The 57671-nt window shown below is 49.5% G+C and carries 40 protein-coding genes (2 of these 40 cut by a window edge); 5 read left to right on the top strand and 35 right to left on the bottom strand.

All coding sequences use genetic code 11. The features are described from left to right. Window positions 1-211, bottom strand: the 5' end (the start) of a protein-coding gene (locus V8F51_RS22180; RefSeq protein ID WP_337102693.1) for a DUF5703 domain-containing protein. 2075 nt of this gene lie to the left of the window's left edge; only the first 211 of its 2286 coding nucleotides appear in the window; it begins with the start codon at window positions 209-211; its stop codon lies off the left edge, out of view. A 348-nt stretch (window positions 212-559) separates the two neighbouring features. Further along, entirely contained in the window at window positions 560-1120 is a 561-nt protein-coding gene (locus V8F51_RS22175) for a GNAT family N-acetyltransferase (protein WP_337102692.1), read from the bottom strand. A 115-nt stretch (window positions 1121-1235) separates the two neighbouring features. Here V8F51_RS22175 and V8F51_RS22170 point away from each other — a divergent pair, with 115 nt between their 5' ends. Then, on the top strand, window positions 1236-2108 hold the full coding sequence (locus tag V8F51_RS22170; RefSeq protein ID WP_337102691.1) for a dihydrodipicolinate synthase family protein: 873 nt from the start codon (window positions 1236-1238) through the stop codon (window positions 2106-2108). 443 nt (window positions 2109-2551) lie between these two features. Here V8F51_RS22170 and V8F51_RS22165 read toward each other — a convergent pair whose 3' ends face one another. The 13 genes from V8F51_RS22165 to V8F51_RS22105 all read right to left on the bottom strand — a co-directional run bounded on the left by V8F51_RS22165 (window position 2552) and on the right by V8F51_RS22105 (window position 20759). Further along, window positions 2552-4069: a glycoside hydrolase family 43 protein gene (locus V8F51_RS22165; RefSeq protein ID WP_337102690.1), complete on the bottom strand. Its 1518-nt coding sequence runs from the start codon at window positions 4067-4069 to the stop codon at window positions 2552-2554. Between the two features lie 32 nt (window positions 4070-4101). Next, complete coding sequence (locus V8F51_RS22160) at window positions 4102-5631, bottom strand: glycoside hydrolase family 43 protein (RefSeq protein WP_337102689.1); 1530 nt, start codon at window positions 5629-5631, stop codon at window positions 4102-4104. 77 nt (window positions 5632-5708) lie between these two features. After that, a complete protein-coding gene (locus V8F51_RS22155) occupies window positions 5709-6311 on the bottom strand; it encodes a class I SAM-dependent methyltransferase (RefSeq protein WP_337102688.1) in 603 nt (200 codons plus the stop codon). Between the two features lies 1 nt (window position 6312). Continuing rightward, a complete protein-coding gene (locus V8F51_RS22150) occupies window positions 6313-7617 on the bottom strand; it encodes an endo-1,4-beta-xylanase (RefSeq protein WP_337102687.1) in 1305 nt (434 codons plus the stop codon). A gap of 374 nt (window positions 7618-7991) precedes the next feature. After that, window positions 7992-8942 carry a carbohydrate ABC transporter permease gene (locus V8F51_RS22145; protein WP_337102686.1) on the bottom strand — a complete coding sequence of 317 codons (951 nt, stop codon included), beginning with the start codon at window positions 8940-8942 and terminating at the stop codon, window positions 7992-7994. 16 nt (window positions 8943-8958) lie between these two features. Beyond that, window positions 8959-9867, bottom strand: a complete 909-nt coding sequence (locus tag V8F51_RS22140) for a carbohydrate ABC transporter permease (RefSeq protein ID WP_337102685.1) — start codon at window positions 9865-9867, stop codon at window positions 8959-8961. Continuing rightward, window positions 9864-12416: a DUF5696 domain-containing protein gene (locus V8F51_RS22135; RefSeq protein WP_337102684.1), complete on the bottom strand. Its 2553-nt coding sequence runs from the start codon at window positions 12414-12416 to the stop codon at window positions 9864-9866. The genes V8F51_RS22140 and V8F51_RS22135 overlap by 4 nt, the downstream gene beginning before the upstream one ends. Before the next feature lie 17 nt (window positions 12417-12433). Next, window positions 12434-13060, bottom strand: a complete 627-nt coding sequence (locus V8F51_RS22130) for a Yip1 family protein (protein ID WP_337102683.1) — start codon at window positions 13058-13060, stop codon at window positions 12434-12436. Then, window positions 13053-14510, bottom strand: a complete 1458-nt coding sequence (locus tag V8F51_RS22125; protein WP_337102682.1) for a hypothetical protein — start codon at window positions 14508-14510, stop codon at window positions 13053-13055. The genes V8F51_RS22130 and V8F51_RS22125 overlap by 8 nt, the downstream gene beginning before the upstream one ends. Window positions 14511-14526: 16 nt before the next feature. Beyond that, window positions 14527-15387, bottom strand: coding sequence for a carbohydrate ABC transporter permease (locus tag V8F51_RS22120; RefSeq protein WP_337102681.1), 861 nt, complete (start codon window positions 15385-15387; stop codon window positions 14527-14529). Between the two features lie 17 nt (window positions 15388-15404). Beyond that, entirely contained in the window at window positions 15405-16361 is a 957-nt protein-coding gene (locus V8F51_RS22115; RefSeq protein WP_337102680.1) for a carbohydrate ABC transporter permease, read from the bottom strand. Between the two features lie 17 nt (window positions 16362-16378). Next, the gene (locus V8F51_RS22110) at window positions 16379-19273 is read right to left on the bottom strand and encodes an extracellular solute-binding protein (RefSeq protein WP_337102679.1); all 2895 of its coding nucleotides are present in this window, start codon (window positions 19271-19273) and stop codon (window positions 16379-16381) included. A gap of 94 nt (window positions 19274-19367) precedes the next feature. Then, window positions 19368-20759: an ABC transporter substrate-binding protein gene (locus V8F51_RS22105; RefSeq protein WP_337102678.1), complete on the bottom strand. Its 1392-nt coding sequence runs from the start codon at window positions 20757-20759 to the stop codon at window positions 19368-19370. A gap of 288 nt (window positions 20760-21047) precedes the next feature. Here V8F51_RS22105 and V8F51_RS22100 point away from each other — a divergent pair, with 288 nt between their 5' ends. Beyond that, a complete protein-coding gene (locus V8F51_RS22100; protein WP_337102677.1) occupies window positions 21048-21815 on the top strand; it encodes a helix-turn-helix domain-containing protein in 768 nt (255 codons plus the stop codon). Between the two features lie 317 nt (window positions 21816-22132). Here the strand turns inward: V8F51_RS22100 and V8F51_RS22095 are convergent, their stop codons facing one another. From V8F51_RS22095 to V8F51_RS22050, 10 genes are all read right to left on the bottom strand, one after another. Next, a complete protein-coding gene (locus tag V8F51_RS22095) occupies window positions 22133-24847 on the bottom strand; it encodes an endo-1,4-beta-xylanase (protein WP_337102676.1) in 2715 nt (904 codons plus the stop codon). Window positions 24848-24921: 74 nt separating this feature from the next. After that, window positions 24922-25815: an ABC transporter ATP-binding protein gene (locus V8F51_RS22090; RefSeq protein ID WP_337102675.1), complete on the bottom strand. Its 894-nt coding sequence runs from the start codon at window positions 25813-25815 to the stop codon at window positions 24922-24924. Window positions 25816-25818: 3 nt separating this feature from the next. Further along, window positions 25819-28686, bottom strand: coding sequence for an ABC transporter permease (locus V8F51_RS22085; RefSeq protein WP_337102674.1), 2868 nt, complete (start codon window positions 28684-28686; stop codon window positions 25819-25821). Window positions 28687-28741: 55 nt separating this feature from the next. After that, on the bottom strand, window positions 28742-29800 hold the full coding sequence (locus tag V8F51_RS22080; protein WP_337102673.1) for an efflux RND transporter periplasmic adaptor subunit: 1059 nt from the start codon (window positions 29798-29800) through the stop codon (window positions 28742-28744). Next, window positions 29775-30500 (bottom strand): ABC transporter ATP-binding protein, encoded by a 726-nt coding sequence (locus V8F51_RS22075; RefSeq protein ID WP_337102672.1) that lies wholly within the window; start codon window positions 30498-30500, stop codon window positions 29775-29777. Before V8F51_RS22075 ends, V8F51_RS22080 begins: the two co-directional genes overlap by 26 nt. A gap of 565 nt (window positions 30501-31065) precedes the next feature. Beyond that, window positions 31066-33087, bottom strand: a complete 2022-nt coding sequence (locus V8F51_RS22070; RefSeq protein WP_337102671.1) for a glycoside hydrolase family 43 protein — start codon at window positions 33085-33087, stop codon at window positions 31066-31068. 244 nt (window positions 33088-33331) lie between these two features. After that, window positions 33332-34270 (bottom strand): carbohydrate ABC transporter permease, encoded by a 939-nt coding sequence (locus tag V8F51_RS22065; RefSeq protein WP_337102670.1) that lies wholly within the window; start codon window positions 34268-34270, stop codon window positions 33332-33334. Window positions 34271-34286: 16 nt separating this feature from the next. Further along, window positions 34287-35261 carry an ABC transporter permease gene (locus tag V8F51_RS22060; protein ID WP_337102669.1) on the bottom strand — a complete coding sequence of 325 codons (975 nt, stop codon included), beginning with the start codon at window positions 35259-35261 and terminating at the stop codon, window positions 34287-34289. 109 nt (window positions 35262-35370) lie between these two features. Further along, complete coding sequence (locus tag V8F51_RS22055; RefSeq protein ID WP_337102668.1) at window positions 35371-37080, bottom strand: ABC transporter substrate-binding protein; 1710 nt, start codon at window positions 37078-37080, stop codon at window positions 35371-35373. Window positions 37081-37205: 125 nt separating this feature from the next. Next, on the bottom strand, window positions 37206-38777 hold the full coding sequence (locus tag V8F51_RS22050; RefSeq protein WP_337102667.1) for a response regulator transcription factor: 1572 nt from the start codon (window positions 38775-38777) through the stop codon (window positions 37206-37208). A 303-nt stretch (window positions 38778-39080) separates the two neighbouring features. Here V8F51_RS22050 and V8F51_RS22045 point away from each other — a divergent pair, with 303 nt between their 5' ends. Continuing rightward, a complete protein-coding gene (locus V8F51_RS22045) occupies window positions 39081-39845 on the top strand; it encodes a helix-turn-helix domain-containing protein (RefSeq protein ID WP_337102666.1) in 765 nt (254 codons plus the stop codon). A 27-nt stretch (window positions 39846-39872) separates the two neighbouring features. Here the strand turns inward: V8F51_RS22045 and V8F51_RS22040 are convergent, their stop codons facing one another. Both V8F51_RS22040 and V8F51_RS22035 read right to left on the bottom strand, forming a co-directional pair. After that, a complete protein-coding gene (locus tag V8F51_RS22040; protein WP_337102665.1) occupies window positions 39873-41759 on the bottom strand; it encodes a sialate O-acetylesterase in 1887 nt (628 codons plus the stop codon). A gap of 20 nt (window positions 41760-41779) precedes the next feature. Further along, complete coding sequence (locus V8F51_RS22035; RefSeq protein ID WP_337102664.1) at window positions 41780-43303, bottom strand: carboxylesterase/lipase family protein; 1524 nt, start codon at window positions 43301-43303, stop codon at window positions 41780-41782. Between the two features lie 267 nt (window positions 43304-43570). Here V8F51_RS22035 and V8F51_RS22030 point away from each other — a divergent pair, with 267 nt between their 5' ends. After that, window positions 43571-44728 carry a glycosyl hydrolase family 8 gene (locus tag V8F51_RS22030; protein WP_442956472.1) on the top strand — a complete coding sequence of 386 codons (1158 nt, stop codon included), beginning with the start codon at window positions 43571-43573 and terminating at the stop codon, window positions 44726-44728. Between the two features lie 90 nt (window positions 44729-44818). Here the strand turns inward: V8F51_RS22030 and V8F51_RS22025 are convergent, their stop codons facing one another. From V8F51_RS22025 to V8F51_RS22010, 4 genes are all read right to left on the bottom strand, one after another. After that, window positions 44819-46450 (bottom strand): response regulator transcription factor, encoded by a 1632-nt coding sequence (locus tag V8F51_RS22025; protein ID WP_337102662.1) that lies wholly within the window; start codon window positions 46448-46450, stop codon window positions 44819-44821. Next, window positions 46425-48194 carry a sensor histidine kinase gene (locus V8F51_RS22020; protein WP_442956471.1) on the bottom strand — a complete coding sequence of 590 codons (1770 nt, stop codon included), beginning with the start codon at window positions 48192-48194 and terminating at the stop codon, window positions 46425-46427. The genes V8F51_RS22025 and V8F51_RS22020 overlap by 26 nt, the downstream gene beginning before the upstream one ends. A gap of 71 nt (window positions 48195-48265) precedes the next feature. Next, entirely contained in the window at window positions 48266-49912 is a 1647-nt protein-coding gene (locus V8F51_RS22015) for an extracellular solute-binding protein (RefSeq protein ID WP_337102715.1), read from the bottom strand. A gap of 252 nt (window positions 49913-50164) precedes the next feature. Then, the gene (locus V8F51_RS22010) at window positions 50165-50971 is read right to left on the bottom strand and encodes an alpha/beta hydrolase (RefSeq protein ID WP_337102661.1); all 807 of its coding nucleotides are present in this window, start codon (window positions 50969-50971) and stop codon (window positions 50165-50167) included. A gap of 142 nt (window positions 50972-51113) precedes the next feature. On the opposite strand from V8F51_RS22010, the gene V8F51_RS22005 reads away from it, so the two are divergent. Then, window positions 51114-51914: an AraC family transcriptional regulator gene (locus V8F51_RS22005; protein ID WP_337102660.1), complete on the top strand. Its 801-nt coding sequence runs from the start codon at window positions 51114-51116 to the stop codon at window positions 51912-51914. 221 nt (window positions 51915-52135) lie between these two features. Here V8F51_RS22005 and V8F51_RS22000 read toward each other — a convergent pair whose 3' ends face one another. The 4 genes from V8F51_RS22000 to V8F51_RS21985 all read right to left on the bottom strand — a co-directional run. Continuing rightward, window positions 52136-53302, bottom strand: coding sequence for a glycoside hydrolase family 27 protein (locus V8F51_RS22000; RefSeq protein WP_337102659.1), 1167 nt, complete (start codon window positions 53300-53302; stop codon window positions 52136-52138). 133 nt (window positions 53303-53435) lie between these two features. Then, a complete protein-coding gene (locus tag V8F51_RS21995; protein WP_337102658.1) occupies window positions 53436-55058 on the bottom strand; it encodes a response regulator in 1623 nt (540 codons plus the stop codon). An 11-nt stretch (window positions 55059-55069) separates the two neighbouring features. Beyond that, window positions 55070-56803 (bottom strand): sensor histidine kinase, encoded by a 1734-nt coding sequence (locus V8F51_RS21990; RefSeq protein WP_337102657.1) that lies wholly within the window; start codon window positions 56801-56803, stop codon window positions 55070-55072. Between the two features lie 83 nt (window positions 56804-56886). Beyond that, window positions 56887-57671, bottom strand: the end of a protein-coding gene (locus tag V8F51_RS21985) for an ABC transporter substrate-binding protein (RefSeq protein WP_337102656.1). Its footprint extends 808 nt past the window's final position; only the last 785 of its 1593 coding nucleotides appear in the window; its start codon lies beyond the right edge, outside the window — the gene reads right to left on this strand; its stop codon occupies window positions 56887-56889.

The raw sequence follows: 57671 nt of genomic DNA, 5'->3' as shown, positions 1-57671 counted from the left end.
GTATCAGTCTGATCCGAAACCTTCCCAGCTTAAGAAGCTGATTGTTCTCGTCCAATGCTCCGCTTCTGCCCGCATAGAACATGATTTCATGCTCTTGCACCCATACGTTAAGCCCTATATCTCCCCCGCCTAAAGGCATCGAATCGGAGCTATTTTTGCTCTCCATATTCCACTCGATATCGTAATCACGAAAGAATGGTTGAATAGTCATTTCTACGATCACCTCTTTGTGTGCGCTTACAAAATCGATTATAACCGCATTATCTTTGAACTTTATACGGTTTATTCTTCATAAGAACGGTCCGAATTTCATGTTTACTTCAGAAGTAAAACCGTCTAACGAGCGTTGTACGTACCCTTATGCTGGAGCCGGTTCAAGCCTCCGGCAATGGAAAAGCTTCCCCATCGGTTGATAGGGAAGCTATTCCAACTAAGTCCATATGAGAATTCACAGAGGGTAGGAAATCCATTCCAAATCACTGCTTGTGCAATCGCAATAAACATGGTGGTCATCTCGTCCACGGTCAAGGCTAGCTCTCCGTCCAAACTTCACGCTGCCTTATCTAATTTTTGCATATAAGCATGTATCTCTTAGTTCACTTCCATCGACGGAGAGATCTTCGTTTCGAATAACACCCTCGAGATTAAATCTCAATCGTTCAGGAATGGCTTTGCTTTTCGTATTTTTGGTATCGCAGCGAATTTCCAATCTTCGGGCATTCAATTGGCTAAAAGCAAAATCACAAATACCTTGAACGGCTTCCGTCATATATCCTTTTCCGCTATACCGTGTATCAATCCAGTACCCAATTTCAAACTTCCGTACGTCCCAGTCCATATTGTGTAAACTCGAAGACGCTATAAATTGGCCAGAATCCTTCAAAAATACAAGAAGTCTTAGGTTTTCACGGCGTAAAAACTTAACATGCGCTTCTCGTATCCCAACTTCTGAATCATACTCCGTATGAAGAGACTGCGCCCATTTCATCCATGGCTTTAATTCCTCGATCGAAGCATTGACAGCCTCGCATACAACCTTGCCGTCACCCGGCCTTGGCATTCTAATTAGAAGTCTATCCGTATTGAACTCATCCGGGAAATCTATCATAATGGGGTTCATAGCATAACCTCTTCTCTTCTTTTCTTCTATTATATAAAATAATGAACATATGAAAATAATGGTTTGACAATAGTTCCAATTGCAAGTATCAATAGATGCAAAGGAGTGACTAATTATGGATTTGAAAACCATTCTACCGTACAGCGTTGCCATGATAACGCCTTTTGGCGAGGATGAGCGCATAGATGAGAACGGCATTGTGCGCATGCTTGAATATTATAAGGCAAATCATGTACCGGCTCTGCTCTTAAGCGGATCGACCGGCGAACAGCATTCTTTGTCGGTAGAGGAAAGAATTCATCTCTATCGGACCGTCAAACGCGCTGCTCACAATAATTTCTCGCTGTATGCAGGAGTAGCAGCCGTACGAACTCGCGATGCCGCAAAGCTCGCATGGGAGGCTGAACAAGCGGGCATCGACGCCATTATGCTCGGTTTTCCGCCGTACGTACGTCCGAATCAGAGGGAAGCTTCTTTGTATGTCGAGTCCGTATGTTCCGCGACCTCGCTGCCGATTATGCTGTACAACAATCCTATTCGTACTGGCTTTAACCTCGAACCGGACACGCTGATTGGGTTAGTCGACCGATTCCCGCAAATTGTTGCGCTAAAAGAAACCGGCGATTCAAGCCAAGCACAGCGCATACGCACCCTGCTTGGCGATAAGTTCCAGCTGTTTTCCGGCTTTGATCTTACGATTGTCGACTATTTTAAGAAAGGCTATGACGGCCTTACAAGTGTCGCTGGGAATCTCTATCCGAACGAGATGAATGCCATCGTAACTCACTTAAGAGAAGGACAACATGAGCTTGCCAATACAGAGCTGAAGCAACTGCAACCGATAATGGAGAAAATCGGACAGATCGGATGGATTAGAGTCATTCGTCATTTGTTCGCAGAACAGGGGCTCATCAAGCCCGCATGCCGTGAGCCGCTTACTCCATTAACCCTAGAAGAAGTCGATCTGCTTAAAGAAATTGAATACTAAATTGCTGAAGAACAGTGGCTATAACTGTATTTTAGGCATCTAAAAAACCGTACTATGCTCGAATACTCTGATTTAGCTTGATTAAGGGGTTGCTATTTAGGTTAGCTGGAATTTCTCCTGTTATTTTCTACGCTAGGACTGTTCAACTGCATTTACAAGGAATTCCTCCCGTTATTTTAAGGAGTACCCTTCCATTTTCTCGATTACTTAATGATTAGCGGGAGGTATTCCTGTTATTACAGTCCAAATCGGTTGATTCCTTCAAATTTAACAGGAGAAATCGGAGCTAAATGTTCTAGGAATGCTGCTACTCTAGTTACCAACGCGGAAAACGGCTCCTTTCGCCCTTAGTAAAGTCATTTACGCCAGCCTAGTATATCTGCATAGAAAAACCGCAATTCGCTAAGAATTGCGGTCTAACAGTCTTTCACGGAAAAAAGATTTTATTCAACCGCTTCGTAATCGAACCAGTCGAAATGCGCGGGAGATTCCGATTTTTTGCCATTGCCCGTCGCATACAAAGCGAATAGAACGCCTGTGAATCCGCCCGCCACTTCCGTCGACAGCATAGAAGTTTCGCCTCGTCCAAACCAGAAAGGCACACCATCCCCATCTGAAAATCCGAATTCATATTGTTCGCGCGTCGCTCTCACATGCATCACAACCGAATCGGAAGCCCATGGGACCTCGTTCTCGATATGCTGCAAGCTGCCCAACTTCCTTCGGAAAATAAGTTTGCGCTGGCCTAGGGAACGCACCACCGCAAGCTCATAATGAAAGCGATCATTCATATATACTGTAATTCCCGCTTCCTCTCCATCACGCTGCGGCTCGAACGCCATATGCGCAGATACGTCGCAATCAAAGTGCTGTTGTCTTCTAGCGACGAAGGCAGGCGCTCCGATTTCATTCAACGTCGTCTCGTTGCCCCGCAGTGTCAGACAGCTTTCCTTCTCCTCAAGCGACCAGTTGTCCGGACTCGACGAACGCATGAAATTCCAACATGGAGCAAGACTCGAAGTCTCGAAGTGCTCGCGAACAGGCACGTCAGCAGCTGGTTGCAGCGGAAGATTGCCTGCCGGCATTGTCTCGCTTACCATCCCGTTGTCGCCGATTATCGGCCAGCCGTCCTCTGTCCATGTAACAGGCGCAAGATACGTCTCTCTGCCAAGATGGTGTTTGTTCGGATAGCCGTGAGGACGGATGCCTAGAAATACGGCCCACCAGTCTCCATCCGGCGTTTGGACAAGGTCTGCATGTCCCGTCGCATGAATGGACTTTAGTAAGCTCCGATGGGTCAAGATCGGATTATGCGGACAGCTTTCATAAGGCCCGTCAGGTTGCTCGCTTCTCGCGATCGTTTCCATGTGGCCGTACTCGGTGCCGCCTTCGGCAATCATCAGATAGTACCAGTTGCCGATGCGGTAAATATGCGGCGCTTCGGGATATTGTCCGCCCGTTCCCGTCCATAGGAATGTTGGTTCGGACAGCCTCCGGCCGGTCTTTACGTCAATCTTGCTTTGATAAATGCCCGGTCCCTCGGCTCCATGAGCGGATGAAGTGAAATAGACCGTTCCATCCTCGTCGAAAAATAAGTCAGGATCGATGCCAGGATGGTCGACGAAGATCGGGTTCGACCATTGACCGCGCGGATCGTCCGTATGCACGAAGAAGTTGCCGCCAGCGGTAACGTTCGTCGTCACCATGTAGAACGTCCCGTTATGCTCGCGTATCGTAGGCGCGAATACGCCTCCAGAGCTTGGAGCACGGCTTAGATCAAGCTGCTCTGGCCTTGTTAGTACATGACCAAGCTGAGCCCAATTTACGAGATCCTTGCTATGGAATAACGGGACACCCGGAAAATATTCGAAGGAGCTGGTTACGAGATAATAATCGTCACCTGAACGGCAAACGCTCGGGTCAGGATGGAACCCGCTTATAACTGGATTTTTATAATTCATGCAAGCACACTCTCCTCATTGTCGGGTAATACTTAAACAAGCTTCTTATAATGGAAGTAATCGTAATCGACGAATCCACCTGTTTGCTTCGTAGCATAATTATAGAGTCCAAATCGGTAGCCCATGAAATGCTCAAGCTTGTAATGCAACTGCAGCGGACTGCCGATTGATTGCCATTCCTCACCATCCGAAGAGTATCGGAAGTGTGCAATGTCTTCGCGATCGCCATTATCGAATTGGAACTCGATTTGCAAATAGATCCGAGTTCCTTCGTATTTTGTCCGCTCGACCGTTATCTCGCCTTCACTGCCGTCCGCTCTTCCATTGACGCTCATCGCTACGTAACGGTCGCCGTTACCGTCAACCTGAATACCGACTGAGCCGAAGACGTATTGCAGCGCCACTAATCCTGCACGGTCGCCCGGCTGCATGTTAGCTGCGTCCAGTACCGTAGTTCCGATACAAGCTGGACCTTCTGTTCGTTGCGTCAATGTATTGCGGGCAAACTCTACGCTATTGGCAAGATGTCCTGTCGTGAGGCGCAAATAACCCGAACGATCCGTGACCGACCAATTGTCCGGGTCAGGATTATGATTCCATTGCCAATTAAGTTCCAGCCGGTTCACATCGTAATCGAACTCATCGCTGATGACAAGAGGCTTTGGCGATGTGCTCGCTAGCTTCACTTCGTACGTCTGCGGCGCTCTGCCGTCTTGTCCCAATACTGGCCAACCGTTCTCCCAAGCAACCGGGAGAACACAAGGTATGCGGCCTACGGCTCCGTGATCCTGGAACAGCACCGTATACCAATCGCCATCCGGCGTATCGATAATGCCGCCTTGGGCGATGCCGTTATTACGATAATGCATATGATCATCGAGCACTAGCTTGTGCTCATATGGACCGAGCAGATCACTTGAGCGATAACATAGCTGTCTGCGGCGCTTGTTGCCTATATTCGGCCAATCGATGAAGAATAAATAATAATAACCGCTGACTTTGTATGCATGGCAGCCCTCTGCACGAAGCATAATGCCGTCTCGGTCCGTCTCAAGCAGCAGTTGATTAATTCCGTCGGGCTTGAGCGCCGTTGCATCCGCAGTCAGCTCCGTAATGCGTATATCCCCATTGCCGTGGAAGACGAATACGCGGCCGTCATCGTCGAATAGCATGCTTGGATCATGATGCAGTCCTTGAATGACGTTGCGCTCCCACTCGCCGTTCTCGATATCGCTTGTCGTGTAGACGTAAAACTGATTCATATCAAGACTCGAGAAGCAAACATAGAATTTGCCATCGTTATATCGCAGGCTGGCAGCCCATGAGCCCTTGCCATAGATGCCTTTACCGTCTTGCAAATGATGAGCTTCATTATCCTCGAAAGTATCATAAACGTAATTGACAAGCTCCCAGTTCAATAAATCTTCAGACTTCATAATCGGGCAGCCGGGCATCGAATGCATGCTCGTGCTCACCATATAGAAAGTACTCCCCACTCGAATTACGCTCGGATCGGGGGCGTCAGCCCAAATAATCGGATTCGTTATAGTCGTCCAGTTCATTGCAAGCTCTCCTTTGTATACCTGAATTGTCCATTCCCCAATCAGTCTAGCCAACATACGCGTCGGCAACAACCCGTCTATTTATAGGGGTTCACCCGCAAAATTGTACATATAAAAAATGAATACCTCGGCATATCCTCGAACATCTCTAATTGTTCAATCCGGTAAACGTTATTGTTCAAAGCTTGTTCCAACCTTACAGGTGACACGGCTCTGAGATTGGCCATGAACAGAAGTCGGCCCTCTGGCTTCAGCAAACCCATGCACACTTCCATACTACGGTTCATCTGTCCAGCCTCGTCAATCGTGGAGCCGATCATCGTCACGAGATCGAAGGTTTGCTGCGGCAGTTCCGAATCAAACAAGCTTTTGTTGACGACGTACGACGGATTGGGATGCCCCTCTCTCTGCTGCCTGTAGGCGAATAGCTCGCAAATATCGCGGTTGATATCGATGCTCGTCAACCGGCCTTTTCCTTTCAACCAGTAGCCGAGAAAATCATCCCAATCACCTGTTCCAATACCGACATTGCACGCTTGGAAACCTGATTCCACATGAATGAATTTTGTGATGTAATCTCTCGTCCGCCATTCAGCGTGAAGATTTTCCGGGGATGAATTCCATTCGCCCGCCTCCGGGCTCTTGAGCGCCAAGTAATATTCGAGCAATCGAGCATCCAAATTAACTTGACCTCTCTGTTCCCACCGGGTCGATAACGGCCCAGAATGCCGGCTTTGCGTGCAGTTGCTTGTCGAACAGGAACGGTGCGTTGGTACGCGTCACTGGGAAGCTATTCAGCCAAGTATGATCGTCCGCAATGCCCCAGAACACGACGCCGCCGATTATATCCTTGTTCGCCCTGAAAGCTTCGAACAACTCGCGATAACGATCCGCTTGTTTCTGCAGCAGTTCTTCGGGAATGTCATTGCTTAGATCTGTACGGTCATTCCAAGCATAGATGCTCATATCCAGCTCGGTTACGAGATTATCAAGGCCGAGTTCCGCGAACTTCTTCATCGATTCGATGATGGAATCGACCGTAGGCCCGAATACGTCAATATGCGTCTGATGGCCGACGCCGTCGATCGGTACGCCTTTGTCCAGCAACTCTTTCACTAGCTCGTACAACCTGTCCCGTTTGGCAGGATTATCGGTACCGTAATCATTAATGTACAGCTTCGCTTCAGAGCCGCCTGCTTCGCGAGCTGCGCGGAACGCCGTCTCGATAAAGTCAGTACCCGTTATCTTATACCATTCGCTGGCGCGCATGCCGTCCGGGTCTCCCGGCTCAATCACTTCATTCACGACGTCCCACGAATGGATATCATTCTTGTATCGTTCAACGATCTTCCGGACATGCGTTTCGAGCCGCTTCAGCAGCAGCTTCTTATTTTCTTCCCGCTTTGCCTCATCGGTCTCGTCAACCATCGATTTTCCCTCTGCGTCCTTAAAGAACCAAGCGCCGACTTGGCTATGCCACACAAGCGTATGGAAACGAACCTCCATACCGTTCTCCTTCGCAAAAGCAACGATACGATCCGCATTCGCCCAATTAAAGTTGCCTTCCGTTGGCTGCATCGCATCAGGCTTCATCACGTTCTCCGCTACGAGCCAATTCACATGCTTCTTAAGCAGCTCCGCCTTCAGCCCCTCCGTCTGAGAAGGCTCGATGGCCGCTCCGATCGAGAAGTAATCGGCGAACGTCTCCGCAAGCGACGGAATATCCTGCTCGACCGACGGCTCCGGAGTCGGTGTTGGCTCCGGAGTCGGCTCCGGCGTCGCGCTTTCTACGGCCGTTGTCGCATTCAGCCCAGCCTCAACATTTCCGCTATCCGTTGCTTCCGTCTGCAGCCCAGCCACTTCCGCCTCATTTGAGGCGCCTTCTGTTTCGGGTTGATACCGGTTCAATAGAAGCACAGCCACAACTGCAATTATGGCGATAGCAGCTATTGCGATATAAATGAGTTTACTGTTTACTCGAGTCATTTCGATCCACCTCTCATTTCGCTCTTTCTTTCATTCAGACAGCGTTCTTTCAAGTGTGCGTTACCCAAACCCTTGCGGCTATATTGGATATTTGCAGCATAGATCACCTTAAACCGAGCAATAAACGATTTCGAGAGCAAAGTTACTGCAAATTTCCAATATAGCTCCTAAATTCCACAATATTCACCCAAAGTTACTGCAAAAATCCAACATAGACTACCTCACCTTCACCTTCTCCCTCTCCCCTACTCCACCTACAAGACAAACTAGCAGCGCATGTAGTCTGGGGCATAACAGCAACAAACGCCCTGCGAGCAGCCGGCCGAAGTGGCCGGCCTCCGCAAGGCGCTTGGCTTAATGCGACTCAACTGGCCTTATCCGACGATACCCGTACGTTCAATACTTTCGACAAAGTATCTTTGCACGAACAAATAGAGAATAACGAGCGGCAGAATGGCAAGCAGAATGCCGGTATCCTGCACCATGCTCATGAAGAACGGATCTTTGTTCGTCGTTGCTCCGCCTTCAAGCAGAATCGCCAGATTGTACGGCAGCGATGACAATTGGGTAGACATCACCTTGCTCGACGTCAAATAAGTCGTCGTGAAGAAGCTGTCATTCCACTGCCACACGAACGAGAAGAGCAGTACCGTAACGATGGACGGTATTGCATTCGGCAGCATGATGCGAAGGAACGTCGAACCGACGCCTGCGCCGTCGATGTACGCAGCCTCCTCAACCTCTTTCGGAATGCCGCGGAAGAACTGCCTGAAGATGAAGATGTACAGCCCCGCCTTCAGGGAATTCGCCGTAATGGAAGTCAAAATAAACGGCCAATAAGAATCAAGCAAATTCAAGGACTTCCCGCCAGTTAACAACGGGATCAGACCGAGAAGCGTAAAGTCCTTCAAATTCATATAGATCGGAATCAAAATCGTAGTCGGCGGAACCAAAATGGTGAGAATAACACCCGCGAACAGCAGATTGCTTCCTTTGAACTTCAACCTGGCGAACGCATAACCTGCGAACGCGCACGAGGCGGCGGTCATGATCGTCGTCATGCTCGACAGCATGATCGTGTTCAGCAGCGTCTCCCAGTAATCCATGATGGCGATAGCCTGCTTGAAATTATCAAACGTATAATGCTCGGGAATAAAGACGACGATCGGTGAATACAAGTCGGCTTTATCCTTGATCGATGTCGAGATTTTCTGAATGATCGGATATAGGATGACAAATGACAATCCGATGATCAGCACAAGGCGAACGATCGTCCACAGCCCTCTTTTCCAACTTTCAAACGATAACAATCGGGCCAATATCAACGTTCCCACTCTCCTTCTATTCCTGGTAGAAGACCCGTTTGGATATGAAGTACGTACTAATTAATAGAATAATCATGATGACCAGGAAATAGATCCATGCCATCGCTGAGCTCAGGCCGAAGTTAAACGTCGTAAAGCCCGTTTCTTTGATTAGCGTCGTCATATTGTTTCTGGAGAACGAGTCAATAATCGTATAGATGACGTTAACGAGTATGAGCGGACTGACCATCGGGAAAGTAATCTTCCAGAACGCTTCGTACCCGGTTGCGCCCTCGATTTTGGACGCTTCGTACAGCTGCGGCGAAATCGTCTGAATGCCCGCCAGGAAAATAAGAATTTGCACGCCTGACTGACTGACGATCTGGTAGATTCTCTCGACCGCATCCATCAAGTAAAGAACGATATCTTCGCTCATGCCTGATCTCAACATAATATTGGCCAGCTCCAGCGTGCCGCTCGAGAATACGCCGCCGTTGGCATTTTGCTCATTAATCGCTTGCACCAGGCTCGACGCTTCCAACGTTGCGATGACGCCGGAAGCCAGAATAACCGGAAGGAAGAAGATTGACCTTGCCAGCGCTCTGCCGACGAATTTCTGGTTGAGCAGCACGGCCAAGAACAAGCTAAAGATGACGATGAGCGGCACGTTAACGACCATATTTATTACAGCTTCCGTCAATGTCCGATTAAAGCTCGTGTTCACCGTCAAGGCTTCGATATAATTGGCAAAGCCGATGAATTCCATCGTCATGCCCTTCGCATTGGCCGTGATCGTGCTTAAGCTGTATTGCAGGGATGTCAACAAAGGAATCAGGAAGAAAAACAAAAATCCCAGCAACCAGGGCAATACGTAGAGGAAGCCCCATAACGCCTTCTGCTCGTTGTATGTTCTTGATTTAAAGATATGCTTCGTTATCGACTTCAAGATTGCTCACCACCCGTCACATAGCCCTCGGCTTCAATCGTCATCCCGTTCACTGTCGCGCTGCTATCCTTATAGTTCACGATGACGTACGTCCCGTTTTCATAGACGGTTTTGAACAATCCTTCGCCAAGCTTCTCGTGCTCAGTGATACGTTCGTTCTGCACCTTTTTCAGCACACCGTTTACTTCGTCATAGATGTCGGCTGCCTGCTCCAGCCACTGTTCGTAATTGACGGCATACAGATTGCTGAAATCCGTATCCTTCACCTTGTAATTCGGCTCGTGTATCCACTCGAAGTAGACGCCTGAGCCGTACTCCAAGCATTTTAGAATATATTGCCGAACATTCGTATAGCTGGTCAAATTATAAGGCGAGCCCGTGTAGTCGATATTGCCGCGAATGACCATTTGGAAGAAAGGAATTTCTTCATCCTCAAGCTTATAGTTGCTGTTCGACAACGGAGCGTTCGTAATATCGGACAAATAAGGTAGCGCGTACGCATTGCCGCCCTCGGCCATGATGTTCAGGTTCGCTTCACGGATGTCGTTCAACGCCTGAGTAGAAATCCCCTCTGACTCCGTACGGTCGATTTGCTTGTTTTTGCGGAAATCGCTGTTCAACTGGTCGGCCATATCGCGCAGCGAGATACCGCCTGTATTGAGGCTCTTCATATCCTTCAGAACGGCTTTCACATAATTGTCGACAAGCCCCGGCGATACGACATAGGACGGCGACTTGGTTCGATCGCGCCGGTTCAGCGCAAGATCAAGCGGATAGAACGACGATGGTACACCGCCCAGCGAACGTGAAGCTTCCTCCTTCTCGTTGAAGCCTTTTCCGGTATGAGCGGTCAGAACAGCCATGTCGGGGTAAAGGTCCACACCTTCTTCTTCCGCGAATGCCGCCAAGCTGCGCAAACCTTTGGCGCCGCCTATTGCCCGGTCTACCGATACATCGTCCGGCACTTGGTGATCAAGCCCGCCGTTAAACCATCCTGCATAACGGAGCTTAATATTAGCGATGCCGAGCCCTTTCATTTCGCCGATCATTTGCTGCGTCTGCTTGAACGTCGTAAGAGACTCAAGCGTCTGGTAAGGGACGCCGACAATATGCTTCTGCTTCGCAATGCTTCCGACGACCTGAAGATAGAACGGAAGTGCGTCTTCCCCGTCCTCCGAATTCTGCTCGGGCAATCCGCCGTTACTTAACAAATAGTTGCGATAATAGTCAGCCATGCCTTTATACGTTGCGGACTCACCGCTGAGGAAGGCATAGCGAACCGTATAATCGCTTTTCATCGGTTGCTCCTGGAACTTAGGCAGCGTCCGCTCCGATCCGTTCGCCTGCAGCGTTAGCTCGCCTTTGTTCGTCACGTTGAAGGTCGGATAAACGTAGTTGTAGCTGTTCAATTTGCCGCTAATATCTGCATTGATAGTCGCTGCGGGCGCTCCTTCTTCGATAATGCCTAGGAATGCGTTGCCTTTCCGGATCATGCCGAAGACAGGAAGTCTGACGGTTTGCTCGTTCACGGCGTTCTCGACCGCTTCCATCGCGAGGTCATTCCCATACACCGCTTGCTGATAGGCAGGGTACTTCGTCTTGCCGTTATTGAACGAAATAAGGGCGCCGGAGCCGTCCGGAACGAATATCGAGCCTTCCTCCTCGCTCCCTGCTGCGCCAAAGAAGCCCAGCATGGATACATTGCTGACCGGATATTCGCTTGGAGACTGAATATCCTGAGACGGCACTCTAACTAGGAGACTATCGGCATCGAGCGTATACTCGATCGAAGCCATGAATATCCTTGGAGCAAGCGATTCTTGCGTAAAGTTAAGCTCCGCCATATCCTTCTCCAGATCCTCTGGCGTATAGCCGGCATCCTCGAATGCCTTGAATGCTCGCTCGAGCTGCAGACCGTTCAACGCCTGGTCATTTCTTACATAGGCCGTTTTCTCGTCATTCTCGGTATAACCGATACGCAAGGCGCGTTGTCCTGCCTTATCCAGCTTTCCCGACAATTGCTCGAATCGGGAAATACTAAGCATGAGAGGCAGATCCATCGCCGTTTTCTCCGCTTTCCCGAATTTATAAGTTACTTTAACGCCGCTTTCAATCGATTCATATCTGACCTGCTTGTATGCGACGCTGTCCAAGAACGTATTTATTGAACTTACTTGTCCGAAGCTATTATAGTAATCAATTCTTAATTGTGAAGACAGCAAGCCTTTGTTAACCCCGGTCGCGATCGTGTCGGCCTCCGCCTCGAGAGGATTGCTATGCCATATTTCGCCGTTGCTTTGGTCAAGCACCGCAATGGCGCCCGTCTCATCGTTGATGAATAGGCGAAGCCGCTCGTTCTCAGCGATCCCCTTCATTCCGGCGATTCGCGTATCCGTGAATGAAGCGTTAAGCGTCTTGCCTTGTTCGAATGCAGCCTCTAACTGCTGCTCTTCGTCCGCTTGATTCGCATTGCCCGCGCCGGAACAGCCGGCGACCAGCAGCCCCGCTGCGAGAAACGCGGATAAGATGGCATTTTTGGCCATACGCATCTTACGTTCCTCCTTTCCTAGTTCCTCAAGGTGATTTCTTGATAAATGATAGAGATGAAAGTAATGATTTGTTGAATCAAACTAAAAAACAACAAACAGAGAAATGCCATGAACCCTATGGCAACTATCGAGAGCACGATCGTTACGATCGTCTTGCTCGGCGAAAACTGATGCACGGTCATATTCCCGACGAACATTAAATACATCGTCCATAGGACGGCAAAGCCGTTGCAGAAATAATAAAACGTTGTCTCTTGCAAGGAAATGACGTTGCTTAACCATATCCATGGGAAGTTGATGATGACAAGCGGCAGCAGTGCGAAGCAGGTGGACGTGAATATGTCCACGAACTTGCCTTCACCGTCCATCAGCGTCGTAAGCGACCAATTCGCCACGCACCAAAATAAGATCGGTACAACGACGTACGTAATCTCCATCAAGCTGTTCATGTATTCCGGATTGTAAATGTTGACCAGAAAACCGCTGTATTGGCTGCTTAGAACATTGGTCAAGATGAGAAGCAGAAGAATCCCGAACGACAAGATGAGGTTCAGCTTCTTGCTCTGTTCATATTTCAGCTCCCAATAACCGTTAAAGGGATGCATAATAACATAAAACGGAAATTTTATGAGCTCTTTATTCAAATGAAACGCCCCTCTTTCTAGCCAGCTTTTTCCGGTAAATCCTAACGAACAGGACGACAGCGGCTAATCCGATGACAACGGTCATGATCATGCTGAAGTTGGCTCTCAGCACTTCCTTGCGATAAAGCAGGAACGCCTTTGAATAGTTCGGTTGATCCAGACTTTGCTTAAAATAACGCATCGCATCGTCGTAATCGCCTTGTCTTAGAATCGCCTTGCCGATACCGGAATAAGCGAAATCCAGATTGGCGTTCATATGAATGGTCTGTTCGTAGAGCTGAAGCGAGCGCTCTTCATCGCCCCGGTAATAGCTCCTGACGGCTTCATTCAACGTCCGGCCGTATTCCGTCGTTTGGAACAACGTAATTTCGCCAAACGCCTTGTCCAGTACGAGGAAATCATCCCCAACCCGTTCTATGGCGACCGGCGTATTGAATTCTCCGATCCGATTGCCCACACCGCCGAATACGTACATGAATTGCCCGTCTCCGTTGTAAGTGAATATCCGGCCTCTCGTTGAATCGAGAACGGAGTAGATCTCACTGTCCGTAATATCGACATCGATGAGCCTGGAAGGCCCCAGAGCGCCCGTATAGCGAATATCGCCCTGCGGTTTGTAAAATCCGGTTCTTCGCAAAATATCGCTGCCCTGAGCGTTGAGCTTTCGAATGGTATCTCCCGAATCGCCGCTTGTCGCATAGATGAAACCTTCGTCGTTAATGTCCATATTAGTGAATTCCGTTGGCGTGAACATAACCATCTGGCTGCGCTGCGCCTTCGTCGACAGACGCTTCCAGAACAGCTCCACTGGGTCGACCCATACACGGTTCGCGCCGATATATGAAGTGAACGCGCCTTCCGCGCTAAATTCCATCAGACCGTCGAACACGCCAATCGCCATCACATAGATGCGCTGCGCTTTATCCATAACAACGCGAACCGGTTGAAATTCGAAGTTCGCCGGCAGCAGCTCGGATTCAGGCTTTTCCACGATTTGCGCCAAACGACCTTTTTCATCGAGATGCACGACCCGTTTGTTTCCTGTATCCGCGATCAGCACATGCTTCTGCTCGGTCACGAAGATCCCTTGCGGGTTCAGAAATGTATCGGTCGCTCCGTCGTGCTCGAAGGAGTCGATGATCGCCTTCTGACGATAATCTTCGTCCAACACGACAACCCGATTATTGCCGGTATCGAGGACATAGATTTCGTTGTCCTCCGTCACATGGAGATCGCTTGGATCTTTGAATGCCCCGACTCCGAGCGAATTACCGGTCATTAGAGAAGTCGCTTCATAGGCCGAAGGAGACACGACAGTCTCGCCCCAAACGGAATAGTTGTAAGAATCGCCATCCGCGGCGTACGCAAGCGATCCGCCTGCGCTTATGCCGAGTACGCAGCATATGGCCGCTAGAAGATATGCGGTTAATTTCGTTTTGCTCTTCAACATCATGCAAGTCTCCCTTCTACTCTTTCATCCCGGAAGTCGCCATCGTCTGAATGACGCTGCTCTGCGAGATGACGAAGAGCGTGATCGGAACGACCATTAGGATAAGCGCGACGGCCGCGCCGACACCCGCGCGCGCGATTCCGCCCGCCGTGATCTGTCCGAGCGCATAATGAAGCGTCTTCAAGTTCTCGCTATAGATGAAGCTTCCCCCATCGGTTCCCCATAGCATAGGAAATTGCAAGATCATGAGCGTCAGCCAAGCAGGCTTCACGTTCGGCATCACGATGCTCCAATAGATTCTGTACTCGCTTGCACCGTCAATCTTGGCCGCTTCCAGCAATGCTGTCGGCAGTTGCTCCATGAATTGCTTCATTAGGAACAGTCCTAATGGAAAAGCGAGCGATGGAACGATAATCGACGCATGCGTATTAATCCAGCCGAGCCAAGACATCACCATATAGTTTGGTATCGCCGTAACATGCCCGGAGAACATCAGCGACAGGACGACAATCGAGAACAGCGTCTTCGATCCGAGGAACTGATATTTCGCCAGCGGGTAAGCCGCGGCAGAAGCTAGCAATATATGTCCCACGGTCCCGATGAGAGTAATGAGCAGTGTGTTGGCAATGTAACGCGTCAACGGCACCCATGAATTACCCATCAAAGCGACCAGGTCATAGAAATTATCGAGCGTCGGATTGTTCACGAAGAAGCGCGGCGGGAAAATAAACAATTCGTCGAGCGGCTTAAAGGCATTGTTCACCGCATACAGCAACGGCAGCACCATGAACGCTCCGAACACGGCGAGAAACGCGAACAATAGGAAGCTGACCGTAAACGATCGATTCAGCCTCTTCGTCGTCCGAAATGCGGTCATCATTTTAACGACCAACGTTACTCACCTACCTTTCTGAGCATTTTTTGCGTCAATTTGTTGGCACCGATCATAATACCGAACAGTACCGTCGCAATTGCCGATGCGTAACCCATCTCGAACCGAATCGTGCCATAGTCCATCAAGTGGGTAACGACCGTATGCGCCGCGTAGTTAACGCTTGGGAAACCTGCGAGCGCGATCGTAATATCGGCCACTGCCAGCGATCCCGTAATCTGCATAACTGCGCCGAACAGCAGCTGCGGCCTCATCGAAGGAAGCGTAATGAACCATAGCTCCTGCCAACGGTTCTTAATTCCGTCAACGACGCCTGCCTCGACCAGCGTCCGGTCAATCGTCTGAAGACCGGCAATAAAAGCGAGGAAGCTGGTGCCTAAACTGAGCCATAGCTGCACGATCATAACGATCATTAGAATGTACTTCTCATTGGTCAGCCATTGTATCGGTTCCAGAATAAATCCGAATTTGATCAGGAATCCGTTCAAGTAACCGTATCGGTCTCCCGAAAATACGATCAGCCAAATGAAAAACACGTTGCCGGAAATAGCCGGTGCGTAGAAGATCAAAGTCATGACCGCCCGAATCTTTGGCGACAGTTCATTAATAATCCATGCGAAGAAGAAGCAGGCGATATAGCTGACCGGTCCGGTAATGATCGCGAAGATAAACGTGTTCTTCAAAGCAATCATAAAGATATCGTCATTCAGGAATAACCTGGAGTAGTTCTGCCATCCTACGAACCGCGGAAATTCAAGCATATTGAAATAAAAGAAGCTAAGAATGAGCGAGAAAACGACGGGAATGACCGTGAAGGCAAAGAAAATGAGCATGTACGGACTCATCAGCAAATAATAATGCTTGTTTTTCTTTAGCTCCGTCCAAATTTGGCTTATTCTAGATTTTTTCTTCGGATGGATAAGGTTAGGTACGGTTTGACTGGTTGTTTCGGCTTGCAATGGATTCCACCCCCAAACTAATACGGTAAATTAAATTCTTTTCGTTTAATCTCAATTTCGTCGTTAATGTACCGCAGATAATCGTTAAGCGCTTCTCGAGGATTCTCGCTCGCGTTGACGACTTTGCGGAAGGCGTTGTCCAGATGCCGGCCTGTGAAGTATCCTCCAGGCACTTGCGGGATGCCTTCAACCCACTCCCATTGGCTAGCCAGACTATTGTAGTCCTTGACCGGCCATGGCAGCTCCGCAAGCGCTTCGACGTTAGCTGTAGGATAACGGGCCGCTTCGCCCATTAAGCCTTCCATCTCGCGTCCGTATGCGATCTGCGTATCCTTGTCGGTCCACCATTTCATAAACTCCCATGCCGCATCCTTGTTATCTGCGTTCTCCATCATCATAACGCCCGTCGTATGACTGGCTACCGCATGATTGACGGTTCCGCTTGCTTCCTCTGTGCCCGGAACGAGCGTGAAATCCCACAGACCTTTAATTTCCGGTGCAAGTACCGTCAGCATGTTATACGTTGTGTAGTCCGCGATGCCGATCGGCATCTCGCCCGTACGGAACCGATTCGGGAAGTCCGCAAGTACCGGGAATTTGTAGTTCGTATAAAATTGCGTCCACTTCTTGAACATTTCCATAGAAATGTCGGAATCCAGCGCGCTCTTCTTGTCGCCATCACGATAAAATTCGCCGCCGTTCTGATAGAGCAGCATCGAGAATGTCGCGTTCGGAACAAGACTAGCGTTCGTTGCCTCGACAGGCAGCCAGAACTCCATGTTATGCTTCTGAAGGACTGAGATCATGTTATAAATATCCTGCCAAGTCTTAGGCGGCGTGAGTCCCAGCTCTTCAAGAATATCCTTCCGATAGAACAGCATCGGGAATGATTGCTGCTCTGGCAGGGCATAGACGCCTTGGTCATACTTGTAAGGCGTAAGTCCGCTGTCATGGAAACGGGAAGCCACTTCCTCGAAATCGCCGAACTGCGTCAAATCAGTCGCCGCATCCCGCATCGCGTAGTTGACAGGGACGTCCTCGCCGATTTGCATCGCTACGTCAGGACCTTCATTAGCGAGCGTTGCCGGCAGCAAAATGTTCCCCGGAACAAGCCTTAAATCTACTGCGATATTCGATGTTGGCGTGAATGAATCATCGATCAAGCTCTTAAGCACCTGCGCCTGATCCCGGCCCGTCGTAATCCAAACTGTAATCTTGCTGTCCTGGTCTCCGTTCGAATTGCCGATACTGTCATAATCCTCGGAATAAGAAGCGAAGTACGCGCCAAGCTCATGCTTCACTTCCTCGAACAGCGTAGCTTCCGCTCTCGGAAGATCCTTATCCGGTGAAGATACAATGAGATAATCCAGCTTAATCGGTTGTTCGCGTACCGTAAGAATCCATGTGCCGAGTCCGCCGACATTCGTTTTGAATGCGGCTAAGCGATTGCCGACCGTCTCCGGATTCGCGATCATTTCCTTCAATTGGCCGACCATCGTATGAAGTACGGCTACTTTGTCGCTTCTCTCTCCCGTAGACTGCTCCAAATAATCAGCCACGCTCTGAATGATTACAGATTGTTCTTCGAACGTCTGAACCATGCCTGGAATCCGTTTCTCCAGCTGATAGTCGCGGAATGGATCCGGCGTATTCGATGTAATCATCAGTATTTTGCGATACAGCTCATTCAACTGCAGAACGCTCGATTCAATCGTTCGAATGAGCGGCGCGATGTCGCCAAGCGTGACCATCATGCGAATACGGTGTGTCCCCTTAGTCAAGTGGAACAGATACGGCTCATCTTCGCCGAGCGTGTTCATTGCCCAATCCATACTGAAGTTAAAGCGAAGCCGCTTCATTTCCTGGAACGGAGTCTCGCCATCGATCGTCAAGCTTCGAGTAGCGTATATACCGCGCAGCGTATCCTGTTTTTGCTTCAGCGCGATCTGGTATAAGCCGTCTTCCGGGGCTTCGAATTCCCACTCGATCCATTGTCCTGGAAGCTTCCAGTTCGTTCCGCCAATCGTATTGATGCGAAGCTTAGACACATTATAAGGAACGACAGTCGGGCTTGATCGATCCGCCAGCGGATATAACGTTGGCGATGACTTGGCGACTGCGTCCTCGGCTTGAATCTCAATGAATTGATCCAATACCGGCTTGATTCCTTCGGCCTCATATTGTTTCTTCATATCCTCATAAGTCATTAAAGCTCGGTCCTGATACAGCTCAATATAATCAATCGCCATCGGTTCCCTTAAGGCCGTCAAGGAAATCGATTGCTGCCCGCTCTCAAAGTAAAAGGAGTAAGGCTCGTCATAATATCCGTTACGATCATTGATAAGCCCGATTTGCCAGGTTGGCTTCTCTACCTGTCTAGGTCTGATTTCGTTGCCGCGATCGTCGCGCTTGATTTCGTCCTGCCGATTTCCCCAAACTCGATCAAATAATATAATTTCCGCGCCTTTGAATGGGACTTTGCCGTTTATGGCAAACTGCCTTTCTATCGCAGAGCTCTTGCCCTCGATCGGCAAATAATGAATTCTCACATTGTATAATCCCGCTTGTTTTACCTGAACGTCCCACGCAATGGAGCCAAACTCGGGTGTAATAACAGCCTTGCCGTCCATTCCTTCCAGATGATCCGAGATGTCGAACCCATCTTCAGTCGTTCCCGTGAAGCTCTCGCCCTCTATACGGATGATCTCGTCCGGGCGCGCGGCCTCCGAGTGGCTGCTCAAATAGGCATCATAGCTGTCTTCTCCTGCCGAGTTTGTAACGGCAGCGAAATCCGCCATTGCCATGGCGCGTCCGTTATTGGACGAATCCGAAGGGTAGAACGCCCATATCGACGTTGCCAGTACGGCGAGAACGAGTATAATCGCGACGTAGTTCTTCTTTCTGAAGTTCAACTTTTCTCCCTCCTGCTGCAAGAGATTAAATTACGCAACAGTCCCCATTAGAAATCATTCTAAATGGGGACTGTCGCTCACACGTTATAACATGTTAAGAACCGTACACCGCATCAATAGCAGCTTGGAATACCGGTTTATACTTCTCGACAACCGTAGATACCGACACTCCGCTGTTGATCTCACCGACAAAGTCCCAGAACTTCAAGGCATCGCCATACGTTCCATGGTCGAATACGATCATGCCTGGTCCAACAATCTTCGCATTGTTAATGTCATCCTCATTCGAGAACAACGTTTCGAACGACGCTTGATCCGGATAATCGTATTCGGAATCGATATCGTTGATTTTTTCCCAAATGTAGATCAACTGCTCCGGATGCTCGACTGCTTTCGGAATCGTAAGCGCTTGGTAAGCACCTTCGCCGGAATGATATTCAGTAGCGCTTGGTCCTTTAGGGAATGGAATAAAGCCGATATCCACATCCGGCATATCTGTCTTGAATCCGTTCAATTCGTAAATAGCGCCGGCGTACATCAGCGTGTTGCCTTGACGGAAGAATTGCCCAGGCTCCGTCCAGTCGCCGCCCTCTGTCGGTCTGTATACTTTCTCCGTTGCAAGCTTCGACAAGAAATTCAACGTCTCTTGCGTAGCCGGGTCTTCGAGATTTTGCTTGTCGCCTTTAGTCAGATGAGCTTCGTTCGAATACATCGCATGCTCCACGACCTGGGAGTTTGCAAGTCCCCATGTGTCCAGCTTGCCGTCATTGTTCGTATCTTTGTTAGCTTCCTTCGCAACTTGAACGAATGCATCCCAGTTCCAGTTGTCTTCGTTCACGTAATCTTGAAGCGCCTTGATTCCGATCTGATTCATCAGAGTTCGGTTGTAAAAAATGCCTTGAACGAGGTTGCCTTGACCTTCTGTGAAGGCATACCCTTTGCCTTCGTAATTGAAATACTCACTCGTTGCCTTTTGATTGAACACTTTCGTGTTTTTTGTATACTCGTCGACCGGCCATAGCAGATCCTGCTTCACCAGTGTTGGGATCGTATAATTTCTGCCCAGACGGACGATATCGCCGAGCGGCTCGCCGGCAAGCAAGGAAGCCGTTACTTTTTGTTGATACTCGCCGAAGTCGATCGCGACGTATTCGATTTTGAAGTTATGCTTCTTCATCAGTTCATCGAGGTTTTTCTTGCGTTGAATATTGTCCGGGTTGTCTTCGGCAATCGTCATGTCCCACCAGGATACGACTTTAATCGTTCTTCCGCCCATGTCGAAATCCATCTCCGGCGTGCCGAGCACCTCTTCCTCTGCCGCGCCGCCATCTGGCGCTGCGGTCTCCGCGGCTGTGTTGCCTGAGCCGTTGTTCGTGCCATTGTTTGATCCGTTGTTCGTGTTATTTCCTTTACCCGAACCGCCGCTGCATGCTGAAAGCACGAGTACAAACGCGCATAGCAGCACCATTAATTTGCGAATCTTCATTGCGAATCCCCCTTAACATTTTGAACTACACCGAAAGTGTAGCGCTTTCATAAGGCAAGCAACAACCTGTGTGAAAACAGGTCTATCACCCGTCAAATTCTAGGTTGGAAATCATTTCATTTCATATAAAAACGTTTTTTAAGCAAGAGGTAAAAACCTGCGGGTGATGCAAAGAAAAGCACATTGTATCGTTAACGTCCTATTTACATAATTAAAGCGTAGTCATTCTCCCATTAGGGAAACCATGTACGCTTGAGCTTGAGCAAATGCAATTAGGAGGTAACCATCATGTATAAAGTGCTGCTTGTCGACTTTGACTCCACATCGTCGATGGAGATGTTGCAACGTATGCCGGAATGGAATCGGATCGAATTTGAATTGAACGCTTATGCGAACAGCTCTGCGGACGCCATCGAATTTCTTGACCGAAACTATTTTTCGCTTATCCTGATCGGCATGAACGGCTCTCATAACGACGCCTTGTATCTCTGCGAACATATTCGCCAGAAGAGCCGTGTGCCGATCGTACTAATAGGCGGAAGCAACGATTTCCAGCTTGCCCGGAAGGCTCTCTATTACCAAGTAAGCGATTATTTACCTGATCCCGTATCTTCACTCGAGCTGACGTCAAGCCTATTGGCCGTAAAGGGAGAGCTTGATCGCGAAGTCGACAAAAATAAAGCGCTAACATGGACGCCAGCTAATAAAGACGTCCAATCTCAAGGTCAATCGAATATCATCGAGAAAGTGAAAGATTTTGTAGAAGAGGCGCTGCATCAAAACATCACTCTGAAGGAAATCTCGAATACCCTTCATTTCAATTGCTCTTATTTGGGTCAAAAGTTCAAGTTCCAGGAAAATATGACCTTCAATGAATATTTGCTGCAACAGCGCATGGAGAAAGCTAAGATGCTGCTTGAGAATACTGACTTGAAAGTGTATGAAATCGCGAGTGAAATCGGTTATACCGAGATGGATTGGTTCTACAAAAAATTCAAAGCGTATACAGGCGTAAGCGCTAACGAATATCGTAAAATGTTTTCCATTACTGCGTAACCGCTTACATTCAAGCAAAGGGGCTTTCCTGGGAAGCCCCTTCATCCGATCGTGTCCATTCTGATTGGAAATCGTCCAGCCAAACCACCACTTTTCTTGTCCTCACACACCTTTGAATGGAAAACATACAGCCTAAATCACCCAAAATGCTCGTTTCTGCCAAGTTAGCCTCATTAGCCTGTAGGAAATCCAATCAAACTGTACATTTGTTGTCATTTAGCCCGTTAGGCTGGATGAAATCCAACCACTTCCGGATAGTAGAAAGACTCGCAGCATGTTCGCTGCGAGTCTTTTCTTTCATATTTATATCCCTTCGACTACTTCGTAAACTCCAGCAGTCCGATCTCGGACAAGTTCTGCCATGTCATGCCTGTCGTGTCGTTCCAGATCGCTATACTATCGCGAACGCCGTCGTCGTCCTGATCGTTGTTGACCTGAACGTCGAAGCCGACTAAGCTGCCGGATAGCGGCGGCGTACCCGTCCAAGCGATGGAAGCTTCGACGATGTAACCGGTAGCCGTTCGCTTCGCCGCGGATACAAGTCTTCCGCTGGAAGAACCAGGACTAACGGATTGTTCGTTATCGAAGTTTATTCGGAATTGCCCATCATCCGAGTCATATGGATTGCTTCTTGCGTTGTTCTGATCGAGGAAAATTTCTACCGAATCCTGTTCCCACACGTTGGCGCTGCGCTTCGTTAGTTTCGAGTCCGTTACCTCGGACAAAATATACAGCTTGCCGCCATCCCAAAGCGTTCGGACTACGGCTGTAGAACCTGACGTTCCTTGTACCCACCGATTTGTCGTAAAGGCGGTTGCGCTCTTCCAAATACCGTCTATCTTGCCGTCAACGATCGGCGTTCCGCGAGCGGCCTTTGCCAGACGGGGACCCTGTATCATCTCCAGCTCCCCGAATCCCGATGTATCCGTATTTTGCTTATGATGAATATCGTTCCAAGACGTCAAAGTGGTGACATTGCCGGAACGATCAGCGATTCGAACGTCGAAGCCGATCGTTTGGCCTAAAGCTGCGCCAGAGAGTGGAATGGATGCTTCAATTACATAGCCGGTCGCTGTCTTGACCGATTTATATTCTGCAGGACTATGCGGATTCGCGCCGCTCCTGCGGAACGTATACTTCCTATCGTCCGTCTCGTAGGATGCCGTCTTGCCGTTATTCGCATCAATGAACACCTCGACGGCATCGTTGCCGTTCACCGTCGCGTCAAGCACATCGACCCAAACATGCAATTTCCCCGAAGCCCACTGTGTCCTGTAAGAAGCGACGGTACTGCCTTCCGCTTGAATCGTGACAGGCCGTGCTGCCTTCCATGTATCTTCCAGCTTGCCGTCTACCTTCACAGCGCCGGCAACCGCCTTTGTCTTCTGTATCTCGACCGGCAATTTGCTCGGATCGACAAGTGCCCAATACGCATACTTCGCTTGGAGGCGCTCGTCAAACAACTGGGGCCAGTTGTTACGTGCCACCGGGAAAGTGCGAAGCCATGTATTTAGATCGTCTTTGCCCCAGAAGATAACGGCCGTAAGCTGATCCGCATGCTTTTTGAACACGTCGAAGATGGCTTTGTAGCGTTTCGCTTGCTTTATTTGCAAATCAAGCGGGAACGTCTCGTAGGAATCCGTATCATTCGTATAAATGCTCATGTCTAGCTCCGTAATTTGCTGATCGATGCCGAGATCACGGAAGGCCGCTAACATGTCATCGAGCTCCTGTACAGCCGGGTATTCGATGCCAATATGCGTCTGATGGCCCACCCCTTGCACCGGAATGCCTTTATCGCGGAGCCGCTTGATCAGGTCGTACAAAAATTGGCGTTTATCGGGAATATGCGTGTTGTAGTCGTTAATGTACAAAATCGCTTCGGGATCCGCAGCATGGGCGTATTCGAACGCCTTCTCAATGAATTCCTCGCCCGCGATTTGATACCACAAGCTGTTCCTTAAGCCGCCTGGCTGACGATCGCCCGGCTCAATAACTTCGTTTACGACGTCCCAAGCGTAAACTTTCCCTTTGTAGCGACCGACAACCTCGTCAATGTGGCTCTTCATACGCGCGAACAGCAATTCCTTGCTGGCTAAATTTCCGTTCTCGTCATAGAAAACCCAGTTCGGCGTCTGAGAATGCCATATGAGCGTATGACCGCGCACGGCAATACCGTTTTCCTCGCCGAAATCAACGATTTTGTCTGCGTTCTGGAACGTGAACTGCCCTTCGACCGGCTCAGTCCCGTCCCACTTCATTTCATTTCCCGCGGTTAGGCTGTTAAAATGCTTCTTGAGCAGCTCCGCATGCGGTCCTTCGGGATCTTCGATCTCGTTAACGAGCAAAGACGAGCCAAGCAGGAAATCTGCCGCGAATACGTCCTTCAAATTGGGAATGTCTTGCTCGATCTCGATCGGAATCGGATCTGGCACTCGTTCGATCACAAATTCATCAACGTAAAAGGATAACGTCGGATTGTCGAATGATTCGAAGTATACGCCTGCGTTCGAAACGGCATTTTTCAACGTATATTCACCAGTCAGCTTCACCCAGCCGCCGTCCGTAGCTGTCTTAGATATGACAAACTCGTAATAAGGCGTTCCTTCCGTCGTACGTTCGACGAGCATGGATACGGCGGAAGCATTCGAGCCTGCGGGAAGACGAACCCACGCCGTAATGCCGTATGTCTTGCCAACTTGCATGAACGATGTCACGTTAAAGGTAGGGCCGTTCCAGCCTTCTGTCCTTCCTTCTACGTTAAGCCCGTACTCGCCCGAATATGCGGCATCGGCAGAAGCCGACAAAATGACATTGCCGCCGCGCGGCATCCAGCCTTGTACCGTTCCGTCCTCGAAGTCTGTAGTAATACGCTGGAGCTCTTCTGTCATCCCATCATTCACCGCCGGTTCACTGGAAGCCGCAGCTTCCGCTTGGACATGACTCCGGGACGTGGTCGAACCTACCGTAGCAGCGCTTAACATGAGCACCGCAGCTAGTCCCAACACCATCAACCTTGTTAGCCGTTTCATCTTGCGAACAACACCTCTCTCCAATCAGATATCCATATCAAACTCCCCTTGCAGGAAGTGTACATGGTGCTTGGTTAGCCTGTCTGCTTCGCTGACTGGGGATAAAGAACGATGCGGCCGTCCTCCATCTCCACACGAACCTTGTTGTTGTTCTTGAAACCTTCCACGTCAAGAAAACCGGAAGGAATCTGCAACCGTCCTGCCTTGTCCAGCACGGCATATTCCGTGTGGCTCTCCGCTTCCAGCATGGAGCTCTCAGCGTCCAGCATGGCCAGCTCATCGGCGTACGAGACTTTGCGGATCATCTCAGCCGACGTCTTGCCGTCCCGAATTTGGACGACGCGATCTACCTTGCGCGCCAGCGAAGGATCATGCGTGACGATCACGATTGTAATGCCGATCGATCGGTTGAGCGCTCGAAACAAATCGAGCACCTGGTTAGATGTTTTCGTATCAAGCGAGCCCGTCGGCTCATCGGCTAGCAACAGCTTGGGCTCGTTCGCCAGCGCAATCGCAATGGCTACCCGCTGCTGTTCGCCGCCGGACAGCTCGCTCAGCCTATTCTTCATCCGATGGCCAAGCCCCACCGCCTCCAGCAGCTCCATTGCCCGAGCCCGCCGATGCTTGCCGCGCAGCAGCATCGGCAGCTCTACATTGGCTAGCGCAGTTAAATAAGGAATAAGGTTGCGCGCATTATTTTGCCAGACGAAGCCGACCGTATCGCGCTTGTAAGCCACCAGCTCCTTCTCGCCGAACTTCAGCAAGTCTTTGCCGTCTACGAACAGCTTGCCGGCGGACGGCTTATCTAGGCCCCCCAGCATATTCAGGAGCGTTGACTTGCCGCTGCCGGAATTGCCGATAATCGCCATCAGCTCGCCGTCCTCGACCTGCAGATCAAGACCTTGCAAGGCGAACACCTCAAGATCAGCCATTTTGTAAATTTTGACGAGTCCTTCGCTTTTAATCATCGTTTACTCCTCTCCAAGCTTGAGTGCTTGCGCAATTCGGATTCTCGATAATCGGTAACCAAGGATTAACAGGCCTATTGTCAGCGTAATGCCGACAATGCTATACAGCTGCAGATAGTCGCTGAGCTGTTGAATCATTTCGAAAGGCGGAACTTGATCCTTCGTCGAGAATGAGATCTCGAATAATGGCACGAATAACTCGCTTATCGTATTGCCGATGATGACGCCTAGAACAACCGCCGCTCCGGACGTCAGCAATTGCTCGCTGACGAGCATGCCGATAATTTGCCCGAACGGAATGCCCATTGCCCGCAGCACACCGTATTGAAGTGTTCTGCCCGACAGCGTAAGCACCCAGAATAGCAGGAAGCCAAAGAAGCTGATTAACATCGAGATGACGAACCCAAGCGTCATAACGCCGTTGATCGCAAGTCTAAAAGGATCGTTTTTCGATTGAATCAGCTCTTGCGTGGCGTCCTGAAGGTTAATGATTTTTAGCTTCTTCTCCGCCAGCTGGTCGTAGACGGTTTGGCTTGCAACGCCGTCCTTCAGCTTCAGCCATACCTCGTAAGGCTCAACGACAAGCCTTTTTTGAATCGTGCCGAGATGGCCGACGATTAAGTTAGGTTGAGCAACCTTCTCCTTATCGTTGTTATTGCCGTTCGGAAGCGGATTCCAGCTCGGCCAGTAGTCGATAATGCCATATACGACGAATGGAGCTTGATCAAGTCCATCCCAAGACAAGGCAATCGTATCGCCTAACTTCACCTTTGCTTTCTCCGCGATCGAGCGAGAAACAAGTACCGCTTTTGTATTAGGCGCGAGCAGATTAAGGTAGCCGTTAATGGGATGATCGAGAAGTCCGTCCTTCATCCACGCCGTTTGGCCGAAATCCATCGTGTCGATGCCGACAAGAGTAGTCGCCCCGCTTGTTCCGCTAGACGGGGTTACGAACCGCGCATTTTCTTTCTTGAATACTTTGGCACTCGCAAGGATTCCTTCCAGCTCTTCGAACGGCTGGAACGGCGGTTCGATGTATTGAACCCGGTTCGAGCTGGACGCAGCCGCCTCGACCTGCTGAGGAGCGGACGACAGGTAGGTCGATGGACGCGAATCGCTTTCCCAGCGTGTCATAATGGTCATATCCGCGCCGATATTGTATTGAATCTTGCTCTCCATGTTGTCGTTAATAGTGCGGGCCGAGTTCGCGCTGAAAAGTCCGGTCGCGACGGTCATGATCAGGAATAGCTTGATCGTCTGGTATTGACCGGATGATCGGCTAATCTGTACTAACGTGTTGTAAAGCGCCGGCGACCACCATCTGCGTCCAGCCAGATAGACAAGACGAATGAACCATGGATATACCCTTAGCAGAAGCAAACCGCCTCCGAGCGCGAATAGCGAAGGCATTAGGAACAGCATCGGATCGAGCTGGAAAGCGTCTGAATCGAGACCTAGCCGCTGCAAGTCCTCCTGTCTCTTGTTGAAATTGTAGAGCAGATATACGGCAATGCCGACGAGGATAAAATCAAGGCCTGTTTTATGCCAGAAAGTCAGCTTGTTATGGCGCGCATTCTGCTGTTTATGACTGACGATGCTGACCCTTGTCGCCATGAACGCCGGAATCAAGATCAACGCCAATGCGGCAGCCACCGCCACCGATGACACGAAGTAGGCGCTGCTGGTCAAGCTAACCTCAAGCGCTGATCGATTGACAAACTCTAGGAAACCGTTCGAGGCACCAAGCACTTTCGTGAACAAAATACCTAGAAACGGACCAACCGCAAGCGCGCTTACGCCCAGAAATAAGCTTTCAAACGTATAGGCCGTCATGATCTGCAGGCGGCTTGCCCCGCGGCTGCGCAGGACCGAAATCTCTGTCTTCTGCCGTTCGATAATGAGATTCGCCGCCATATAGAGATAGAAGGCAAGCATCAGCATAACCGGCGAATAAAGAGAAAGCATCATCACGTCAAGCTTTTCTTGCTTGCCCTGATAAGAATCGACCGTTGAAACAGCAGGGATGTTAACCTCATCGACGCCAATGCGACCGCGGAAATATCGCCTGATATCCTTGTCGGTCTGTACGAATGCATCAATCTTATCAATCGTTAATTGTTCGTATTTCAAGGCTAGGCGCCAATCCAGGCTCGCTAGCTTCGTCTTTCCTCCAAGTATGAAATCGCTCTCAAATTGATCGAATGGAATAATAAATCCGTCGCTGTCCTCCGATGTTAGGAAAGGTAAATAAGGATCGGCTGCAGGATTGGTCTCCATAATCCCAACCGGAATGACACGGAACTTCGTTTTGTCCGGCGCTTCGGCGATCAGTTCATCCCCGAGGTCTCGCTTCGTAGCGATCAGAAACTTTTGCGTAACCAGCGCCTCGTATATGCCGTCAGCCCGAACGGCCGGCATCACGCCGTCGATTAATCGCACTCGCTTCTCCATGCCGGAAAGCGACTTTATGCTGCCCGCCGTCTTCTGCGATTGCTTCTCCTGATCCGTAGCGTCAGCTCCGTACACCTTCAATCGCTGCGTGAAGCGCTGCTGATAGACGGATAAAGCTTCAAGACCTGCTCTGCCCGGTATCGATTGCACGAATCGGTCGGCACGCTTAATGGCCTCGATTGTCTTCTCGTCCATCGCCGATGAGGATACGGTCGTTCCGATGCGAATATATCCCGGATACACGCCTTCCTGAAGCTGCACCGATTGCAGCTCCTTTTGCAGCGTCCGCTGCAGGATCGCTTCCGAATAAAGCGGCATAGAGCTGAATAAGGCCACGCATACGGTGAGGCCGATCCATAGATTCAGCTGCAGCCACTTGTTGTTTGCCATCTTGCGGAGGATCATCGTCCATAAGGCCATGCGTACACCCCATCCTTGCGCCAGCTACATGCTTGTAACTGGTCTTCATTGTTAGTTAGTTGTTCAGGATAACCTGCTGGCCTTCCTCAAGTCCCTTGACAATCTCCGCTTCGGTCGATGTTATCAGTCCTACCTCAACGTCGACCTCCTTGCGGCGTTCGCCTTCCGCCACCTGCACGTAATAACGTCCCATATAAGAACGAATGGCAGAGCGAGGCAGAACGATGACGTTCTCGCGCTTCTGCAGTTCAATCGTAAGCTCGGCGCTGTCGCCAATATGAATGCCGTCCGGCGCATTATCCATGCTCATGAACAGGGTTACGGCGTTGCGCTCAGCTTTGGCTCCATCTGTACCGATGGGCACGTTAGAAGGCGATTGCAGCACTTTGCCCGTGTACTCCTTGCCCTTATACTTTAGATTGACCGGCATGCCCGCTTCGACCGGTTGTACTTCCTTCATATCTCCCGCGACATACGTAAGCTGCATGCGCGATGTATCCGCAATCGATACGATGGATTGGTAAGCGTTAACAAAATCCCCCGCATTCAACGTTTCCACGAATGTTACCGTTCCGGAAATCGTTGCGAATATCCTCGATTTCGAAAGGCGTGTCTCCATGGACTTCAGCGAAATGTTCTCGCGTTCAAGATCGATTTCACGCAGACGCAGATCGATCGGCGTTGCATCAGCATCGAGGGCTTGCTTATACATCAGCTCCGCCCGTTCCACGTTAAGACGCTGCAGACTAACCTGAAGCTCAAGATCTCCCGTTTCTTGCTCCGCGAGCAGATCGCCAGCCTTCACTTCTTGGCCGATTGCCGCTTTGATCGACTTGAGCCGGCCACCCGATTCCTTGAACGACAAATTTTCCGCGCTCGAGGAAACAAAGTGCGCCGTCCCTTTGAGATACGTCTGAATAGACCCACGGCTAACCTCCACGATATCCAGCTGCTCTTGTGCCGGCTGTACAAGCGGCGGTTGCAAGGCTTGCTGCTCGGCAGGGAGCAGTCCGCATCCGGACAGCGCCAATATGGCAGCGAGCGCGATTGCCGCTCTTCCCGTTGACGTAAACATTTTCCCGCTTCCGTTATTCGTTGTTCGTATGCGATACAATTGTTCCATCCTCCAATGAAATGACATGGTCGACAAGCTCCATAATGCCAGGGTCATGCGTCGTGAGAACGACCGTCATGCCGGATTGGTTGACGAGCTCGCGGAATACCCGCATCACTTGTATGCCCATTCGGCTATCTAGCTCGGCCGTTGGCTCGTCCGCGATTAGCAATACAGGTTCGTGAGCGATGGCTCGTGCGATTGCTACGCGCTGCTGCTCGCCGCCGGATAGCTCGGCCGGACGATGCTTCATTCTATCCTTCATTCCGACCTGCTCCAGCGCCTGCTCGGCCGCCTCCCGATTGCCCTTGAACGGCGTACCTGCAACGCGCAGACCAAATTCAACATTCTCGTAGGCGTTCATGAGCGGAAACAACCCGAAGGACTGGAATACGAGGCCGATTTCCTTGCGTCTTATTGCGCTTCTCTCCTTGCCGGGCATACGCGTAATTTCTCTGCCCTGAAAGAACACCTGTCCTTCCGTTGGCTCGTCAAGCGCGCTAAGCATATTCAGCAATGTCGTCTTGCCTGAGCCCGATCTGCCCTTAAGCGCCACCATCGATCCGGCTGATATATCCAAATGGACGTCCGATAACGCGGTGACGGCGGCATTGCCTTTGCCGAATGTCCGCTTAAGGCCGATCGCCTTCAGTATCGTCTCGCCGCTTGCTTCACTCGGTAACTTTATCTTCGCCGACATCGCTAACCTCCTCATTTATTCTCGTTGTCTGTATTTATTTTAACGTTTTCATTTCTGGAGAAGTACCTGTTCGTTTCTTGTTCGTTCACCTTATAAACGATAGATTTTGGGGTTGTATGCTCAAATACGCGCTTACACGACGGGACAGCTGGTGGGCTCGAACTTGCGGAATGACTCCGTAAGAGCCTATACGCACTTACAGTCACATTCTCAAACCCAGCTTCAATCTGTAAGAGCATATAGGCTCGTACACGAGGAGAGCAGCCGGTTCAAACAGCCGATTTCGCTCCGTAAGGGCCTATATGCACTTACAGTCACATTCTCAAACCCAGCTTCAATCCGTAAGAGCATATAGGCTCTTACACGAGGAGAACAGCCGGTTCAAACATCTGATTTCGCTCTGTAATGGCCTATATGCACTTACAGACACAGTCTCAAACCCAGCTTCGATCTGTAAGAGCATATATGCACTTACACGACGGGGCGGCTGCGAATTGGTGACAAGAAGCGAGCAGCGCCAGCCGGATCCCATCCGACTGGCGCTGCTCAAATCTATTACCCTATTTTATTTGCCGAACTGCCATGCATTGAACGTGAACAGCTCTGTATCGGCCTTGCCTTTGAATACAAAATACAGATCGTGAACGCCTTCCGCCCCTGCGACTGCCGTCTTCACTTCTGCCCAGCTTGCAGATCCGACAGACTGCGGCACGGCAAGCGCGCCGATCAAGACACCCTCCGCACTGTCCAGGCGAAGCTCCATGACAGCATCATCGCTTCCGCCAGCTACGTACGCGGTGAACGTGGATGCGCCATCCCCAAAGTCCACTCCTGCAACAGCCGTCCAATCGCCATTATGAATATCTGCAATCGCAACCTCTGCGACTGCCGTTCCTCTATCATCTCTTTTCTGCGGCAGTGCATCGATGCCTGCGCTCCATGCAAGCGTCTCCGCCTCTACGCGAATGAATGGATTAAGCTTATTCAGCTGCGGAACGCCTTTTAGATCGGCTTCGATCTCCCCAATGACGCCGTCCGCGCCAAAGCTTACTTTGTTCAGATGCGTCGAACGATAGCCTTTCGGAACGCCCATCGCCTTGGACAGCGTCTGCGCGTGATAAGCGATATACCACTCGTCATGGAATTGGAACATCGCGTGGTGATTGTTGCCGCCAACGCCGAAGAAGTGACCCGGATTTTTTAGAATCGTACCTTGATATGTCCACGGCCCCATCGGATGATCGCTCGTCATATAGGCGATTTCTCCAGCCGGCGGACTTCCTTCCGGTCGAACGCCTCCGTAGAAATTCGAGCAATACGTATAATAATAAGTGCCGCCGACCTTGTTGATTCCTGCATCCTCGAACATGAAAGGCGCTGGAATGACGGCCGCTTCACCGACGACGCTGATCATATCGTCGCCAAGCTGCATAACGCGGGCCGTATCGGGATTCTCTTCCTTCCCCTCCGGAATGCCTCCGCCGAAATAGATATATCCCGTGCCATCGTCGTCGACCAGTACGGCCGGATCGAACAGCCAGGTGACGCCCTCCGCTTCCGGCGCCGATCTTGCTATTAGAGGCTTCCCGATTGGATCAATCCACGGTCCGGTCGGGCTGTCACTCGACAGTACGCCGATGCCGCTGGCGTTATTCGCAAAGTACAGGAAAAACTTGTCCTTGCCGTCAATCACTTTATGAGCCGCTGCCGGCGCCCAGGATTGAGTTGCCCACTTCGCCTCTCCCTCGCTTCCTGCAACGACGACGAAGCCATGGTCTGTCCAGTTCATTAAGTCCGAGGAGGAAACAATGGACAACCGGTTGATTGACCCATATGTGTTGTCCTTCACTTCTCCAGCCTCGTCGTACTCCAGTACGTCATAGGTGCTGTAGATGTAGACGCGGTCATTGTAGACGATTGCGTAAGGATCGGCACCGAATTTATGCGACACAAGCGGGTTTCCGTTTTGCGGAAGCTTGCCGATCGCGCTTGCTGGCGGTTCATAGACCATCTCGGTGGACGCTCCGCTAACGTCATATGCTGTGCTTTTGTTACCGGAATCCACGATTTCCAGGCTGCTTACTTTCAATTCCTTATTCATTTTCACAATCAACCCCCGTGTTTGTTTTAATGTAATTGTTGCCAGCTCTTTGCTGCCGTCAAGGTTCGCAAATGCAAGAAGTGAGCCGTCGTCATTCCCCATTCGAAGTTCCAGCCCTTCCTCCGTAAGCTGGAACGCGACGGCTGCTGTCGAAACGTTGCTCGGGTTCGGGACGATTGCATCGACTTCGAACGCGGCTGGAATGTTCAGCAGCGCACGAATTTGGACAACTTCTTGCTCAACCGGGAAGTCGTCCATCAATAATTTCACTTCATAGGTTGTATCCTTCTCCTTGCTTAATTCTACCGTCTCTTCATTCAGGTAAGCCGATAACACAACCTCAGACGGCTGTTGCTCCGATTCGTTCCGGCCAATCTGTGATTGGTAGAAGAGAAATATTGCCGTGCCCGCGGCAAGGAGCGCAACTGCGAGTCCAAGACGCTTCTTAACGGTCAGCAAGCTGTCACCTCTTTCCCTGTTAATCAAGCGTAAACGGCTATCGTCCTCCTTTGTCGGCGTTTGCAACCGTTTCGCGGAGAAATATAAGAACAGTATAAACAGCAAATTTTATACATTCTTATATTTGTACATAGTAATGTCAACTAGGGCAAGGAACAACCTGCCTATCTCTTAGTCATTACCCGTCAAGTTCTAGGTTCGAAGCGTAAGCAGCAATCATAGAGCGATAAAACAAAGCAAGCACCCAGTCCGGGTGCTTGCTCACGGTTGCTTAACCTTTAACGCCGCCCACCATCATGCCTTTGACAAAATATTTCTGCAAGAACGGATACACCATGATAATCGGTACGGAAGCGACGATCGTCATCGTTGCCCGTACAGCTAGCGGCGTGACTCTATTTTGCTGAGCTCCGCTCGCGCCGCTTATCATGCCGTCCATACCCGTTGTACCGGCAGTCGTGTTGGAGTTCTGCAAAATCTTCTGCAGCTCATACTGGAGCGTGCTTAAGTCGATATGTGAAGAGTTGTATAAGAAGACGTCGAACCAGGAATTCCATTGATAGACGCCTGAGAACAAGGCGACAGTAGCAAGTACGGGAGTCGTCAGCGGCAGCACGATGCTGAAGAATGTCCGGAATTCACCGGCACCGTCGATCTTTCCCGATTCGAGAATGCTGTCCGGCAAGTTTTCGATGAAGGAGCGGATAATGATTAAGTTGAAGACGCCGATCAAGCCCGGCCAAATATACACCCAGAAGCTGCCTACCAGATGCAAATCTCTCATCAATAAGAAAGTAGGAATCAGGCCGCCGCTAAAATACATGGTCAATATAAAGGCAAGCGTAATAAACTTCCGCAGCACAAAATCCTGTCGGCTGATTGCATAGGCGACCATCGCGGAGCATATCACCGTCAAGCCCGTTCCGATAACCGTACGCAAAATCGAGATTAGAGTCGCATGGAAAATCGTCGCTTCCTTGAAAATGTATTGATAGTTGTCCAGCGTCCACACCCTAGGAAGCATGTAAATACCGCCTTTAAGCGAGTCCTGCGAGCTATTAAGCGATACGGCCAATACGTTAAGAAATGGATATAGGGTGACGACCATCAACAAAATCATAAAAGTATAGTTGCAGATGTCGAATATGCGATCGCCCATCGGTGCTTTGATTTTGTATTTCTTGTTCTGTTTCACATCGCTTGCAGCCATTTATATGCCTCCTGTTCTAGAATAGTCTTGCCTCGCCCATGCGCCTCGCAATATGGTTCACTGCGAACAACAGGATGAAGCTGACCACTGTCTTAAACATGCCTGCCGCGGTGGAAAGGGCGAAGTTGCTTTGCGCGATGCCGTATTTCAAGACAAATATATCAATGTTCTCGGAATAGTCCACGTTCATGCCGTTGCCCAGCAAATATTGCGGCTCAAATCCCGAATCCAGCAAATATCCGATATTCATAATTAACAATACGACGACGACTGATTTAATGCCCGGCAGCGTAATGTACGTCATCTTTTGCAGCCGGTTCGCGCCATCGATTTCTGCCGCTTCGTACTGTGCAGGGTCTATCGTTGTCATAGCGGCCAAATAAACGATAGTGTTCCATCCGATATCCTTCCATATCGAGCTTGCTCCGAAGATCGTCCAGAAATATTCAGGAATGCCCAAAAATAAGATTTCATTTCCTTCGCTCACAATCCCAAGCCAAACCAACAATTCATTGATGATACCGTCCGGCGACAACGTCGTTTGGATGATGCTGGCCGCCACGACCCATGAAATAAAATGCGGCAAATAACTAACGGTCTGTACGACTCGCTTGAAGGCTGCCTTCCTTAATTCGTTCAGCAGCAGCGCAAGCGTAATTGCCGTCAAGAAACCAAACACAAGATTAATGGTGCTCATCGCAAGCGTATTGCGAAGTACCCGAAGGAACCGATCGTCCCCGAACAAAAATTCGAAATGGTGAAAGCCGATCCACTTCTGCTCCCAGAACCCGCGTGCAGGCTTGAAATCTTGGAAAGCCATCGTCCAGCCCCAAATCGGAACGTACTTGAATAGAATTAGCCATAACAAAAATGGCACAGTCATAATAACGAGCGCACGCTGCTGCAGCAGCTTCGCAAAGAACTGCTTGATTCCCTTCGGCTTCTTGTTTATTGGCGGCCGGCTCGTTGTCTGTATTGTATTGGACTCCATCATTTTCTCTCCTTCCGGTACCGAAGCATCTTGCCCTAACAATAGGAATAGGCCGGACACTGATCGAATTAGTATCGATATGTTAAACCCGGCCTATCTCCGTCATCCATTATTTAAGAGCTTCAACCTTCGCCTTGGCTTTTTCCGTCGTCCACTTCTCATAGCCGGCCGTATCAAGCTTGCCGAACTCCTTCATGTACTCTTCCCATATCGAGTCGAATTTGCCAGGATCGGCAAGTACAAGCTTAGGGAAGTACTTCTTCGTCAACTCGTCCTTTTTCGTTTCCCACATGATTTCCGGCGAATTTTGCTCCTTCGCGAAGCCCCATGCCGGATACCATGGGCGGAATACTGGCTTTGCGAACGTTTGAGAATAGGTCTGAGCGCCGTATTTTTCCAAGATTACTTTATCCGCTTCCGTCAAGCTCGCTTGGAAATATTCAGGCTGAACGTTTACGCCCTTGGCATTACCATCAGACAGCGTAGAATTGGCACCGTAGCTTGGCCAGTTCCAGCTATAATATTTAAAGCCGAATGTCTCGTTGAACGCTTCGTTGATTTTGTCGATTTGCTCCTGCGTACGGTAGAAGCGGCCTTCTTCGTTAACCTCGTACGTTTCGCCTTTAATACCCCACGACGTCAGGATTTGGTTCTCTTCTTTCAACAAATTGTCAAAATATTCGATTATGCGGACCGGATCTTTGGCGCTGACCGTAATGCCGATACCGCGGTTAGTAACAACGCCTGCTTCCGCATCGATGTAAGCGTCAGTAATGCTCTCGTCGAACGTAATCGGCAGCGGGAAGTATCTGTACTTATCGAGAGAAGGATCCTTGCGCGCATCATCCTTCAGCACGTTAAGCGCATTGTCCACTTGCCATTTGTAATCAAAGAAGCCAAGCACGTTGTGCGACGTCAACTTCGCAATGTATTGGTCGTAGTTATCTACGAACGAAGCTTTGTCGAATAAACCCTTTGCGTTCAGGCCATTGAGCGTCTGCAGCCATTTTTTCGTACCTTCGTCGCCTGCGTACGTCTTCGCTTCCAACGTATCCGCGTTGATCATGACGTTGCCGTCATTCGGATAACCCATCAAGTGCATCGGCACATTGGATGTTGCGAAGAATCTCCAGTCATGCGTAAGCGAAATGAGGCCTGTCAGCTTCTCGTCCTTATGCTTCGCTTCATAGTCCTCAATCAGCTTGATGTATTGATCAAGCGTCTTAACAACCGGATAGCCCGCTTCCTCGAGCACGCGGCGCTGAATCCAGAACCCTGAGCCCGCTTCCGGATCGGGAATAAACTCGCCTACCTGAGCGGCAATTGGTAGAATATATAGCTCGCCGTCAGACGATCTCATTTGGTCGAGCGCATCCCCGTATACCCTCTTGATGTTCGGACCGTGCTTCTCAATCAAATCGTCAAGCGGAATGAACGCGCCGGCATTTATTACCTCTTCCATCGCCGCGTCCGGAATAAGCACGTCCGGATATTCGTTCGCCGCGATCATCGTGCCGATCTTCGTGTTCAAGTCGCCTACGAGAAACTCCAGCTTGAAGTTGACGCCGGTTTGGTCCTCGAGCATTTTGCCGATCGTCGTCTCGTTTGTGTTGCCGTCCTTGGATCCGGCCACGCCGTTATAGATCGTGTACGTTACCTTTTCCTTCGTCGGCTCCGATCCGCCATTGTCGCCGGTTGCGGCGTTTGTTGCAGATGGTTTGTCTGTGTTTTTGTTGTTGTTGTTGCCGGAGCAGGCCGTCACGGCGGACAGCGTCAAGGCAGCAGCCAGGCTGAGAAGCAATACTTTGTTTTTCTTCACTATTCTTCTTACCCCTCTCTCATCTAAATGTAAGTACAACCTAAGTATAAAAGCGATTACATCGTTCGTTTACCCGCCTAACTGCATCGAATTCCTCACTAATTATTGATTTCACCCCGAATAATCTATTGCAGATCTAATTTGTTTCGATATTCGGACGGCGTCATACGCTCCAGCTTATCGAATTGCGTTACGAAATAATCGGGATTGTTGAAGCCTACCCGCTCAGCCACCTCATAGATTCGCAAGTCCTTCATCCTTAATAATTTTTTGGCTTCCGCGATCCGCAGCTTCTGTAAGTAATCGTTAAAGTACAAGCCGTAATTTCTTTTGAAGAGCTGTCCCAAATATGCGGGGTTCATATAATATTGGCTGGCAATGTTTTTCAAACTAATATTTTTGCTATAATTCTGATCCACGAACGTTTTGATTTTATGCATTCTGCCCTTGCCGTAGGTTCGATACAGCTCGCCTACCATACCGCCGGCTTCGAAGACGAATGCGGTAAGCAAGCGTTTGATTTCCTCCAACGTAACATTGTGATCATGCCAATTAATGACCGGCTCGAAGGAAGCAAGCTCGGTTTCGTCCCCCTCCATGCCCCTAATCGATTTGCAAATCACAAGCACGCATTGGACAATGCTGGTCTTGATTGCTTCAGGAGAATAGCGTTTGCTGCGAAACTCCGAAAATAACGAGTCGATGACCTGTTTCATCTCGTACGAATCGTTCTCTTCAACCGCCTCTACCAGCCTTCGGCATATGTCGTCGTCCAATTGACTATAAATAAGTTCCGTTCCGCTCACGTCCGAAGAGGCAATGACGCGATCGGCGCTTCTGTAATATTTGCAGCTCATTGCTTCCTTGGCACTTGTATACGATTCCTTGATACCACTCAAATGCTGGACGGTTGTTCCCGCATAGGCGCGGTATTCAAGTCCGAATTGCTCGTTTAACCGCAATAACAGAAGCTCCATAAACGCATGTACGCTGCCTCCGGCTTCGGAGAGATGCATACTCGTAACGATCAACCCGTATGTTCGGCGATGCTCATAAAGAATCGGATCGGATGCGCTTGGAGCCAGCTGCCGCACCGCAGCCCGAATACTTGCCCTCAGCTCATCCGTCGACGGCTGCTTCTTGTCGCTCCATGGGTGAACATTGTTCAGCTCGATCAGCGTGTATGTAAACGTTCGAGAACCAATTGACGTCTCGTACTTCATCCAAGCCTCCGCTGCGTCATCTGCGGATTCTCCGCGTATGAGCGCTTCGATCTGCTTCTCGCTTAGCAGCTTGCGTCGACGCTCCTGAAGCTGTCGTTTCTTCGCCAGCTTGTCCCGCAGCTTGCCCAGCGCTTGAGCGATGTCCTCCTCGTCCACCGGCTTAAGCACGTAATCGAGCACGCCGAAACGAACCGCCTGCTGCGCATAAGTGAAATCGTTATGTCCGCTAATAATGACAAATTCCGTATCAAGCTTCTCTTCCTCTGCCGCCTGGATTAAGGCAAGACCGTCCAGAACGGGCATCCGAATGTCGGTGATGACTAGATCGGGCATTTTATCCCGGATCATCTCAAGCGCATCCTCTCCATTGTCGGCCTCGCCAATGACCTGATATCCGTTTCCTTCCCAATCAATCATCCTTATAAAGCCTTTACGGAAATAGATTTCATCGTCGACAATAATTACGCTATGCATGCAGGCAACCCTCTCTCTTCGAAAAAATAGGAATCGCTTAAGAAAAACAGAAGCGGCGTTCTCTCCCTTATTGAACTCGAGGGACGACCGCCGCTTTCTTAATCGGATAACCTTTTTATTTCTTAATTGCATTGCGAATAATCGTTCGGCATCTCTCTTACATCAATTTATCGACTTCAAGACAAGTTCACAACCCGACAAACTCTGTATAAATACCTCTCTAATTCTAGTTTCTACGACTATCAGAGCTTCTTGCTAGGTCAGCATGATATAATGTAGAAATGCTAACATGGAGGGGTACGGATGGCTCATATATACTATGTTGAAAGCAATACAACACACGCAAGCAATTTTGTTATTGATGTGCCCGTAGGTTATCACTGGCTCCTTGTGATCACTAAGACCCCTGCGAGGTTTTGGGTCAATGGCGATGTTAAGGAATACCCTGCACACAGCGCCGTCCTCTACCGCCCAAAGCAAAAAGTTTATTACCAAGCCAGTTCTGATTATTTCGTCAATGACTGGATCCGCTTCGAATCCAATGAATCTTATATTACGAAATCCTCGCTTCCGCTTGGCGTTCCTTTTTCCATCAACGATCCTGACTATTGCCATAAGCTGTTTGAACTGCTAGTCATCGAACACAACTATAATCGCGATTACAAGGAATCTTCCATCGACTATTTGCTCCGGACGCTGTTTAACAAGCTATTGGAATCCTATTCTCATCATGTCATTACGCCTCAATACTACAATCTATTAAAGATTCGAACAGCGATTCAAAACGATCCGGGTGACTGCTGGACGGTTTCGAAAATGGCGGATTATCTCCAAATAAGTCCGGGCTATCTTCAGAACCTCTATAAGAAAACATTTGGAATTTCCTGCATGGATGACGTCATTCAATATCGAATCCGATTAGCGCAAGAATATCTGATTCATAGCACCCAAAGCATTGTTGAGATCGCTTCCCGATGCGGATATCAAAATGTGGAACACTTTTGCCGGCAATTCAAAAAGCTGACAGGGTATACGCCAAGAAATTTTCAAAAGACGGCCAAAACGTGATGTCCCCTGCAATTAAGGCAGCAACGGTTAATCCGTAGCAAAAGGCGATGCAGGCAAGCCTTCCCGACTATACAGGTTGGCACCTACCGGATTGTCAGCCCATGCATATCTCACCCTGGCGGGATCGGGAACTTGATTATGCCACACTACAACATGATCTTCTTCAATTCTGGCGTTTGCCCAGACGAACCGTTGATTGGCTCCGGCAATGGCGAAATGATTAAGCTTGCCACCGTCTCTAGCGACTAATCCACCGCCTGCATCGCTGAAGTGCAGAACGATTCGATCTCCCTTTTTCTCCGCGAATTGATACATGGGGCCGGAAGTCGCTGCCTCCTCATCCCCGTAGGCTACTTTCCGAGCTGCGAGGGCTAACCGGTATCCGACATCCATCTTGTTGACCGGGTGAATATCGTTCCATTCGCCAATATCGATAGTCACAGCCATTCCTGTCATCGGTAAGGCAAGCGTCTTCCGCTGTGCCTCTCTAAGCACTGCCCATTGGCTTTCTACAGGTCTATCCGAAGGCTCAGCAAAGTTGGGTAACTGTACATAGAGGAAGGGGAAGGCACCCAAGCCCCATTTGCCTCTCCAATCGCCAATAAGCGCCTGGAACAGGCTTTCGTATGCTTCGGGTTTATTCAAGTTGGACTCCCCTTGATACCAGATAACGCCTTTGATCGCATAAGGGGCAATCGGCGCAATCATACCATTGTACAAGCCCGCTGGACGCCACTGGACAAAGGAAGGCTCGGGCATCGGACCGCTCTTGACCCCGATCATATGCTGCCATTCTCCGCTTATATCAAGGCTCCGGTCTCCGATGTGAAGACAATAGGGCTTATCTTTGTAAAATCCTCCTTTACCGGAGAAATTGACGACTCTAACGACAAGCGTATTTTTGCCTTCCCGCAGCAGACCTTCCGGAATATTGTACTTTCTCGAAATGTACTGGTTCGGCAGCGTTCCTATCTGTGTACCGTTGAGGTAAACGGTGTCCTCGTCCACCACATTGCCGAGCTCAAGCGTCGCCGGATAGCCAAGCCAGGAAGAAGGAACCTCGATTTCTTTCCGAAACCAGACGACGCCGTTGAAGGATCCCAAGCCGCTATCTTCCCAATAGGAAGGAACCGAAATGGCAAGCCAAGCGGAAGCGTCGAAACCCGGTTCATAACACTTTGTTCCGTTAGCAGGCATACCCGCGTCATTTTGATTGATATAGGTGTACCATTGCTCTCGGTTGATTTGATCCTTTTGCGCCAATGCATCCAGATACTCCTTATTCTTTAACCTCTGCAATTCTTCCATGTATTCCGCAAAAGGCGCAAGGGAGTGCTCGCTCATAAAGGCTTGAACGGGAGCCCCGCCCAAACTGGCATTGATCAGACCGATCGGTACGCGATCCTTCTCATACAGCTTAGCCGCAAAGAAATAGCCTGCGGCTGTGAAGTTCAAGACGCTTGCGGGATCGGCGGCCTCCCAGTCCCCGGATTCGAAGTCGGTATGCGGCCGTTCGAAATCAAAGCTGACCGGAACCAGAAACTGCCGAATGGCATCGTTATCCGCTTGAGCTATTTCCTCAGGAAACGATTGCCGAAGGGATAACATTTTCATCTCCATATTGGATTGGCCAGAGCATAACCAAACGTCACCTAGCAAAATATTATGAAGCGTGATGCATTCGCCCCCGGTCTCGATTAGCATCTCAAAGGGCCCGCCCGCTTCATCTGTCCGAAGACTGACCATCCATTGTCCATTCTTGTCGGCGGTGCCGCTGCAGACATGATTTTTGAATCGGACGGTGACGGCTTCTTCCGCAGGCGCGTATCCCCATATTTTCACATTCGTGTTTCGTTGCAACACCATTCCGTCACTGAACATGCGGGGCAAACGGAACTTCATCTGATTTTGCATAAACGATGTCTCCTCAAACCTTAAGAGTTGTGTTTGAAATACTGCTGCACAAGAAATCTCATGACCTCATTCGGTTGTTCCCTGGAAAACTCGGCCCGATCGGCAAACAACATCCCATACGGCGCTTCTGACGAATAGGGCTCCCATCGAGGCAGCTCCTCTCCTGTACAATCTTGTCCATTCGGATCTCCGGAACGGATGAAGTTGACCCAATAATTGCACATCTGGCGGGCCACATCGTAATGTTTGCCGACAAACGGTCTCCAGCATTTAGCAAGCGTCTCGAAGAAAAACCAAAGATCCACCGAGTGGAAGGTGCCGGGATTATCCCAGCCCGGTATTTCCGCGTCGAAATTATAATAGTACAAAGGGATATGAGCACCTGAGTCCGTATTAGCCTGTCCGGCAATGCGAATCGCATATTCGATGCCGCTTACCGATGCCTTGTTCACAATCTCCTCCAAATGGGCTGAACTGAAATCGACAAGCGCCAGAAACATTTCGGCATCGTCACCGAACACGTCTTCTGCCATTTTCTTAAAGTCGTCAAGCGTCCCGGCATTCGGAACGCTGAAAAACTCGGAGGACGTATGACCGAGCATGACCGGAACCATCCATCGCTTATTACGAAGGAAGCGTTCAAACGGGTTACCTTCATTAAAGACCTGATCCGCGACGGTGCCCCAAAACCCTTGGTACTCCACAGCCTTGTCGCGGATATATATCGCATCCAGTTGCCGGGCTTCTGCAAGCGTAGAGACGCCAAGATACTCAAAAAACTTCAAACCGTCCTGTTCGGCTTCCGCCAAATCGCTCCGAAGACTAGGCATGAGGGTTCCCGGGTAGAGCTTCGTAAAGATTCCGCTTTGAATAATCGCCCTCTGAAAGAGTCCTTCGTTCTGAGGCGAAGTGAGCTGGCTCATGACGCTTCCGCCTCCGGCCGACTGTCCGCCGATCGTAATATTGTCCGGATCTCCGCCAAAAGCCTCAATATTACGCTTGACCCATCTCGTGGCCGCTTGTTGATCGAGGTTTCCGAAATTGGCAGGCGCTTCCGGTGCTTCCGACGTAATTTCGGGATGACATAAAAATCCGAATACATTCAAACGATAGTTGATTGTAACTACCACGATGCCCCGCCTAGCTATCCGTTCTCCGTCGAACTCCATTTCTGCCGTATGGCCAACCTGTAGTCCTCCGCCAAAATACCATACATATACAGGCAGCTTTTCATCGGTACGATTGGCCGGTGTCCAGACATTCAGATAGAGACAGTCCTCATTCATGGCGATGTCTGGCTCCACTGCCCATTCTCTGGTATAGATGTTTTTTTCATCAATCTCTTGCTTCACCTGCATCGAGATCGGCGCGAATTCGAATGCTTTGAGCACGCCGTTCCAGTCTTTCGCGGGCTGCGGGGAACGCCACCGATTTTCCCTTACGGGCGGCGCGGCGAACGGTATCCCCTTGAAGCTCGTAATTCGAGGGTCGGCCGCCGGCAATCCCTGAACGATTCCGTTCTCGACTTTCACTATTCTAAGCATGCTTAACAACTCCTATCATATAACAGATCAATTGCCCCATTTTATCGGAAGCGTTTCCATTGTTAGATTTGCCAAAACACTGTCTTGGAACAAAATAGTATAATACGAGCCCTTATCAGACAATGACGTATGCGACTATTTCATTGATGTATCCTAATATGGAACGATTTCGGTTTATGCTCCTCCAGAAACGCTATAGTTTTTTAAGAAAACGCTTTAATTCCTTAACCAACGGCCATGTTATGATGGGTTTTTAATACGATAATAATGGAGGTTACGATCGTGTCAAATACAACTAAAGGGGCTTTCCATACAGCCGATTACAGGAATTTGTTCAAAGAGCTCGGATATTCCGAACAGGAAATACACGCCAGACTGGAGCAGGCTTGGGACGAATTATTTTATGGCCGTGCCGATTTGCGAATCTATTATCCTATGGGTGACGATAAAGGTTATCTCCTCGATACAGGCAATTCTGACGTTCGATCCGAAGGTATGTCGTACGGCATGATGATGGCCGTGCAAATGAACAAGAAGGAAGAATTCGACCGTCTCTGGAACTATGCGAAGACGTTCATGCAGCATGCGGAAGGCCGCTACAAGCACTATTTCGCTTGGCACTGCAAGCCTGACGGTACCCGCATCTCCCAGGGACCGGCTCCGGACGGTGAAGAATTTTTCGCGATGGCTTTGATCTTCGCTTCGAATCGCTGGGGTGACGGACCGGAGCCGTTCGACTATTCCGAGCAAGCGAAGACGATACTTCGAGCGTGCATACATCAGGGAGAGAACGGCGAAGGCGATCCGATGTGGGATCCCGCTACCAAGCTCATTAAGTTCATACCGGAATCGCCGTTCAGCGACCCTTCCTATCATTTGCCCCATTTCTACGACTTGTTCGCGCTACATGCGGACGAGCAGGATAGACGCTTCTGGAGGGAAGCCGCCGAGGCAAGCCGCGTTTATCTGCGAACAGCCTGCCATCCGGTAACCGGACTATCGCCCGAGTACGCGAACTACGACGGGACGCCTGCCGTACCGCAGCCTCACGGCGACTACCGGCATTTTTTCAGCGATGCCTACCGCGTAGCGGCGAACATCGGACTTGATTATGAATGGTTCCGCAAGGACCCGTGGCAAGTCGAACAATCGAATCGTATTCAAGCGTTTTTCCGCGAAATCGACGTATCCGACTATCGCCGTTACACCATTGACGGGAAAGCATTCAAAGAATCTTCGCTGCATCCGATCGGGCTTCTGGCGACGAATGCAATGGCATCGCTTGCCGCGGACGGACCGGATGCCGCTCATTTTGTTCACTTGTTCTGGAACACGCCATTGCGTACCGGCGAACGGCGTTATTACGACAATTGCCTGTACTTCTTCAGCCTTCTGGCATTAAGCGGAAACTACCGTATCTATTAACCGACTGCTCGATATAAAATACAGAAGCGGCGATCAACTCCCTTGCTAACATAAGGGGGCGATCGCCGCTTTCTTATTCTTTGGTCTCTATTAGCTGATAGTCAGAGAATCACGATACTCCTGTGGCGTCATTCCCGTTACCTTCTTGAAGAACCGCGTGAACGAATGGGCCGCTTCATACCCGACTGACACGGCGACCTCCCTGACCTTTAGATCGTTGTCGCGCAATAGCTCCTTCGCCTTTCTGGCCCGGCAAGTATCGATATATTCGGATAGATTAATGCCTCGTTCCTGCTTGAAGAAACGCGATAGATAGGAAGGATTGAAGTAATGAATTTCCGCCAGTCGCACCAGGGATAAATCATCGCTTAAGTGCTCGTCGATATACTGGGAGATCCGGTCGATCACTTGCGATGTTCTATCCCGATCGTCGCTCTGCTTGTAGCGGAAGATCGCATCCGCCGTTTGCTTCAAATAAACAAATCCATCCTTCATGGAGGCATGGCAATCAAGCCGCATCAGCTTTGAGTGGTCGTCGAGGCGATTTTGCAGACCCAGACGGTTCAAGCAAGAATACAGCATCAGGGCAACGGAATAGTACGCTTCAATCGATCGCTGCGCATGCTCGTTATATTGCAACGCTGCCATCGCCAACTGATCCCAATCCGCATAAAATTCATCCGCCCGGCCCGCTTCCAAATGCGCTGCCATAATCTCCGCTTTGCGACCCGGCACGAACGTTTCCTTGCCGCCGAAGCCGTTCATATTCTCGTCTCGATCCCGCAATATCATGGAAATGCCGTCGCCGATCTTCAACTGCTGCAGCTGGCGCAGTCTTTCATATTGGTGGGTGACCGTTATCCAATCGCAGCTTGCGCCGCTTATAGTCAACGTAATCTCTAATCCGAGCGACGTCAGGCAAGCTTCCTGGATCAGCTCGAGCACACCTTCCATATAGCGGATAAAGTCACCACCATGGATTCCGCTTGACTCTTTGGACGGCTGAATAAACCACATCAAGTCTCCATGCCTATCGACGATTCCGATGCTATCGGCGTGGTCCTTCAGATAGGAATCCCATAACGTTCTTGCTGATACGAGGAGCTTGCTTCTCTCCGTATACGTCATCCCGGGAGGGTAAGACAGACGAGCAAGCACCAGCATAACCGGATTCATCGGATCTAAGCCAATATTCAAATGGCCGAATTCCTCGATGACTCTCGCTTGCTCTGCGCAAAGAGCGTCGCTTTCTTGCAGCAGTTGCCTCATATAATCCCCTTGCGCCATGAATTCGTAAGCGTACTTTTGCTCGCGCGACTGCTCCAGCAGCGTGCTCTCGAGATTGCTGCGCTGAATGTCGAGCAATGCGCCTCGTACGGCCTCCGTCACTTTCGCATAACCTTCCGTCTTCAGTAAATAACGGACATCAGGCATCTGGAAAGCTCTATACGCATAGTCAAATTCGCTATGACCGGTAAGAAAAATAACTTTGCACCTCGGCCAATACGTCAGTATTTCTTCCGACAATTCCAGACCGTTCTTGCCCGGCATCGCGATATCGGTCATGACGATATCGATGCGCGTACGCGCCATCCAAGCGAGCGCTTCCTTAGCCGAATAAGCTTTGCAAACATCCAATTGGTCCGGCATGAGATTGCTTAACACTTCGTAGAGGCCGTCTGTAATAATTTCCTCGTCATCGACGATCAGCAGTCGGTGCATCTCCATCCGCCTCCTTTGGATTGATCCGTATTTCGACTCGCAAGCCGTTCAACTTGCTTTTGGACAAAAATAAACCGCTGCCTTCTCCGTAAGTCAACATAATGCGGCGATGAATATTAATGATGCCCGTCATTTCATGCGCTTCGCCGTTGTTCGTCATTTGGTCGTTCAACGCTTGGATCGTTGCATCGTCAATCTGACTTCCGTTGTCCTCGACAACGATCAGCCAATCCGACTGATGCCTCTCGAACGAAACGCGAAGAAAACCTTCCTCCGACATTTTCTCGAGGCTATGCTCGTATGCATTCTCGATAATCGGTTGAACAATAAGCCTTGGTACGCGAATTTGCTCCATTTCCTTCGGAAGTTCGTCGAATTGCACGCTGATACGCCTAGAGAACCGAAGCTTCTGAATTTCCGTATACATCCTGGCATGCTTGATTTCTTCGGATAAGTACACATTGTCTTCGCCGTTGCGCGTAATGAACCTGAAATATTCGCCGAGCATATTGGTGAACAGCTCGATACGATCCGTATCGCCCGTCTTGGCTAGTGAATTAAGTATGAAAAAGCTGTTATATAGGAAATGCGGGTTAATCTGAGACTGAAGTTGCTTGAGCTCGGCCTTCTGCATCATGAGCTTCTGCTTGAAATCCTGGTCAATCAGCAGTTGCAGTTTGTTCAGCATCTGATTGAATCGATCGTACAAATAACCGAATTCATCTTTGTTCTCGTGTTCGATCTGGATATCAAGCGTCCCGCCTTCCATTCTACGGAAGCTCTGAACAAGCAGCAGCAGCGGCCGATGAACGAGACGGTAAGTCGAGAGAGAATAGACAACGATCGCAAGAATCGAGGTTGCCGTGAACAGCCAAGCCCAGTTATTGAACTTGTTCAGTGGCCTCTTCACCGTCTCCTCCGGCAAATAGGTCACTACCGCAAGGCCCAATTCAGATGATTCCGCTTTGTCGATATGGTAGGATCGTCCATCTGCTTTCAATAGCAAGGAACTTTCCTCCGAAAGTCGCTGCGCTTTCAAATATTCGTTCAAAATATGAGGTGATTTATCGCTGCCGAGCAGGGTGAAATTCGCCTCTTCAGCGATAAGAAAAGAGCCGCTTTCGGGATAAACGCTCAATTGGTTCAGCGATTCCTTCAGCTTCGCCGTATCAAGCTCGATCTGAACGATGAAGAGCGGCTCTTCTCCCTTCTTCCCGCCGTACTTGGAGGCGCTGAGATGAAGCGAATCGCCCTGCCTAATCAAACGTTTGGCTCCGCTTCGTTCCGACAAAGCCCGAATTTGGTCATACCTTCCTTGTTCCAGATCGTGAACGGCATTGCCGAACGATAACGTTTTGCCAATCGAGGGGATATGAACGTATATATCCTTCATATACGCGCTGCTGTTCCTAATGGAAGTTAGCCGATGAACCAAATAGTCCATGCTCTCCTTCTTTTCGACGCTGTCCATCATCTCCCACGTTACCGCGACCTTCGTAAGCTCTCCCTCCTGCAGCATATCGAACTGCTGGACCTCCAGCCATTCAACCTCACGGTTCATGTCATCGAGATAAGAGGACAACTGCGCCAAGGTGTTCCTTGAAATGTCCTGGCTCGCGTTGGTATAGCTCCAATTATACAAATAAACGCCTAATATAATAATGGGCAGAATGACAACGAGATGCATGATGACAAGCCTAAGAAACAAGGCGTGGCGCATGGAATTGACAGGTATCTTGAGCAATCTTATACAACTCCTCGCAAGCTGCTTTGTCCGCGGAGCGAATAGGTGAGGAGGCGATCGAAGCCTCGCGCTTACTGCGTCTTTCGGCCCTTCTCCGCGTACCATTCGTTAACCTCGTTCGTCATCTCCGTCCCGCCTAACCGATGCCACTCCTCGACGAAAAGGTCGAATTCTTCGATCGGCCGTCCGAGAATAATGTTCATGAACGTTTTGTTTTTCAACTCGTCCAAGATCGATTGCTTCTCGATGATCGCTTCCGTCGGAACGCCTACGAAGCTCTCGAACAACAGTTGATTGTTTTTTTCATATTGTCTGAATATCGAGAACGCTCCCTGCGGACCATAGGTACGTTCCCAGCCCCATCCGGTTATATCGTTTCTCGTCCGATAAACATCGATGTTTTTCTGAATCGCTTTGGCTTCATCATGGAGAACGGTCTCGTCTTCCGTCGCCCGGAACTCCTCTAATTGCAGAAACGCCTCGTAATTTTTGAGCAAAGGAGCCGGAGTAACGGGCGAGAGCTGCCACGCCGGGTATGGGGTGCTATAGTACGTTTCATATTCCGCCGTAACACCCCAATTTTTCTCCAGATGCAAATTAATCATCTTCACGATCGCTTCGGGATGCTGGACGCCTTTCTTGACAGCCAAAAATTGATTAGTCGCAAATCGGAGCGGTACCTTGGCAGGCTCGCCCGTAGCCGACACGATCGGGTACGGCTGCCAGTCCGCAGCTGAGTCTTTCTCATAACTTGATTGCACGGTGAAGGAGCCCCATTGCTCCCCGTACATGATGCCTATCTTCCCTTCCGCGATCAGCGCCTTTTCTTTGCGGCCGTCCTTCAAGCCGAATTCCGGATCGATCTGACCGCTATGGTACATGCCTTGAAGCACGGTTAGCGCTTGCTTCACTTGAGGCTGTACGGCTCCATTCACGAGCTTGCCGGTATCGTCCTCGAGCCAAATATTCGGATATGCGCCGTAACCGGCCATAAAGTCCAACGCACCCATGACGGGATCCCATAAATATTGCGTCAGCGCCAGCCCGTACGTATCGTCCTTGCCGTTGCCGTCAGGATCGTTCTCTGTAAACGCTTTCGATATCGCGAGCAGGTCGTTCATCGTCTTCGGAGGCTTAAGCTTAAGCCGATCCAACCAGTCGGTTCGTATCCACAAAAATTGGGCAGCCTCAATCGATGCCGCTGTTTCCGGAATAGCCATCAGCTTTCCGTCAATCGTTGCCGCTTCGAACGGTCCGGTTCCTTCCTGACTTAGCACGTCCTTGGTGAACGGCGCCGCATACTGTTCATACACGTCGGTCAAATCCTGAATTAAACCTTCGTTCGCGAGCTGCCGCAGCTGCTGCGCATTCACTCTTACGATATTGGGAATATTGCCCGATGCCAATGCCGCCCCTAACTTCTGATGATAGAGATCGTCTTTGGCCGTCCATTCGTATTTTACCCGAATGCCCAGCACATCCTCGTAAAGCCGGCTCCAACGATTATCCTCGAGAGTCTCTCCCGGAAAATTGCTGATCAAGTCGCTGAAATCTTCATTTACATTCCGAACGATCGAAATCTCGATTGGAGGATTGTATTTGGTTAAACCCGGATCCGAATAGATCGCTTCTTCCGTGCCTCTATTATCCGGCTCCTCAGTTGGGCGCTGATGCTCGCATGCCGCAATCGTCTGCACAAACATCAATACGGCAAGCATGATTGCAGCCTTGTTCCCTATTCGCTTCGGCACGATGACAACCCCATTTCCCGGCAACGAAATATTTATGCATAATTATTATTCTCCTGATTAGTAACAAAAAAATCAAGGTACAATTATTGATAATGTTATCTAATATTTACTTCGAGTTAAGATAAAAAACACGCCGAGTATTGGCGTGTTTTCATATCGACCAGTCCGTAAGAGAGGCTGGCCACGGTGAATGGCCCTCGTCACTCTGATCGTACTCCATTATTTAGGGCTTCGGTCTCCCAACGCCCATTTCAGCGCTTCTCCAATCCGATCGTTCCAAAAATCCCAGGTATGAGCGCCCGCGGTTTCCTTATAAGTATGTTCGATCCCTTCGTCCTTCAAATATTGATGGAATCGTTGATTGACATCGAGCAGAAAATCTTCCGTGCCGCAAGCCATATAAATATGCGGCATGTTCCCATTCCCTTGCTTCAACCGACGGACTAGCTCCTCGGGATCCTTATCGCTTCCAAGCAGGGAGCTAAGGTCCCCGAATACGCTTCTGTAATATCCGTAACCTGCGATTCCGTTATGATAACCTGGCTGAATGTTCGCGATAGTGTACGGTATAAGTGCCGATGACAAGGCGATGATCCCGCCGAAGCGATCCGCGTAATGGAGTCCATTGCGAATAGCCCCATATCCGCCCATAGAAAAACCGCCTATGAATGTGTCGGAGCGTTCTTGCGAGATAGGAAATGTTCGCCTCGTAAATTCCACAAGCTCCCGTCCGACATATTCGCCAAACCTCATTTCACTTTCTTCGTCGTCCAAATAAAACCGATTTTCTCCGGCAGGCATAAAAACAGCAATGCGATGGCGGTCCGATAGCTCCCGAATGCGCGAAAAGCTGATCCAATCCGTATGGCTGCCGCAATAGCCGTGAAGCAGATACAGCCCCTTAAGTGGCACATTGGCCGCGTCTTCTCGCCTTGGGGAAACAGGTTGATCGAGCGGCAGCAGGGCATTAAAAGTTACCTCCCTCTTCAAGCATTCCGAAAAAAAGCTGATTTGCATCGTGGCCATGTAATCATCTCTCCATTTTTATCGTTTTCGACTATGAACAACTATGCTTTGACGGGTTTTTGGTGTGGCGGGTTTGGACTAAGATGAGTTAATCTATCTAAAGCTCCTTATATCAAAATAAAAAAGGATAGAGGTACAGCCTATGAAACCAACTTCATTCTATCATTCAACTATCCGTAATCATTTGATTTGCACCTGCAGCGGTTATAAGCCCCCCAATCTGCATGAGTGGGGACCTGGTGTACGCGATATATATGCTTTGCATTACATTGTAAGCGGTAAAGGGATTTTGGAGACGAGAGATACCTCTTTTCTAATAAAGACGGGTGAAAGTTTTATCATTTTTCCGCACACGGAAGTCTATTATTATCCGGATAAACACGACCCGTGGGAGTATGTTTGGACCGAGTTCAAAGGTGATGAAGCGCAACGACTAGTCGCTTTGGCTGGACTTGAGCCAGAAAAACCAGTAGTCTCTGAATCTCCCGACAATCTGGAGCCTTATTTTCATATCATCGGAAATACCCATGCGAAGCCATTCGATAAAATACGTTCTGATGCCAAGCTTCGTCTGCTGCTGTCTTACTACATGGAATATTACCCAAAAGAAGCGAGCATTCGTCAGAACGACTATGTAGAAACAGCGAAACAATATATTGAGAATAACTATTGGAAAACGACAATTACGGTCACGGATATTGTGAATGTCGTAAACATTGAGAGAAGCTACCTGTTCCGGCTGTTCAAAGATGCTACCGGCATGTCCGTATCCAACTATCTCACAGCCTGTAGAATCCAGCGCGCTTGCGAACTATTGAAGTACTCCAACTTGTCTATTAAATCTATCGCCTGCTCCGTAGGCTATAGCGATCCGCTGTATTTCTCGAAAGTGTTCAAAAAAGCAACGTCATTTACACCTTCGGAATACATGACGTTGCTTTAGGCTTCTTGCACAAATATCTAACGAAACAGGATGCAATTCCCTGAATCTCTATAATAATTAATCAATTTGACGATAGGCTCGCGACCACATTTCAGCTTTTGGCCCAGGCAATCGATGCATAAATAATCCTGTGCCGTTCTAGAGACAAGCTTCAAGTAGATGGCCACATCGTCCGCCATTAGAGGGATCTGGCATGTTCTGCACATTCTGTTGTTGAGCATTTACTTTACCAGCTTTGCGCGTACAACTAAACAATCATGCGCCGGCACCACAGGAGCGTATCGTTCTTTGTATACACCTAGTTCCTTATGCTCCCAACAGTCATACAGAGACAACGAATATCCGGCGGCATAGGGGAGTCCGATATCCCAGAACTGCAGCGATAATTCTCTCTGACTGTCGCTCAGGTTATAAAAGCCAATGGCCAGATCGCCGTCAGACAGCACTTTCACCAGCATAAAGACATCGTTCGTATGAAACCATTGCGGCTCCGGTTTAATGCGGTAAGCACCGCGGCCTTCTCTATCTTGATTGATTGCGATTAGATCATGGTTCATCAAGATATCCTTTGTTGCGGGAGTTGCCTTTCGGATGTCGCAGCCGATCATAAGCGGAGACCCCAGCATACTCCATAACGAAAAATGCGTTTTGTACTCCGTGTCGCTGCAGCCCCCAATCTTGCTGCCAATAAAATCGTTATTGCTGCCGCCATACATACCGACAACCAGCATATCCATATCGTTGTGACAATAGGAGCCCGTATAGCATTGTTTATCCAACTGCGATAACGTCAGGTTTTTGATCGAATCCCAATGATCCTGGATATCTCCGGTGGACCGATACATATGGGCGCCCGATTCGCGGATCCACTGGTATACGTTATCTTCCCCCCAATTGCAAGCGGAGAATAAGATGTCCCTCCCGCAGTTTCTCAGAGCGATACTCATTCGCTTATACAGCAGCTCTCCCGAAATATGGCGCGGCTTGAAGCAGTAATCGTATTTTAAATAATCAACGCCCCATTCCGCAAATAACTGGGCATCCTGAAATTCATGTTCAAAACTGCCTGGATATCCTGCGCAGGTGTGAGTGCCAACACATGAATACATGCCGAACTTTAGACCTTTGTCATGAATATAGTTTGCAAGAGCCTTCATTCCACTAGGAAATTTGACAGGATCGACGATCAGGTTACCGTTCTCATCCCGCTCCTTCAAGCTCCAACAGTCATCAATTACAATATACTCGTAGCCGGCATCCTTGTATCCCTCCGTAACAAAGATGTCCGCTACATCCCGAATCAACTGCTCATTAATGTCCCAAGTGAATGTGTTCCATGAATTCCACCCTAAGGCGGGCGTCAACCCAAGTTGCTTATGATTGTCCATTATGAATATTCATCCTTTCGCTAGACCAGATAGCAAGACGTTTCCTATTCAAATTAAAACATAAGCATCATTTTCCAGCCTATAGCTTTACGTTGCTTTATTATGGAGAATTGTTGTTTTGTCTAACATTCGCTTAATCTCGTTTTTTTCGTGCTCGATATTGCTGCGGCGTTACCCCCACAACTCGTTTGAACAAGTTGGAGAAGCTTCCCAAGCTGGTATAACCGACATGCTCCGCAATGTCCGTAATCTTGTATTCGGTATCTTCGAGCAATCGTTTGGCCTCTTGAATTCGTTCCTGAATAATGGCGTCAGACAACGATAATCCGGTCTCTTTCTTGAACAGTCTGGATAAATACGCCGGGTTTAAATAGACATGAGCGGCCAGCTCCTCCCGGGTAATCTCCTCATTCAAGTGGGAGAGGATGTACTGTCTGATCTTGGTTACGACGGCAGAAGAGACATTGTTGCTTGCCATAAGAAGACGTACAGTTGCGGTTAGGCAGTTTCGTATCCAGCTTTGCAGGGCTTCGAAATGTTTCGGATAACTTTCCTTGTCAGTCAAGCTCTTTAATTCAGCCGACTTGTTAATCGATAATCCTTTTTTGGCCAAAATGGTATGAGTGATAAAGAGAATACCGTGAATGAACTGATGATGCGACTCCTTTGTCCAAGTATTGGCTTCGTTGCTCCAGAACCATTGCTTGACGCGGCGATCCAGCTCCTTTAGCTCGCCCAGTTCCAAGATCGTAGCCCACTCTGCAAACAAACCAAGCGGAGCCGCTGCCGGCGATTGATCCATGATTTTTTCGTCAGGTGAATAAACAGGCTTGAACACTTGCCGGGAGCGATTTAAGTTATGCTGCTCTCTATCCTTCACATAGTTGTATGCACTGACGATTTCCGGCAAAATGACCGTCGGGCTGATGTAGATGGACAGAGAGCAATGCAGGAGCCGTTCGCACTCGTTCAGGAACCCCCGACAATTGCGGTCAAGCATGTTGCCAACGGAAGCCCCTTCCCCCTTCTCGTATACGATTGCTAGATTAAGACCAACATGATCCTGGAAAACAACACCTTCTAGCCCTCTCATTAACAGTTCTCCCGCCAAATTGCGCAGCGCGTACTCCATAATGGCCTCATCCCGCGCGCTCAGGTTGTCTTTCCATTGCTCCAGACCTAACAGAACCAGAATATAACGATCACCGGGCTTGATAGCCAAGCCGCAAGCTTGCGCGGATCTTTGCAACGACTCCGGGAGAAGAGATGCACGCTGGCTTAAGATGTCCTGCCAGAAGCGTTCCACCAATATAGGAAGCTGTTGCTCCCATTTTCTTCTATAGTCCTGCATGAGGACTTCGAATTGTTGTTGTTCTTTCTGCCTTCCAACCTCAGCGATAGCATCGCCCGCAACTTTCTTCAATTGCTCATAATCGACGGGCTTCAGCAAATAATGGTAAGCCCCGTGATGGATGGCTCGCTGGGCATACTCGAAATCCGCATGACATGTGAGCATAATGGTCAAAGTGTTCGGCGAATGCTGCTCCACCCAAGCTAGCAAGTCCAACCCGCTGCTCCCCGGCATCTCGATATCGCAAATAAGCAAATCGACAGCAGTGCTCTTCAGACACTTCAATGCTTGTTCTACGTTCTCCGCCAGACTGATGTGCGTAACGCCCAATTCGCTCCAGTTCACGCCTTGCTGCAAACCGAGCAAGGCAAAATATTGGTCGTCAACAATTAGTATTCTGTACATTTAAGAGATCACTACCTCCTCTGCATAGGCAATTCGATATGCACAACTCCGCCGCCCCGGGGATCGTTGGCAAAGGCGATATTCGCACGTTGATCATAAAACATAATCAGGCGCCTGCGAACATTCCATATCCCGAGCTGACGGTCTGTCGGCTCTTTTTCATATAATCCAAGATTAAGCATAACGAGCTGTTCTTCGGAGAATCCCGCTCCAGAGTCGCGAATTTGAATGACCATGCATGAATCCCTGTCTTCACCAGCGACTTCGCTTACAGTAATGTCGATGCTAAAAGGTGCTGTGTTATTCATAAATCCATGCTTGATGGCGTTCTCGACGAACGGTTGTACAAGCAATGGCGGAATAAGTGCATTCTCCAGATCCTTCGTTACCCTTTCCTGAAAGCTTAACTTGTTCGGGTACATGACCATCTGGATTTCCATGTAGTTGCGGATATGGTTTAATTCGCTTGCAAGCGTTATCCACGCGTCATTGGTGCTCATGATAAACCTGAAATAAGAGACCAGGTGACCGATCATTTTCTTAATCAATGAATATTTCTGCAGTTCAACAAGATGAAAGACGATATTTAAGGAATTCATGAAAAAATGCGGATTGATCTGAGCCTGGAGGTGCTTAAGTTCGGCTTGCTGCACTTTCATATTCTCTTCATATACGTCGATCTTCAGATTGCCTATTTGTTCGGCCATCCGGTTGAATTGCTGCGTAATCAGTTGAAACTCCTTAGAGTTCTCCTCTTTTAATCGGTAATCAAGTTGTCCCTTGCCAAGTATGCGCATCCCGCTTGCCAGCTGCTGAATAGGTTTGAAAACAAGTTTGCTTAGTAGAAAGAATAGTATAACCATGATCGCGACAACCGCGACAGGAATCGCTTTAATTACGCGTTGGAATAACGGCAGCTCGTCCAATAGCGATTCTTCGTCAAGTAATATGAAAACATTGAGATCCGAGAAAAGTGACGGTTGGCCCACGAACAAATAGTTACTGCCGTCACTCATGCGAATGGAGGTGCTGCTGCGATTCGACTGATCGCTCAGATGACTGCGGATGCGGCTAAGGTCTTCGCTTACAAATTGCCCCCACAACAGATTGCCGTCTTTGGATATTATTCCGATCTTCTCGTCGTTCTCTACAGACTCCAGCCGAATTAACGGCTGCGCCAAGGAGTCAATGCTCACAAGTACTCCTATAAGCAGCCTTCCGCTCTTATCCGGCAGCGCCTTGAACAAGACCGGCTCTCCGCCAACGTTAACGATTTCCCACTTTAAGGATGTCGGGAGCTTAAACGTCTTCAGCCGGGATGACAATCCGGAACGGATAGCATCCCTCTCCGCGTAATACTCCTTCTGACTGCTGAGGAATAGCTCGTCACGATCCAGATGATACACGAACACACTGCGAATAATAGAGTAGTAACTGACATCGCTATACCACTGATCCATTAATTTCCTTATAGATAAATAGTAACTAACGCTATCCGGGTCGCTTTCCGAATAGAGTTCCAGCAGCATGCTCTCGTTTGCCGTGCGAAGCAAATAAGTACTGGTCTGCTCCAGCAGCTCGTCTAAAGCTCCCAAGTGAAGGGTCAACGTATCCGATGCTGATTTTGCGACTTTCTCGCGAACGATATTCGTGGAATAAATATTGGTATAGTAAAGGAAGAGAAACAAAGGCGCCACTAAAAGCAGGACGAGAGCGCTTACTTTAAATCGCAACGACAGTCTCACAGTTTCTCTCCTTTTTCATGCATGTATGTACAGGCTAGTCGGCACGAAAGGGGAAAGACCGATTCGGTCCTTCCCCCTGCCGCTTATGATTGCTTCGCTTTCCATTCGTCGTACTGCTTCTGAACCTCGGCGCGGATCTTCTCGATACCGTTAGCCTTTAGCTTTTCGTTATACTCCGTCAGTACCTTATCGGCATCCAAGCTCCCCGTTTCCAGAAGCGGACGATATTCCTTAATGATATTGCTGACGACGGACACCTCTGTTTTGACAGAATCCGTATTGAAGTTGAACCCGAACGACTTGACCTTGTGCGCCTTCTCGTTGTAGGCCTTGAACTTCTCCCATTTGTCCGCGTTCTCGCCTTCCCATAAATAAGTGAGCGTCTGATTGCCGAACATCCATTCAATTCCAGGTGCCCACCCCGTATCCGTACGGGTAGCGATCCCGTCCGGCAGCTTAATGAAATTATCCTTGCCATCCACCTTGACATATTGGCGTCCTTCCACGCCGAAGTCGATCAGATTGACGAGATGTTTGTCGGTATGCAGAAGGTTCAGCAGCATCATCGTCCGCACCGGATCAACGGAGGTGCGCCCGATTGCCATCATGGAGTTGCTGACGCTTGCCGTACTGATTTCGGGATCGTTCCCTTTAAGCTTGACGAGCTCGATACCCGTAGCACTGGAATCCTCCTTGTCGGAATCCGGTTTGTCGGAACCGAACTTCATCCATGTTTTGCCCGCTTTCAATGCGTCTTCGGCGCTCGTTTTGGTCGTCGCGGCATCCTGGTTGATGAATCCCTTCTTGAACCAGTCGCTGTAGAGCCTCATCCGGTAAATAGCCGCATCGGACTCCATGGAGCTGACGA

It is taken from the genome of Paenibacillus sp. YIM B09110, assembly GCF_037167145.1.
Taxonomy (GTDB): domain Bacteria; phylum Bacillota; class Bacilli; order Paenibacillales; family Paenibacillaceae; genus Pristimantibacillus.
Note: the sequence above shows the minus strand (reverse complement) of the source record. Positions and strands in the feature narration are given on the sequence as shown.

Bases quoted from the DNA above. Each gene is read 5' to 3' on its own strand.
- V8F51_RS22175 (WP_337102692.1), bottom strand. From the start codon at position 1,120: ATGAACCCCATTATGATAGATTTCCCGGATGAGTTCAATACGGATAGA.
- V8F51_RS22170 (WP_337102691.1), top strand. From the start codon at position 1,236: ATGGATTTGAAAACCATTCTACCGTACAGCGTTGCCATGATAACGCCT.
- V8F51_RS22165 (WP_337102690.1), bottom strand. From the start codon at position 4,069: ATGAATTATAAAAATCCAGTTATAAGCGGGTTCCATCCTGACCCGAGC.
- V8F51_RS22160 (WP_337102689.1), bottom strand. From the start codon at position 5,631: ATGAACTGGACGACTATAACGAATCCGATTATTTGGGCTGACGCCCCC.
- V8F51_RS22150 (WP_337102687.1), bottom strand. From the start codon at position 7,617: ATGACTCGAGTAAACAGTAAACTCATTTATATCGCAATAGCTGCTATC.
- V8F51_RS22135 (WP_337102684.1), bottom strand. From the start codon at position 12,416: ATGCGTATGGCCAAAAATGCCATCTTATCCGCGTTTCTCGCAGCGGGG.
- V8F51_RS22125 (WP_337102682.1), bottom strand. From the start codon at position 14,510: ATGTTGAAGAGCAAAACGAAATTAACCGCATATCTTCTAGCGGCCATA.
- V8F51_RS22120 (WP_337102681.1), bottom strand. From the start codon at position 15,387: ATGACCGCATTTCGGACGACGAAGAGGCTGAATCGATCGTTTACGGTC.
- V8F51_RS22105 (WP_337102678.1), bottom strand. From the start codon at position 20,759: ATGAAGATTCGCAAATTAATGGTGCTGCTATGCGCGTTTGTACTCGTG.
- V8F51_RS22100 (WP_337102677.1), top strand. From the start codon at position 21,048: ATGTATAAAGTGCTGCTTGTCGACTTTGACTCCACATCGTCGATGGAG.
- V8F51_RS22095 (WP_337102676.1), bottom strand. From the start codon at position 24,847: ATGAAACGGCTAACAAGGTTGATGGTGTTGGGACTAGCTGCGGTGCTC.
- V8F51_RS22090 (WP_337102675.1), bottom strand. From the start codon at position 25,815: ATGATTAAAAGCGAAGGACTCGTCAAAATTTACAAAATGGCTGATCTT.
- V8F51_RS22085 (WP_337102674.1), bottom strand. From the start codon at position 28,686: ATGGCCTTATGGACGATGATCCTCCGCAAGATGGCAAACAACAAGTGG.
- V8F51_RS22075 (WP_337102672.1), bottom strand. From the start codon at position 30,500: ATGTCGGCGAAGATAAAGTTACCGAGTGAAGCAAGCGGCGAGACGATA.
- V8F51_RS22065 (WP_337102670.1), bottom strand. From the start codon at position 34,270: ATGGCTGCAAGCGATGTGAAACAGAACAAGAAATACAAAATCAAAGCA.
- V8F51_RS22060 (WP_337102669.1), bottom strand. From the start codon at position 35,261: ATGGAGTCCAATACAATACAGACAACGAGCCGGCCGCCAATAAACAAG.
- V8F51_RS22050 (WP_337102667.1), bottom strand. From the start codon at position 38,777: ATGCATAGCGTAATTATTGTCGACGATGAAATCTATTTCCGTAAAGGC.
- V8F51_RS22045 (WP_337102666.1), top strand. From the start codon at position 39,081: ATGGCTCATATATACTATGTTGAAAGCAATACAACACACGCAAGCAAT.
- V8F51_RS22040 (WP_337102665.1), bottom strand. From the start codon at position 41,759: ATGCAAAATCAGATGAAGTTCCGTTTGCCCCGCATGTTCAGTGACGGA.
- V8F51_RS22035 (WP_337102664.1), bottom strand. From the start codon at position 43,303: ATGCTTAGAATAGTGAAAGTCGAGAACGGAATCGTTCAGGGATTGCCG.
- V8F51_RS22030 (WP_442956472.1), top strand. From the start codon at position 43,571: ATGGAGGTTACGATCGTGTCAAATACAACTAAAGGGGCTTTCCATACA.
- V8F51_RS22025 (WP_337102662.1), bottom strand. From the start codon at position 46,450: ATGCACCGACTGCTGATCGTCGATGACGAGGAAATTATTACAGACGGC.
- V8F51_RS22015 (WP_337102715.1), bottom strand. From the start codon at position 49,912: ATGCTTGCCGTATTGATGTTTGTGCAGACGATTGCGGCATGCGAGCAT.
- V8F51_RS22010 (WP_337102661.1), bottom strand. From the start codon at position 50,971: ATGGCCACGATGCAAATCAGCTTTTTTTCGGAATGCTTGAAGAGGGAG.
- V8F51_RS22005 (WP_337102660.1), top strand. From the start codon at position 51,114: ATGAAACCAACTTCATTCTATCATTCAACTATCCGTAATCATTTGATT.
- V8F51_RS22000 (WP_337102659.1), bottom strand. From the start codon at position 53,302: ATGGACAATCATAAGCAACTTGGGTTGACGCCCGCCTTAGGGTGGAAT.
- V8F51_RS21995 (WP_337102658.1), bottom strand. From the start codon at position 55,058: ATGTACAGAATACTAATTGTTGACGACCAATATTTTGCCTTGCTCGGT.